The 57671-nt window shown below is 56.8% G+C and carries 40 protein-coding genes; 20 read left to right on the forward strand and 20 right to left on the reverse strand.

Annotated elements, in window-relative coordinates; genetic code table 11:
* Positions 1-1860 precede the first annotated feature (1860 nt).
* The 6 genes from FHS27_RS14510 (at position 1861) to FHS27_RS14535 (ending at position 11225) form a co-directional block, all read left to right on the forward strand.
* Positions 1861-3711, forward strand: coding sequence for a hypothetical protein (locus FHS27_RS14510; protein WP_184305647.1), 1851 nt, complete (start codon positions 1861-1863; stop codon positions 3709-3711).
* Between the two features lie 564 nt (positions 3712-4275).
* Positions 4276-5526: a tagaturonate epimerase family protein gene (locus FHS27_RS14515; RefSeq protein ID WP_184305648.1), complete on the forward strand. Its 1251-nt coding sequence runs from the start codon at positions 4276-4278 to the stop codon at positions 5524-5526.
* 191 nt (positions 5527-5717) lie between these two features.
* Positions 5718-6650 (forward strand): aldo/keto reductase, encoded by a 933-nt coding sequence (locus FHS27_RS14520; protein ID WP_184305649.1) that lies wholly within the window; start codon positions 5718-5720, stop codon positions 6648-6650.
* Between the two features lie 313 nt (positions 6651-6963).
* Positions 6964-7992, forward strand: a complete 1029-nt coding sequence (locus tag FHS27_RS14525) for a zinc-binding alcohol dehydrogenase family protein (RefSeq protein ID WP_184305650.1) — start codon at positions 6964-6966, stop codon at positions 7990-7992.
* Complete coding sequence (locus FHS27_RS14530) at positions 7982-9457, forward strand: sugar MFS transporter (protein ID WP_184305651.1); 1476 nt, start codon at positions 7982-7984, stop codon at positions 9455-9457. The genes FHS27_RS14525 and FHS27_RS14530 overlap by 11 nt, the downstream gene beginning before the upstream one ends.
* Before the next feature lie 202 nt (positions 9458-9659).
* On the forward strand, positions 9660-11225 hold the full coding sequence (locus FHS27_RS14535) for an alpha-L-fucosidase (protein WP_390853633.1): 1566 nt from the start codon (positions 9660-9662) through the stop codon (positions 11223-11225).
* A 79-nt stretch (positions 11226-11304) separates the two neighbouring features.
* Here FHS27_RS14535 and FHS27_RS14540 read toward each other — a convergent pair whose 3' ends face one another.
* From FHS27_RS14540 to FHS27_RS14600, 13 genes are all read right to left on the reverse strand, one after another.
* Complete coding sequence (locus FHS27_RS14540; RefSeq protein WP_184305653.1) at positions 11305-11808, reverse strand: hypothetical protein; 504 nt, start codon at positions 11806-11808, stop codon at positions 11305-11307.
* Positions 11805-13175 (reverse strand): helix-turn-helix domain-containing protein, encoded by a 1371-nt coding sequence (locus FHS27_RS14545; protein WP_184305654.1) that lies wholly within the window; start codon positions 13173-13175, stop codon positions 11805-11807. The genes FHS27_RS14540 and FHS27_RS14545 overlap by 4 nt, the downstream gene beginning before the upstream one ends.
* 90 nt (positions 13176-13265) lie before the next feature.
* Entirely contained in the window at positions 13266-13658 is a 393-nt protein-coding gene (locus FHS27_RS14550; RefSeq protein ID WP_044254252.1) for a hypothetical protein, read from the reverse strand.
* 199 nt (positions 13659-13857) lie between these two features.
* A complete protein-coding gene (gene metF / locus FHS27_RS14555) occupies positions 13858-14733 on the reverse strand; it encodes a methylenetetrahydrofolate reductase [NAD(P)H] (RefSeq protein WP_184305655.1) in 876 nt (291 codons plus the stop codon).
* 152 nt (positions 14734-14885) lie between these two features.
* Positions 14886-15461, reverse strand: a complete 576-nt coding sequence (locus tag FHS27_RS14560; protein ID WP_184305656.1) for a DUF6702 family protein — start codon at positions 15459-15461, stop codon at positions 14886-14888.
* 29 nt (positions 15462-15490) lie between these two features.
* Positions 15491-18190, reverse strand: coding sequence for a M1 family aminopeptidase (locus FHS27_RS14565; protein ID WP_315854572.1), 2700 nt, complete (start codon positions 18188-18190; stop codon positions 15491-15493).
* Positions 18191-18474: 284 nt separating this feature from the next.
* Positions 18475-19503 carry an ABC transporter ATP-binding protein gene (locus tag FHS27_RS14570; protein WP_184305657.1) on the reverse strand — a complete coding sequence of 343 codons (1029 nt, stop codon included), beginning with the start codon at positions 19501-19503 and terminating at the stop codon, positions 18475-18477.
* A complete protein-coding gene (locus FHS27_RS14575) occupies positions 19500-20564 on the reverse strand; it encodes an ABC transporter ATP-binding protein (RefSeq protein WP_221225120.1) in 1065 nt (354 codons plus the stop codon). Before FHS27_RS14575 ends, FHS27_RS14570 begins: the two co-directional genes overlap by 4 nt.
* Positions 20561-21826: an ABC transporter permease gene (locus FHS27_RS14580; RefSeq protein WP_184305658.1), complete on the reverse strand. Its 1266-nt coding sequence runs from the start codon at positions 21824-21826 to the stop codon at positions 20561-20563. Before FHS27_RS14580 ends, FHS27_RS14575 begins: the two co-directional genes overlap by 4 nt.
* Positions 21823-22752, reverse strand: a complete 930-nt coding sequence (locus tag FHS27_RS14585; RefSeq protein ID WP_009099145.1) for an ABC transporter permease — start codon at positions 22750-22752, stop codon at positions 21823-21825. The genes FHS27_RS14580 and FHS27_RS14585 overlap by 4 nt, the downstream gene beginning before the upstream one ends.
* The gene (locus FHS27_RS14590; RefSeq protein WP_184305659.1) at positions 22749-24992 is read right to left on the reverse strand and encodes a peptide ABC transporter substrate-binding protein; all 2244 of its coding nucleotides are present in this window, start codon (positions 24990-24992) and stop codon (positions 22749-22751) included. The genes FHS27_RS14585 and FHS27_RS14590 overlap by 4 nt, the downstream gene beginning before the upstream one ends.
* A complete protein-coding gene (locus FHS27_RS14595; protein ID WP_184305660.1) occupies positions 24982-25395 on the reverse strand; it encodes a hypothetical protein in 414 nt (137 codons plus the stop codon). The genes FHS27_RS14590 and FHS27_RS14595 overlap by 11 nt, the downstream gene beginning before the upstream one ends.
* Positions 25396-25501: 106 nt before the next feature.
* Entirely contained in the window at positions 25502-26725 is a 1224-nt protein-coding gene (locus FHS27_RS14600; RefSeq protein WP_184305661.1) for an amino acid aminotransferase, read from the reverse strand.
* Positions 26726-26982: 257 nt separating this feature from the next.
* On the opposite strand from FHS27_RS14600, the gene FHS27_RS14605 reads away from it, so the two are divergent.
* From FHS27_RS14605 to FHS27_RS14630, 6 genes are all read left to right on the forward strand, one after another.
* Entirely contained in the window at positions 26983-27918 is a 936-nt protein-coding gene (locus tag FHS27_RS14605; protein WP_184305662.1) for an AAA family ATPase, read from the forward strand.
* On the forward strand, positions 27915-29153 hold the full coding sequence (locus tag FHS27_RS14610) for a DUF58 domain-containing protein (protein ID WP_184305663.1): 1239 nt from the start codon (positions 27915-27917) through the stop codon (positions 29151-29153). Before FHS27_RS14605 ends, FHS27_RS14610 begins: the two co-directional genes overlap by 4 nt.
* A complete protein-coding gene (locus tag FHS27_RS14615; protein WP_184305664.1) occupies positions 29150-31294 on the forward strand; it encodes a transglutaminase TgpA family protein in 2145 nt (714 codons plus the stop codon). Before FHS27_RS14610 ends, FHS27_RS14615 begins: the two co-directional genes overlap by 4 nt.
* A 558-nt stretch (positions 31295-31852) precedes the next feature.
* A complete protein-coding gene (locus FHS27_RS14620; RefSeq protein ID WP_184305665.1) occupies positions 31853-33115 on the forward strand; it encodes a DUF1559 domain-containing protein in 1263 nt (420 codons plus the stop codon).
* A 124-nt stretch (positions 33116-33239) separates the two neighbouring features.
* Positions 33240-34667, forward strand: coding sequence for a polysaccharide lyase 6 family protein (locus tag FHS27_RS14625; protein WP_184305666.1), 1428 nt, complete (start codon positions 33240-33242; stop codon positions 34665-34667).
* Positions 34668-34810: 143 nt separating this feature from the next.
* Positions 34811-36838 carry a tetratricopeptide repeat protein gene (locus FHS27_RS14630; RefSeq protein ID WP_184305667.1) on the forward strand — a complete coding sequence of 676 codons (2028 nt, stop codon included), beginning with the start codon at positions 34811-34813 and terminating at the stop codon, positions 36836-36838.
* A 320-nt stretch (positions 36839-37158) separates the two neighbouring features.
* Here FHS27_RS14630 and FHS27_RS14635 read toward each other — a convergent pair whose 3' ends face one another.
* The 5 genes from FHS27_RS14635 to FHS27_RS14655 form a co-directional block, all read right to left on the reverse strand.
* A complete protein-coding gene (locus FHS27_RS14635; RefSeq protein ID WP_184305668.1) occupies positions 37159-39330 on the reverse strand; it encodes a heparinase II/III domain-containing protein in 2172 nt (723 codons plus the stop codon).
* On the reverse strand, positions 39327-40052 hold the full coding sequence (locus tag FHS27_RS14640) for an SDR family NAD(P)-dependent oxidoreductase (RefSeq protein WP_184305669.1): 726 nt from the start codon (positions 40050-40052) through the stop codon (positions 39327-39329). Before FHS27_RS14640 ends, FHS27_RS14635 begins: the two co-directional genes overlap by 4 nt.
* A gap of 14 nt (positions 40053-40066) precedes the next feature.
* Positions 40067-41830: a sodium:solute symporter family transporter gene (locus tag FHS27_RS14645; RefSeq protein WP_184305670.1), complete on the reverse strand. Its 1764-nt coding sequence runs from the start codon at positions 41828-41830 to the stop codon at positions 40067-40069.
* Positions 41831-41900: 70 nt separating this feature from the next.
* The gene (locus tag FHS27_RS14650) at positions 41901-43046 is read right to left on the reverse strand and encodes a class I mannose-6-phosphate isomerase (RefSeq protein WP_184305671.1); all 1146 of its coding nucleotides are present in this window, start codon (positions 43044-43046) and stop codon (positions 41901-41903) included.
* Positions 43039-44850: a DUF2264 domain-containing protein gene (locus tag FHS27_RS14655; RefSeq protein WP_184305672.1), complete on the reverse strand. Its 1812-nt coding sequence runs from the start codon at positions 44848-44850 to the stop codon at positions 43039-43041. The genes FHS27_RS14650 and FHS27_RS14655 overlap by 8 nt, the downstream gene beginning before the upstream one ends.
* A 301-nt stretch (positions 44851-45151) precedes the next feature.
* On the opposite strand from FHS27_RS14655, the gene FHS27_RS14660 reads away from it, so the two are divergent.
* The 4 genes from FHS27_RS14660 (at position 45152) to FHS27_RS14675 (ending at position 49561) form a co-directional block, all read left to right on the forward strand.
* The gene (locus tag FHS27_RS14660; RefSeq protein WP_184305673.1) at positions 45152-46504 is read left to right on the forward strand and encodes a glycoside hydrolase family 88 protein; all 1353 of its coding nucleotides are present in this window, start codon (positions 45152-45154) and stop codon (positions 46502-46504) included.
* A gap of 120 nt (positions 46505-46624) precedes the next feature.
* Positions 46625-47803 (forward strand): Gfo/Idh/MocA family protein, encoded by a 1179-nt coding sequence (locus tag FHS27_RS14665; RefSeq protein WP_184305674.1) that lies wholly within the window; start codon positions 46625-46627, stop codon positions 47801-47803.
* A 79-nt stretch (positions 47804-47882) separates the two neighbouring features.
* Positions 47883-48659: a 3-ketoacyl-ACP reductase gene (locus FHS27_RS14670; RefSeq protein ID WP_184305675.1), complete on the forward strand. Its 777-nt coding sequence runs from the start codon at positions 47883-47885 to the stop codon at positions 48657-48659.
* A gap of 98 nt (positions 48660-48757) precedes the next feature.
* Positions 48758-49561: a polysaccharide lyase family 7 protein gene (locus FHS27_RS14675; protein ID WP_221225121.1), complete on the forward strand. Its 804-nt coding sequence runs from the start codon at positions 48758-48760 to the stop codon at positions 49559-49561.
* A 493-nt stretch (positions 49562-50054) separates the two neighbouring features.
* On the opposite strand, the gene FHS27_RS31555 is transcribed toward FHS27_RS14675, so the two are convergent.
* Positions 50055-51722: an alpha/beta hydrolase gene (locus FHS27_RS31555; protein ID WP_184305677.1), complete on the reverse strand. Its 1668-nt coding sequence runs from the start codon at positions 51720-51722 to the stop codon at positions 50055-50057.
* A gap of 132 nt (positions 51723-51854) precedes the next feature.
* Positions 51855-52904 carry a LacI family DNA-binding transcriptional regulator gene (locus tag FHS27_RS14685; RefSeq protein WP_184305678.1) on the reverse strand — a complete coding sequence of 350 codons (1050 nt, stop codon included), beginning with the start codon at positions 52902-52904 and terminating at the stop codon, positions 51855-51857.
* Between the two features lie 117 nt (positions 52905-53021).
* Between FHS27_RS14685 and FHS27_RS14690 the strand changes: the two genes are divergently transcribed.
* From FHS27_RS14690 to tpx, 4 genes are all read left to right on the forward strand, one after another.
* Complete coding sequence (locus FHS27_RS14690; protein ID WP_184305679.1) at positions 53022-54038, forward strand: hydroxyacid dehydrogenase; 1017 nt, start codon at positions 53022-53024, stop codon at positions 54036-54038.
* Entirely contained in the window at positions 54028-54876 is an 849-nt protein-coding gene (locus FHS27_RS14695; protein ID WP_184305680.1) for a sugar phosphate isomerase/epimerase family protein, read from the forward strand. Before FHS27_RS14690 ends, FHS27_RS14695 begins: the two co-directional genes overlap by 11 nt.
* Before the next feature lie 683 nt (positions 54877-55559).
* The gene (locus FHS27_RS14700; RefSeq protein WP_184305681.1) at positions 55560-56972 is read left to right on the forward strand and encodes a M48 family metalloprotease; all 1413 of its coding nucleotides are present in this window, start codon (positions 55560-55562) and stop codon (positions 56970-56972) included.
* Positions 56973-57029: 57 nt separating this feature from the next.
* Positions 57030-57548, forward strand: coding sequence for a thiol peroxidase (tpx, locus tag FHS27_RS14705; protein WP_009099093.1), 519 nt, complete (start codon positions 57030-57032; stop codon positions 57546-57548).
* The last annotated feature ends 123 nt before the right edge of the window (positions 57549-57671 follow it).

Raw genomic sequence — 57671 nt, forward strand, 5'->3', positions numbered from 1 at the left:
CGTCAAAACGAACCGACAGAGCGTGATGAAACCCTCGGTAAATTCAACTATGTTCTACCAGCATGAAATCCCGAAGTTATTTCCGAACAGCTCCTAAGGTAGCCGTGGACAACGCCAATCAGGCCGATCAATGATGGTAGGAAGACGATCCACCGAGTGCTTAGCATTCGACTGTCTGGTGAATTCCACAAGTCTTTCATGAACGCGACAAGAATTGCGTACAGGCCGGTCCCAAATATCATCGCTCCGTAGAGCATTCCCAAGCTGTCGACTGTGTCAGCGATGAACGAGGATGGCATTCGATTTGCCAGCACCTGCAATAGTAAGAAACTAGCAAGTCCACCGAAGGTAGACAGAATCAGCAGACGTGAAAGTTTCATGAGAAGTTCTCTATGGATAGGTTACTGGGGCGTGGCGTAACAATTAACAGAACGCCACCAATCACCCGGCGGCGACGAGGGATTGTGCATTTGAAAACGTCCGACTTCGCCGCTCGGGCGCATTGGATTGATATTCGAACAGTCGACTTGTGTCGCACACTGCGGCGTCAGAAGGACGTCCTGACCGATCGCAAATGCGATCACCATATCGTCCGTCCAGTCGACCCCAAAAACAACCGTAGTCTCTTCGTTCTTGGTAATTCCGTTGTCGAGTTCGGTCCGTATGTCAGTGGCGAATTCGATGTCGCAGTGTCCAGTTGAGTGTTCATCGTTGGTACGTTTAGCCTCGCACCAAAAGAGGAGATTCCTCGTGGACTTCATTACAGCAACCACGCTTGCGGATGGGTGAATCGTACCGACCGGAAGCTCAAGTTCGTTCGGTCCGAACTGCACGTCATCATAGACTGCACGAACCTAAAGAAAATGTGGCCGGTACCGTTGCAGCTATTTGGTACCGCACACCTTTATTCTCATCCACCTTTTTCTAATCGGTGAGTGCGGCTGTTTGACGGGAGCGGGCGAGTTTCGAAGATTGCGGACTTCGTCCGCTTGGGTGACTTTCCAGGGGACAGCAGTGTGCTTCCCGTCCAAGTGCCCCTCGGATACCAGCAGAGGGGTTGATTGTGGCATGTTCGCGGGGGAGGTGCAAGTTTTTTGTTGGTTTGTCGGGGGGAGAGTTGTGTGGGGTTGGTGGGTGAGTGGTTTTTGTGCTGGGGGTTGATTGGGGTTTGATTCTTGATCTCAGTCTTTCTCTTAATCTTGATCTTTGGTTTTGGGGTGGCGGGAGTTGGGGGTGTTGGGGGTGAGGCTGTTGGGGCTTGATGGTGTGCGGGGGCTGACCGAGGGCCTCGGTCGCCTACGGGGGTGGGTGGTTTTTTGTGTCGGCCCGCTGGGCCTGGGGGTGGCTGGTATTGGGGGCGGTTGGTATTGGGGGCGGTTGGTTGGGGGCGGTTGGTTGGGGGGTGATTCTTGATCTTAATCTTTCTCTTAATCTTGATCCTGATCTTTGGTTTTGGGGTGGCGGGAGTTGGGGGTGTTGGGGGTGAGGCTGTTGGGGTTTGATGGGTGCGGGGGCTGACCGAGGGCCTCGGTCGCCTACGGGGGTGGGTGGTTTTTGTGTCGGCCCGCTGGGCCTGGGGTGGCTGTTTGTTTTGTGGGGTGGCGGGAGTTGGGTTGTGGTGGGGATGTTGGGGCGTGATGGTGTGGGGGGCTGAGCGAGGGCCTCGGTTAGCTACAGGGGCGCGTTGGCGGTGCGAAGGTTTGCAACCAACCCGTGAGAAGTGCTGCGGATTTCATTCAGAGTTAAAATTGCTTCGCGCTGGCATTTCATGGGGCGGGGCTGAATATTCGTCGTTGGCCAGTTATAATGCGCAGGATTATTTGATCATTCACGCCTTACTGCAAAAACTCGGCTCCGCTCATGTTGGTTACGAAGTGCCCTCGTTGTCACGAATCAGTCCGGGTACCTGATGCGTTATTAGCCGGGAGCGGCGCCGCTCAGACGGTACAGGCCAAATGCCCGTGGTGTTTGGAAACGTTGTCCGGCAAGGAAATCAGTGAGGCGATGCCACCGGCGCTGGTGATCGTCGGCGACGAAGCTGAATTGGCGGGCGACTGGGATGGCGACAATTGGTCAGGGTCGCAGGACGCCCCTCCGGAGGCGTCGGCGATGGGCCCCGTGGCAGCGGCTGGATCCGCAGCGTCCTCGTCAGTAGGCGTCGCACCCATGGCAGCAGCGGGAGCAGGTGCGATGGGATTGGCGGGTGTCAATTTTGATGAACCGAGCCCGAGCGAAATGAAAGTCGACCCGTCGAGTGCCACGGTCGAAGATTCCGATTTCTCTGACATGGAAACCGTCGAAGAGCTCGGCGAAGTCAGCTTTGAGACCGCCGTGGACACGCAGTCGGATATCGCGCCCGACGTGGGGATCGTTTCCGAAGAGGATCTTTCCGTCGAAGGGTTCGATGGCGACTCCAGCGACGATGCGGACTCGCTCGCGGCCACGACTGCGATGACTCCCGAAATGATGGAAAGCGAAGATACGGATGATCTTTCCGCGTTCATGGTCGATGAAGACGACGCACGTGGCACCAAGCCGGCCGAAATCATGATGGACGTCACATCTCGCCGGCGTCGTCGCAGCGGATCACCGATCAAGACGATGCTCGGTGTTGCCCTGGGAGGTGCGCTGTCGTTGCCGATCGTCGGCACGATTCTGCATTTCCTCGGCCAAGACATCCCCGTCATCAGCGACGTTCTGCCAAGAATCGGTGGATCTAAAACGCAGGTCCGTGCGAATACTCCAATGCCGCTGGACAATTTCGAGCCGCGCGTCGTTGAGGATGAACCGGTCACCGGTCGGCCGATTGGCGAAGAAATCGGTGATGTGACGGGAGCCGAGACCACTCCCGATCCCGCCGCTGCGGCGTTGAGTGAGATCACCGGCGAGACTCCCGGCATGTCGTTACCGGGCGATGTCGCGGCACCTGCCGAAGTTGCATCGGAAGACGCGTTCGCACCGACTGACAATTTCTCGCCCGTGGACAATTCAGAGCCCGTTGATAATTTGCTGCCTAATGACAGTGCATCGGCAGTCGAGGAAATCGCCTCCGCCGAGACGCCTGCGTTCAGCGAACCCGGAGCGATGGGATTGCCTGATTCGTTTGAACCGGCCATGCCTGAACTTCCGGAATCGGACAGCGATTCTAGCGATCTGTTCGCGGGCGGCTCTGAAGAACCGGAGGCGATCGCGTCTGAGATTGCGGAACCTACACAACCTGAACCATCGATGCCGGAACTGCCGTCGTTCGACCTCGCGTCGGAAGTCGCCCAGGTCAGCGGTTCGCTCGCCGAAATTAAAGCGATGGACGCGAGTGATCCTCAACGGGCTTCGTTGATCCAGCAAACGTACGAATCTCTCTCGGGGCTCGCCGGTTCGGTACCCAAGGAATCAGTCTCCGAGTTGCGTCCCGTCCTGCGTGAACTCGCGTCCGACGTGAGCGTGGTTGTGGCGTTTGCGAAATCGACGCCTGAATGGATCGCCCGAACGAGCGAAGAGCGTGGCGGCGATGGTGCCTTGGTCGTGGGTAAAATGTCCAGCATCAATGGCCAGAACACGTTTTTGTTAAGCAGCAAACAAGAAGTCCCCGTCTCACTGCCCGCGGACGTCGACACCGCCCCGAGCGGAATTCAAATCGGACTCGGCCAGGTTCAAGGCAGTGGACGAGACGCGACGTTATCGTTGGATTTGATCCAAGGCATCAACCCGTAGCGGTTGGTCTGCGGCCTAACGTCGGGCAGAAAGCGAGTTTGTCGTTCCTCCTACTCGGCGATCCGTGTGTCGCCGCGATTCTGGTTCTCGCGCCAGTCTTCTCACTATCGCATTTGCGATATCTGCTATCGAATTATCTGTTGTCGCGATCGGCGCCTGAGGGTGTGCGATGGTTTGGCGAACGTCGTTGTCTTTAGTAACTGCCTCAATAACTGCATCGTGTGCAGGATTGCCGTATCGCGTTCGGTTTCTGCCGCAAACCTACGGAACCGTTCGCCGGAATCGCGGCGCGATCGCTTAAGACGCCGTGTGTGAGTTCGGGCTCTTTTGCTCGCGTGAGAAGTGTCCTCGTTGGACCGGGCAGAAGTCTATGGAGGCGTTTGGCGAGGCATCCCAAAACGCTCGTTGATCGGGTGCCGTTTGCGCGATCGGCATATCCGTTCGTCGGTTCCGTCAGTGAGTCTTGTTTAGGTTAAGAATGCACATGCAAATGTGTGACCTAGCTATTCAGTGTGACAGCGATTGGGTAAGAATAGGCTCCTCAATTCAAAGGGAAGAGGATATATGCTTACCATCGAAAAATTTTCGTTCGGCGTCGGTGATCGATTCGCACACCAAGCCGCCGCGCAACTTCGCGCATTTCAGAAACTTGCTGCCGACGGTGTCGATGTGGCTCCGGTTTGGAATAAATCCAACCGCGAGCACACGTTTGTCGGGTCGCAGCCACAGAGCGTGTACGACGCGGCGAAGGTTGCCGTGGACGAACTCGGTTGGGACAAACCTTGGCACGTCGACGCGGACCACATTCAATTGGCAACGGTCGAGCCGTTTCTCGCGTGTAGCGATTTCTTCACTCTCGACGTCGCCGACTCGATCGGCAAAGCGGCTTCGGACAGCGAAGTGGACGCGTTCATCGATCGCCACGGCGAATTGATCGGCACGTTGGAGTTGCCCGGTTTGTCGAGTCCTCTGAACGTGACGAAGGACGATGTCCGCCGCGTCGCACAACAGTATTTGCTCGCCGTGAAAGAGGCGTCGGAAATCTATCGGCACCTCGAATCGGTCAAAGGCAAAGACGGTTTGATCGCGGAAGTTTCCATGGACGAAACGGACTCGCCGCAAACGCCACCTGAGTTGTTGATCATTCTCGCGGCGTTGGCTGACGAGAAGGTGTCCGTTCAAACGATCGCACCGAAGTTCACCGGTCGTTTCAACAAAGGCGTCGATTATGTCGGCGATTTGAAGCAGTTCGAACGTGAGTTCAACGATGACCTCGCGGTGATCGATCACGCGGTGAAGGCATACGGATTGCCAGAAGTCTTGAAACTGAGCGTTCACAGCGGCAGTGACAAATTCAGCTTGTACCCGATCATCCGGGAATCGCTCAAACGCACCGGTGCCGGCGTACACCTGAAGACCGCCGGAACGACATGGCTCGAAGAGTTGATCGGTTTGGCCGAAGCGGGCGGTGACGGTTTGGAACTCGCCAAAGAGATCTATGTTTACGCGTTGCAGCACGTTGACGAATTGTCGGCGCCGTATGCGAGCGTGATCGATGTGGATCGCGACGCGCTTCCTGATGAGGCGACCGTGAAGGGTTACAGCGGCAGTGAATTCGCATCGGCGATTCGGCACGTCCAATCCAACCCGATGTTTAATTCGAGCATGCGTCAACTGTTGCACGTCTCGTTCAAAGTTGCCGCGAAGGCCGGGTCTCGTTACACGGATCTGCTCGTTACGAATAAAGAAATCGTTGGCAAACAAGTCACCGAAAATATTTACGATCGTCACCTGCGGCCGTTGTTCATCGGCTAATCGGACGTTCGTTACACGCGGCGTCACCACCGACGTGGATGATGCCGCAGCGGTTCTTCGGCAACGGTTCTCGATTCGGGACCTCGCCGATTGAGCGAAGAGGGGCACCTATCATTGTTGCTCTGCTCGCGAAGATCCGTCTGACGTCACCGAGTTGTTTCGAACCTTTTATCCCCACTAAGAATCTCGACATGGAAACTCGCAAACTAGGCAAAACTGATCTCGAATTGCCGATTCTCAGTTTCGGAGCCTCGTCGCTCGGGTCGGAATTTCGCAGCGTTCAGCTCGATGACGTTTTCGAAAGCGTGCGTACGGCACTCGATCTCGGTTTGAACTTCATCGATACCTCGGCCTACTACGGACGCGGTAAATCGGAAGTGTTGCTCGGCATCGCACTTCAGGACGTGCCTCGCGACAGCTACACGATGTGTTCCAAGTTGGGACGTTACGACGTCGACAAGTTTGACTTTTCCGCCAAACGTGTCGTCGAGAGCGTCGACGTCAGTCTGCAACGACTCGGCACCGATCACCTCGACATCATTCTTTGTCATGACATCGAGTTCGTGCCACTGGATCAGATCGTGAGCGAAACGTTGCCAGCGCTTCGCAAGATTCAAGAGTCGGGCAAGGTTCGCTATGTCGGTATCAGTGGGTATCCGATGAAGGTGTTCCGCGAGATCTCGGCACAGGCGGACTTGGACTGCATCTTGTCGTACAACCAGTACACGCTGCAGAACACAACGTTGGCCGACGAGATGGTTCCTGAGTTGAAGGCGAAGGGTGTCGGTGTGATCAACGGTGGTCCGTTCGCGGCTCGCTTGTTGACCAACGCACCGTTGCCGGATTGGCACAAGGATCCGCAAGAGGTTCGTGACGCGGCTCGCAAGGCGGCTGAACACTGCGAGAAGAACGGTGTCGACATCGCTCAGTTGGCACTGCAGTTCTCGTGTGCGAACCCTGACATGACGACCACCGTCGCCGGCAGTGCGAACCCGAACAACATCCGTAAATGGGCCCAGTGGCTCGCCGAGCCGATCGATGAGGCTCTGTTGGCGGACGTGTTGAAGATTTTCGAACCGGTTAAGAACATCGGGCACCCCGAAGGGCTCCCCGAGAACAACTAATCCATGTTTGGCCGGAGCGGACCGGCCGTCATGAATTGAGGCCCGGACAAATGGCGGCCGGGCAGCTTGAGAACGGATGGTTCTCGATCGGTCGCGAATGGTCGTGCCTCCGTTTGATGTTGAAGATGCACATGTCCGCAATGGCGGAGAGAACAGAGACGGTCCGGCGTTTCGAGATCGATTTGGCAGCGTCCACAAAATCGTCGCAGTGTTTCGCCGGGAGGCGGGCACCGTTCACATGACACCAATCCAATTCGCTAGACTCGCTGAGTTCGCTTTCCTGTACTCCAACCTTTGACTTACCCAACTGACAATGAAAGCTCTTCAACTCGAACAGCCCAAGACGTGGAAGACCGTTGACATTCCCGAGCCATCGGCACCGGCGGCGGGGGAAGCACTCGTGCGAATCCATCGCGTCGGCGTTTGTGGAACGGACCTTGGCGGATACTTGGGTAAGTTTCCGTTCTTCTCCTACCCTCGGATTCCCGGTCATGAATTGGGCGTTGAGGTTTTGGCCGTTGGAGAAGGCGTGACGAACGTCGTCGTTGGCGACAAGTGCTCGGTCGAACCGTACATCAATTGTCAGAAGTGTTATTCGTGTCGTCGCGGATTGACGAACTGCTGCGAACATCACCAAACACTCGGCGTGATGTGCGACGGCGGATTGACTGAAAAGATGATCCTGCCTGCACGCAAACTGCATGTTGCCAATAACCTGACGTATGAGCAATCCGCTCTCGTCGAAACGCTCGCCATCGGTTGCCACGCCGTCGATCGTGCTGCGGTAAAATCCGGCGAGAACGTGCTGGTGATCGGTGCCGGACCGATCGGATTGTCGGCGCTCGAGTTTATCAAGGTTGCCGGTGCACGGCCGATCGTGGCCGACATCAGTGAAACCCGTTTGCAGTTCGTCCATGAAAAGATGGGTGTCAACGATACTCTGAAGGTCACCGGTGAAGATGTCGACATCGAACAACTCGATGCGATGACGTCGAACCAGCGTGCCGATGTCGTGATCGATGCGACGGGAAACCATCATTCGATGGCCCGTTCGCTGGAACTCGCCGCGTTCGGTGGCCGAGTGGTTTACGTCGGCATCACGCAGCAAAACCTCAATTTTCCACACGCCCCCGCGATGCACCGACGTGAATTGACGTTGATGGCATCTCGCAACGCCCTTTCGCGGGACTTCACGCGGATCATTGAACTGATCGAGAAGGGCACTATCGATACTCAACCTTGGATCACGCATCATGCGAAGTTCGAGGATGTTGCCGCTTCCTTCCCCTCATGGACCGATCCCGAAACCGGGGTGGTCAAGGCAGTTATTCATGTCGATTGAATCAACAGAGCCGGACGCGATTGATGACGCGAACGGTGTTACGGCGTCACCTGGATCCGTATCTCGTGGCATCGAGGTGATCCCCAAGGAATACTTCGCGGCGTTTGTCTTGACGACATGCTGTTTCGCGTTGTGGGGGTTCGCCAACGATATCACCAACCCGTTGGTGAAGGTGTTCAAGGAAGTCTTCCAAATCAGCAACACGCAAAGTTCGCTGGTTCAGTTTGCGTTCTACGGAGGCTATTTCACGATGGCCTTGCCTGCGGCCTATTTCATCCGCAAGTTTTCGTACAAGGGCGCGATCATGGTCGGGTTCGCTCTGTACGCCATCGGTGCGTTGTTGAGCATCCCGGCGAGTTTGAATCAGAACTTTTGGATCTTCATTGCCGGTTTCTACGTGTTGACGTTTGGGCTCGCTTTCTTGGAAACGAGTTGCAACCCGTACATTCTCGCGATGGGACCACCGGAAACGGCAACGCAGCGATTGAATCTGGCCCAGGCGTTTAACCCCATCGGATCGTTGACCGGGATGGTGATCGCCACCACGGTGATTGCTCCCAATTTGCAGGTCGGCGAGTTCCGATCGAGCGTGGAGAGCAAAACGCCCGCGGCGGTCGCGTACGTTGAAAATGATTATCCCGATGGGCTGCCGAACTTTGCCGAGGAATACGGAACGCTCGATGAAGCGGTCGGAAAAGGCCTCGCCAACATGCAGGTCTCTGATCCGGAAGTGTTCAAGACGATGCAGTTGCACGATCTCGCGGTCGTTCGCACTCCTTACGTCGTGATCGCAATCGTCGTGTTGTGCTTCCTCGGTCTGTTCGCGGTCACCAAAATGCCAACGTTTGCATCGGAACATCCCGATGCTCCGATGAGTGAAATCATAGGTCGTTTGCTGAGCAAGCCGCATTACCGTGAAGGTGTGGTCGCGCAAGCGTTCTACGTGGGTGCTCAGATCACGTGTTGGACGTTCATCATTCACTACGGGATGGAGTTGGTGAGCCTGTCGCTCGCCGAGGCTCAGACATGGAACATTGCCGCGATGGTGATCTTCTTGACTAGCCGGTTCGTTTGCACGTTTTTGTTGAAGTACATCAGCCCTGGCAAATTGTTGTCCGTACTCGCCGCGGCGGCGATTGCGTTCACCGCCGGTGCGATTTTCCTCGAAGGAAAAACGGGACTGACGTGCCTCGTTTTGATCTCCGCCTGTATGTCGTTGATGTTCCCCACGATTTACGGGATCGCACTGAAGGGACTGCCCGCCGAGGAAGCGAAACTCGGTTCGGCCGGGTTGATCATGGCAATTGTCGGTGGTGCGTTGTTGCCGCTGTTGCAAGGTAAGTTCATCGACGAACTCGGCGTTCGTAATTCGTTCTACCTGCCCATGATTTGCTTCATCGCAATCGCAATTTTCGGAGTGCGGACGTTCACACGATTTGAGCAGTCCGAGTCTGCCGCGGCCTAACCGCTGTGGCGTGGGAATGATTCCTTCCACCTGATTTCTATTTCCCCGGACGAGTGAATGCTCTCCGGTTCGACGGCTCCTGCGTCATGGACGTGGCGGTGCCGTGTGGTTCTGCATGTTCCTACCAAATCCCCTCGTTTCTCGGTAGCACATCATGAAAACGATTCGACGCTTATCCCTGACGCTCTCCGCAGTGGCGACGATGTTCGTCACCACATCGCTGCCCGCCCAATCGACGACCGCGGTCGATCGCACGGCGCCGCACCCGAAGGTCGCACCGGCTGTCGAGAAGATCGAGCAAGTCGCTCAGGCGGGCCCGTTCAAAGCGGAATGGTCGTCACTCGAGAAGTATGAAATCCCACAGTGGTACAAAGACGCCAAGTTCGGCATCTTCATTCACTGGGGAGCCTACAGCGTTCCGGCGTTCGGTAGTGAGTGGTACCCGCGGCAGATGTACATCAACAAAGGCCGGCGGGGTGATAACTTTTTCGAGCATCACATCGAAACCTACGGGCCGCAAAAGACGTTCGGGTACAAAGACTTCATCCCGATGTTCAAAGCGGAGAAGTTCGACGCGAGCGAGTGGGCAAAGTTGTTCAAGGAAACGGGAGCCCGGTACGTTGTGCCCGTTGCCGAACACCACGACGGTTTCCCAATGTACGACTGCAGTTACACCCGTTGGGACGCGACGGAGATGGGGCCGAAACGTGATGTGATCGCGGAATTGTCGAACGCGATTCGAGGCGAGGGGCTGAAGTTCGGCGTCAGCAGTCACCGGGCGTTCAACTGGATGTTCTACGTTCGCAACGAGAACTACGACAATGCGGACCCTCAGTACGCCGATCTGTACGGCCGTCCGATGCCGTTCCTGTTCAAGGACAATGCGTGGGACTATCAGAACTTCTTCCCGCCGCAGGATGACCAGTTCAAGGACGATTGGTTGGCCCGATCGTGTGAATTGGTGGATAAGTACCAACCTGATCTGTTCTGGTTCGATTTCGGCATCACGCCCAGCCGTGATACGAAGTACCAAGACAACAAATTCTCGGGGCACCTGCAGAAGTTCGCGGCCTACTACTACAACCAATCGAGCCAAGGCGACGGTCCGATCGGGATCATCAACTACAAATGGAATGCGTTCCCCGAAACCGCGGCCGTTCTCGACAAAGAACGTTCGAAGATGGACGAGATCCGCATCCCGTTCTGGCAAACTGATACCGCAGTCAGTTCGAGTTCATGGGGTTACACCGAGAACCAAAAGTACAAAACGCCTGACCGCCTCGTCGATGACTTGATCGACATCGTTTCGAAAAACGGTTGTCTCTTGTTGAACGTGGGGCCTCGATCCGACGGAACGATTCCAGACGAAGATCAAGCGATCCTGCGTGCAATCGGGGGATGGCTGAAGATCAACGGCGAATCGATCTACGACACTACGTATTGGAAAACGTTCGGCGAAGGTCCGACCACGGTTTCGACCGGGCACGTTTCGGAGTCCAAGGACAAACCGTTCACGGCCAACGATGTTCGCTTCACGCAAAAGAATGGTGTTGTTTACGCCACCATTTTGGCGTGGCCTGAATCAGGCGAAGTCACCATCCGTGCGTTGGCCGAGGGGGCGGAGCATTGGCCCGGAGACATCAAGTCGGTCGAGATGCTCGGCAGTGACGAGACGATTTCGTACTCGCGAACCGACGCCGGTTTGACGGTAAAAATGCCATCGAAGAAACCATGTGATTTCGCTTACGTGTTGAAGCTCACGAAGTAATCCGGCTCGCCAACACGTTTCAATCAAACGGCAGGTTTGCTTTGCTCGGGTCGATGATCCGAGAAGAGTTGCCTGCCGTTTATTTTTGACACGTTAGCACGGCCGCACATCGCGGCCACTCGCCCGCGTGTTGCACGTGAGCGGTCACGCCGACCTCGGTGAGTAATCGTTGTTCGGCCGGGGAAACCAACCCGGCGGTGATGTGCCGATATCCCGGTTTGATTCGGCAGACGTTGGCGATCCGTTTGAGTAAATCGGAGATGCCGTTTTCGGGAACCGTCCAGATGACGATGCCGATGATGGATCCACGAGTGTCGGTGGCGTGTCCGGTCAGGCGAGGCAGCGACGGTGTGGCTTCATCGGCGATGGTAAGCTTCCATGTTGACTCGGGACGCCGCGGTGAATCGGGGCTCTCGATCCACCGCACGAATTCACGATGCAGCAACGAGTCGGTCGAACCGACCCACCAAATGGACAACTCCGTCGACGGTGCTGAGTTGACGGACGGGGTGGCCGACGTTTCAGGCGATGTTCCGGCCACGTTTGCTTTCGCGTGAGGCGATTGAAACGGCGGGGGCGTCATGAGTCGCCACTGAGTTTGCGCAGTAACCTCGCTCGGCTAATTCCCAACCGGCGAGCCGCTTCGGCTTTGTTGCCATCGGCCGCTTCCATGGCCTGCGCGATGAGGCTGTCTTCGTATTCGCGGAGGGTCGCGTCGAGTGACTCGAGCTTGAAATCGCGAGGCGAAGGTGGACGCGGGCCGATGGTGAGTTCGTTGCCGTCCTGAACCACGTGAGCGGACACGTGTTGCGATGTCCGGTATGACCGGATCGCGAGCGGTAGGTGTTCGCGTCCGATGCGATCGCCCGGTGCCATGTCGTTGGCGAAACGGATCGCGGACGTCAATTCTTCCCATTGTCCCGGCCACGGATACGATCGCAGCAGATCGAGTGTTTCGCGAGACAATCGCGCCGATCGCACCAATCCGGATGCGATAAGTTCGAGGTCATCTCGCCGCGCCGAAAGTGAGGGAATGGTGATCGGAAAAACGGTCATCAAATCGGTGAGCGGTTCGATCATGGAATTCGACGACGTCGCTTCGTCGTGACGAATGCCGATCAAGCGTAACCGTCGAGGCCACGTCTCGAGCCATTCGCTCAATCGGGTTTGACCGTCGGTGGGCATTTCGTCGAGACGATCGAGGCACAGGGTGCCGGTGACGTCTGAGTTTTCGCGAATCTCGGCGATCACGGGCGAGGCGTAGGCTTCCAACAATTCGGAATCCATCAGTGACGCATCGAGACAAACGAGAGCTTCCCCCGGTGCCGATGCGTGGTGGATCATCGACGCGAGTTCGGCGGCGCCACATCCGAGCGGTCCGTTGAGCGAAAGGTGACAACGGATTCGACAGGCGAGTTCGACACGGGCGCGGAATTGGCGGGACGTGGACGACGTGCCCGCGATCAGCATCGTGGCTTGTCGTTTCTGCTGGGCGCGGAATTTGGAGATTTGTTCATCGAGTTTGGCAGACTCGCGAACGCCTTGTTCGCCAAACCAACGCGTCCATGGCACATCGGCGTCGGCGACAAATTCTCCCAAGCATCCCAAGACGAGCGGAACGCCGGGCGATTCGCTCTCGTCTGAGTCCTTCGCGATTGGTGCGAGTTTGACGAAATGCGCGGTCACAACGCGGGTTTCAGGTCGATGCGCGGGGTGTCCGGATGACTGCCCGTTAATCGGATCGGTTGCGGGAATGTGCAATCGCCGGGTGAGGTGGCCGCGATCGGGTTTCGTTCCGGTCCACATGATTGGGTCCGGTGTGATCGCCGCGGCGATGGTCTCGGGCACATTCTCATCAACCCCGAGCCACGCGAGCATTTCGGGGGAGAGATAAACCAACGAGCCGTTGGCGTCGATCAACCAGATGCAGGCTGACGTCGACGCGAGCAATCGCGGTAGAGAAAAGGGCCGGCCGCGTCGTGGCGGAGGCCCCGCAGAATTCGAACGAGTTGTTTGGCTCAGAGCGTGTTCGCTCCTCGTTTAGAATGTGTCCAGGATGAAGTGGTGTCCCTTGTGGAACCGGCGGTTACTTGGATAGTAATTGTGCCACTTCTTATTGTAGACAGGGATTCGCATCTCGGTCGGGTAGCGATGGTAGAGACTATCGCTGCTCTTGAAATATTCTTGTCCCCAGAAGTTTTGGGGATAGTAAACGTAGGGGTAGTGATAGAAGCGGTTCCAGTCGACGTTGGCTGCCGAACTTCCCCATGCTTGCCCGAACGCTTGTTGGTTGCCGTATCCAGCACCGGGGCCTCCCATGGCACCGCCCGACATTCCGGGAGCGGGCATTTGAGCCGATGCGGTGGAGCAGGTTGCCGCGGAAATCGCGATGACGCCGCAGGCGATGGACATTATTACGAATCGACGAATCACGTGTATTTCCCGTTAGGCGACACGAGCACCGCTGACGCGATCGGCCGGATGGCTCCAGCGTCGGCGAACAAGTGCTCTGAGATGGCTACACCCGTTTCATCGGCACAACCCGGTCGATCGGTTGAGTCCTTTCTACCGTGAAAATCGGAACTCAGGCGATTTAGGGGAGTCGCGGTGAGACGCGAAAGCCACCCGTCGGCTACGGTTGGCCGGCGAGTTGCAGCCCGTCGAGCAGTTCGACGGCGGCATCGGATTTGTTGAGCACGTAGTAATGAATGCCCGGCACGCCGTTTTCCAGCAAGTCGATCGTTTGCTTGCGAGCGTGCTCGACGCCGACGCGGAATTGGTGCTCGGGGGCATCGTCGCGGGTCATTTCGGCTTCGAGACTGGCCGGAATCGCGGCTTTGCACATTCCGGCAATTCGTTGTGCCTGTTTGAAGTTGGTGACCGGCAACACGCCCGGAATGATCGGCACGTTGATGCCCGCGGCGACGCAATCGTCGCGGAATCGGTAGAAGTCCGCGTTATCGTAGAACAATTGGGTGATGACGATATCGGCACCCGCGTCGACTTTCCGTTTCAGGTTTTCCAGGTCCGTTTTCGCGTCGACGGCCTCTTGGTGAACTTCGGGGTATCCCGCGACCGCGATTCCGAGATCGCCGAATTTGGCTCGGATCAAATCGACCAATTCGTTGGCGTAACGCAGTCCACCATCGGTGACGCTGAATTCGGTCGATCCCTTGGGCGGGTCCCCACGCAGGGCAACGATGTAGTCGACACCGATGTCCGTGGCCCGCTGCAAGTATTCACACAGTTGGTCGGTGTTGGATCCGACGCAGGTCAGGTGAGAGGCGACGGGCAATTTCGTCAGCTTCTTGACCCGTTCGAGCACGTCCAACGTGGTTCGCTGGCTCGATCCGCCCGCCCCGTACGTGCAGGTGAAGTATTTCGGATTGAACTGCATCAACCGTTCCACGTTCTCACACAGCGAATTGATTCCCTCGGCAGTCTTCGGTGGGAACAATTCGAAGGAAATGGCACAGCCATCGGAGCTGTATTGGTCGGCCAGTGTCATGCGTGTTTCGTTGGATTATGGGGCAGATCGTTGCGTTTTATTCAGGGACGGGCAAACCGCGTCAGTTTGCCGCCTCTGTTTGAACAGACCAGTATAGGCGGATTGGCGTTCGTGCCAACTTCCTAACGGTGAAAACAACGACCCACCGGGGATCACGACGCTGGCACGGACCATTGGATGGCCGAAATCGGACGATCGGGCGTGACGGTCAGCGATTTTGGTCCCTTCGAAGACTCATCGCCGGCTGCTGGGGTTCGCGTCTCGGGTTGAGAATCCGGCAACACCAAGAAAGTGCTGATGGGGGCCGCGTGCAGGTGATCGTGAGACGACGCGCCGCGGTTTTGCGGTTCCGACGAAGGTTTCTCGAACAACGTGCATCGCAAATGCGTCGGTCGCCCCTCGGGCATCGCGACTTCGAAGAACCACCACGCGTGTCCACCTTCGCCGCGGCGGCCAACCCAATGGTACTGGTCAGCGACGGGAGCAGGCGTCTTTGGCGTTTTCATGTCACGCAAGTTTCCGAACCCGATGCGGCGGCGGATGACCGACAACGCCGCTGATTCCAACGCTTCTTCGTCGCCGAGGAGCGAATCGGTTTCACGCGAGGACACCGTTCGCAGCAGTTGTTGTTCGTCGGTGATTCGCAAACGCAGAGCGACTTCCACCGTGCCGGTTTCGCCGTTCCACTGGATCTCGGCCAGCGATTCGGCGGCCGGGTGTAACAGCATGCTCGAGAGTAAGACGAACGCGCACCCGATCATTCGGATTTACCCGCGTTCGTGTCCGCAGCGCTGCTCTTGCGTTTGCGGTTGGGCTTTGACTTGCCGGGGCGAGCAGATTCTTCCTTGGCAGGTTTGTCATCGGATGCTTCGGAGTCGGATGCTTCGGAGTCAGATGCTTTGCCAGTGGATGATTTGGAATCGGAGGTCTCTGATTCGGCTCCCTTTTCTTTGGAAACCTTCTCGACGGAGTCCTTCTCCGATTTGTCTGATGCGTCGTCCCTGTCATCGGAGTCATCCTCGTCGGAATCGGTTTCGTCGTCGTCATCATCATCATCGCCACGTGCCTTTTGCATCGCGTTCTTCTTCTTTTCATCCTTGAACAGTTTGAACCGGGTGGGTTCGAGTTTCGGCGGCCAGTGATTGTTCGCGGTGTCGGTATCGGCGATTTCGCGTTTGGGATCGATTTCGACCCGCACGATTTCCTTTTCCGTCAGCAGCAGCTTTTTGACTTCTTTGGAATTGTATCGCCAGATTTCCGGCGGCAGCATCAATTGCTCTTGGGTGCTATCCGCGTAGTAGACCCGCAACGGAATCGGCATCACGAGGCCGCCCTTGTTGATGAACTTGAGCACGTAGAACTGCGTCGTTCGTTGCAGCAACGCACGCTCGTCTTCGTCGAGTCGGTCGAGGAATTTCTGATACGTCTTGCGATCGGATTCTTCGACTTTGTCTTCGTCGTATTCCGGGGAATTGTAAAAATCTTTCAGGCCGGGCTGCCATTCGATGCGTCGGGGCAGATTGCGGTTGAGTTCATCCGAGGGAGTGTCTTCCCGTGTGTCGTCTTCGCGACGTTTGCGCTCGTGAGCTTCATCGGGATCACCGCTGTCAATCACGTACAGTTCCACTGAATCGATCGCGATGTCGACATGTTCGGTGCTGTAGAACCATCCTCGCCAGAACCAATCAAGGTTTGTTCCGGCGGCGTCTTCCATCGAACGGAAGAAGTCGGCGGGCGTGGGCCGTTTGAATTTCCATCGGCGGCAATATTCCCGAAACGCGAAATCGAATCGTTCGCGACCAAGGATGGTGTCTCGCAAAATGTTCAGTGCCGTGGCGGGTTTCGCGTATGCGTTGGCGCCGAATTGCAGAATTTCGTCGCTGCCGGTCATGATCGGTCGTTGGCGTCCGCCCCGCATGTAGGGAACGATTTTTTCCGCCGGACCACGACTCGATGGATAGTCTTCTTCCCATTCTTGTTCGGCGAGGTATTGCAGGAACGTGTTGAGGCCCTCGTCCATCCACGTCCACTGACGTTCGTCGCTGTTGACGATCATCGGGAAGAAATTGTGGCCGACCTCGTGAATGATCACACTGATCAATCCGTACTTCGTCGCTTTGCTGTACGATCCGTCGTCTTCGGGGCGAGGTCCGTTGAAACAGATCATCGGATACTCCATCCCATAGACCGGACCGTTCACGCTGATGGCGACGTCGTAGGGATAATCGAATGTGTATCGGCCGTAGACCTCGAGGGTGTGTGCGATTGCCTCGGTCGAGTACTGACTCCACAGCGGTTCGGCTTCGTTGGGATAGAACGACATCGCGGTCACGGTGCGATCACCGATCTGAACGGGCATCGCATCCCAGATGAATTTGCGACTGGCCGCCCAGGCAAAATCACGGACGTTCTTTGCGTTGAACACCCATGTCTTCGTCTCGACCGATTTGCCGGACTGTTTGCCCGATCGTTTCTTGGTCTTGGATGATTTGGAAGCACGCGCCGTCTCGTTCGCCTTGGCTTCCTCAGGTGTGACGATGAAAGTGGGTTTGGTGTTTTCGTGAATCGAACCGAGCCGCTCGATCCATTCCTCTTTCAAAACGTCCTGCGGGTTGGACAACGTTCCCGTTGCCGTGACGACCATGTCAGCGGGCACGGTGATGTTGACTTTGTAGTCGCCGAGTTCCAACGTGAACTCACCACTGCCGAGGAATTGGTCGTGCTGCCAACCGGTGTAGTCGGTGTACGCGGCAACGCGAGGGAAGCATTGAGCAATTTCGTAGATCGCGTTGTCGTCTTCGTCGAAGTATTCGTATCCGCCGCGGGCTCGAATCACGGTGGCATCGACGATGTTGTAGTGATACGCAATCGCGATCGTGGTGGACTCTCCCGCGGGCAACGGTTCGGGCAGATCGACCCGCATCATCGTGTCGACGATCACGTGATGCAGTTCCGATTCGCTTTCGCGTGCGGATCGTTTGCTAGACCGCTTCGGCGACTCGGCCAGCGTGACTGAGTCGATGTTATATCCGCCGTCGAATGTTTCTTGGGCGAGCAGCGATTGCACGGACTTGAATGGCGATCTGCCCCCGAGCGAGGGTGCGGTGCGGCTTTGCACGGCGGCCGAATCGTTGCGGAAACGGTTCTGGTCGAGTTGGAACCAGACGTAGGTGAGCGTGTGAGGTGAGTCGTTGTGATAGGTGATTCGGCATTCACCCGAGAGACTCCGTTCGGAATCGTTCAGTGTGATGTCGATGTCGTAGTCGGCCCGTTGTTGCCAGTAGAGCGGTCCGGGGGCGCCCGAGGCGGTGCGGTAAACACCCGGCGTCGGTAACCAGCTTTGGATCGGGTGGAACGGGTCGCGAGCGTCGCTGTGTTTGAGATTGGGTAGCGGTTGAGCGGAAACCGAACCTGCACAAACGCACGCCAAGACAATCAAATAGACGAATCGAATCACAAAACACCTCAAAGCCACGAATCACGAGAAGCGATCATCATAATCGCAGATCAGTGGATTTCAGCCCCGGCGAAGCCGGTTCGTTCATTCTTTGACGGAGTGGTTTCGATCCCTCAAACCAAATGCCTATAAGGTTTTAGGAACGCCCGTTAAAGGCCACGTCCGAGCAAGCGTCAAAACAAGTTTGGGCTGAATTTTCGGATGCCGGGACATGCCAATACCGGCAAAGCAAAAGACGTGATCGCAAGTTCGACGGCACATGCTTTCGCAAACGTTGCTTCGGCCTAATTGGTTTGTGCGCTTTTTGCGGTGAGGGCTTCTTCACGGACCCAGCACGCCGCTGCGTGATTCTTCGGCGGCAGTTCGGGACGATCGGTAATGCATCGATCGATCTTCACCGGGCATCGGTCTGCGAACGCGCATCCGGGATAGTAAACGTCGGGTGACGGAACCTCACCGGACAGGACAATACGCTGCCGCTTCGACGCGATTTCGGGATCCGGCACCGGAACGGCGGAGAGAAGGGCTTCCGTATAAGGATGTTTGGGCCCGGCGTACAAGTCTTCTGATTTCGCCAATTCGACGATGCGTCCGAGGTACATCACGCCGACGCGGGTCGCGATGTGGCGAACGATGGCCAGATCGTGAGCGATGAACAGATAGGACAATCCGAGTTTCTGTTGCAGATCCATCAACAGGTTGATGATCTGAGCTTGGATGGAAACATCGAGTGCCGAGACGGGTTCGTCGCATAGGATCAAATCGGGCTGGACCGCGAGTGCCCGGGCGATTCCGATCCGTTGCCGCTGGCCGCCACTGAATTCGTGGGGGTATCGGTTGAGGAACCGTGGGTTGAGTCCGACGAGTTCCATCAAACGGAGGACTTCGAGTTTGCGATCTCGGCCGCGTGCGAGCGAGTGTACGACGAGCGGTTCGCCAATAATTCCACCAACGGTCATTCGCGGGTTGAGCGACGCGAACGGGTCTTGGAAAACCATCTGAACGCGTCGGCGATATGGCAACATCGCCGCATCGGACATCCCGGCAATCGAGACTCCGTCGACGCGCACGTCGCCGCTCGTCGGAGAAACGAGGTTGATGATCGCTCGTGCGGTGGTGGATTTTCCGCATCCCGATTCACCGACGAGTCCGAGCGTCTCGCCGCGGGCGATGTCGAACGAAATGCCATCAACAGCGCGGATGACCCCTTTTTGAGAGTTGAACAACGATCCGCGTCGAAACGGAAAGTGCACCTTCAGGTCACGGACACTGAGCAGCGGGGTGTCGGTCGAATTCATTTGAGTGTCATTCATTGACGCGTCTCCCCGGTGTTGACGTCGGCGTGGCAGGCGGCCAGGTGCGGTTCGCTGCCGAGGCTCTCACGCGGCGTCAGAATCGGATCGTCCGTTTGGCAACGCTCGAACCGATGTTCACAACGATCACGGAACGAACAACCGACGATCGGCTGCGACAAGTCCGGCGGTTGACCGGGGATCGCGGCGAGTGGTTCGTCGCGGTTCGATTCAACGTTCGGCAATGAACCGAGCAACCCGATCGTGTAAGGATGTTGGGGGGCGGCGAACAGTGATCGGACGTCTGCTTTCTCAACGATCCGTCCGGCGTACATCACCAACACGCGGTCGGCCACGCCAGCGACGACGCCGAGATCGTGCGTGATCAACACAATCGCGGTTCCCTTGCGTGCCTGCAGGTCGGCGAGCAGTTCCATGATTTGCGCCTGAATCGTCACGTCGAGCGCCGTTGTCGGTTCGTCGGCGATCAACAGTTCTGGTTCGCACGATAAGGCCATCGCGATCATCACGCGTTGCCGCATCCCGCCGCTGAATTGATGCGGATAATCTCGCAGCCGTTTCTCGGGCGCGGTGATGCCGACGAGGCCTAGCATCTCGATCGCCCGCTTGCGAGCATCATGCCGCGTCAGACTGAGGTGCAACCGTGTCATTTCGGTGAGTTGCTGTTCCACCGTCATCAACGGGTTCAGCGCTGTCATCGGGTCTTGAAAGATCATCGCGATGTGTCGGCCGCGGACGCTTTGCAGGCCGCGATCGGACATCGACAGCAAATCGCGGCCGCCGAAGAACGCCTGCCCGCTGTCGATGTTTCCCGGCGGTTTGGGGACGAGGCCCATCATCGCGAGGTTCGTCACACTCTTGCCGCTGCCGCTCTCGCCCACGATCGCAACGGTTTCTCCGGCGCGGACGTCGAAGGAAACGCCCCGGACCGCGCGGACCATGCCCTCGTCGGTCTTGAAGCTGACGTGCAGATCGTTGACCCGCAGAATCGGCTCGTCAGAGGATTTCGTTTGAGACGATTCGGTTGCAGTCGTCGTGTTTTGAGGATCCGTTTGCGTCATGATCGGTTTTTCATTTTCGGGTCCAAGGCGTCACGGAGTCCATCGCCCAAGAAGTTCAGTGCGAACAACGTTAACGCGAGTGCCGCGCCGGGAAAGACCACCACCCACCAAAACAGTTTGACGATCGAGAGAGCTTCGACGCCGTCGTTGAGCAACAGTCCGAGTGAAACGTCGGGCGGCGAAACGCCGAGCCCGAGGAACGACAAGAACGCCTCGAACAACATCACCGAGGGAATGGTCAGGGTCAGATAAACGATCACGACACCGAGCGTGTTGGGCACGACGTGGCGGAAGATGATCCGTGCCGGGGATGCCCCAACGGTTCGAGCGGCCTCGACGAATTGTTCATGTCGCAACGAGAGGACTTGGCCACGAACGACGCGGGACATTGTTAACCAGTAGATCGCACCGATGATGATGTAGAAAATCGTGATTTGCTCGATGCCGTACTGATCGAGGATTTTCTTGACGCTGTCTTCGCCCAAGAACGTGACCAAGAAAATAACGACGAAGATGAACGGGATCGAATACAGCATGTCGACGATCCGCATCATCACGGCGTCGACGGTGCCTCCGAGATATCCCGCGATTGCACCGTAGCTGACCCCGATGATCAAACTGACGATCGTCGCAACGATTCCGACAACGAGCGAAACTCGCGAACCCCAAAACACACGTGCGAGTAGATCGCGTCCGAGTTTGTCGGTTCCAAACAAAGAGGGCACTGCCCAGTCACCGAAGATTGCCACTCGCACGCGGCACATAGTGAACGCGACCGGGCCGAGTTGATTCCACAATTGATTGAACGGGTGTTCGACGGTGGCTCGATTATCGAACGCTTCGAGACGTTCGGTTCGTTTGGACACGTCTTCGATCGCCAGGATTTCGGCACGTTCCTCCGCCACCTCGGCTTGATACTTTGCCAATTGCGATGTCAAACGACCGTCTTCGAATTTCAAACCGTCGCGACTGCCCATGACGACGGTGTCGAAATTTGGCGGCAGGAAACGACGGTTGTTCAGGTCTTTGTCGACGGGGCTCTGCAGCGGCAGTAACGGCGTGAAGATCGCAGCCAACATCAACGTGACGAGGAACAAAAGCGACGCCATCGCCGGTCGGTTTCGACGCAAACGACGCCACGCGTCTTGCCATAACGAAACGCCACGGATCTCGCGAGACTCCTGGAGGATTCTCGCCAGTGCCGCTTCGTCGGGCCCCGCAACGGGACGTGACGGAAGGGAGGGAGGAGTTGATTCGCTCATTGCAATTTCACCCGCGGGTCAATGACGGCGTACGATAAGTCGACCAACGAATTCATGACGAACAACAACACTGTGTAGGTCAGCACCATGCCCATCGCGAGCGTGTAGTCGCGTTGGGTGGCGGCGTAGATGAAGTGGCTGCCGATTCCGGGTAACGCAAAGATTTTCTCGAGTACGAGCGAGCCGGTCAGGACGCTCGCCGTGGCCGGACCGAGGTAGGACACCACCGGCAACAGGGCTCCGGGCAGGACGTGTTTCAAAATCACCGTTTTCTTTGGAAGGCCTTTTGCGAATGCAGTCCGCACGTGTTCGCGGCCGAGCACCTCCAACATTCCCGCTCGCGTCAATCGAGCGATGTACGCCGCGACGGGTGCCCCCAAACACAAGGCGGGCAACGCCACCTGACGCAGCGTTCCCCAACCGGCGGCGGGGAAGATCGGGATGATGAACACGAACAACAGAATCGCCAGCGATGCTAAGACAAAGTTCGGTATCGCGATCCCGAGCACCGCCGTTCCCATCAAAGCCAAGTCGCCGACGGATCCTCGATAAACGGCCGACACCACCCCCGCGGTGACACCGAGCGAGAGGGCGAAGACGAGAGCCAGGATCGCGAGTGATGCGGAAACGGGGAAGCCTTCGGCGAGCACTTCGTTGACCGTGTAGTCCTCGAGCCGGATTGAAACGCCGAGGTCACCGCGGGTGACGATGCCGACGAGGTAATCGGTGTACTGCTCGATCGGTGGTGCGTCGAGGTTGTAGCGTGCCCGGAGTTGGCGTTCGATCGCCGGAGGCACCGTTCGCTCGCTGCTGAACGGGTTGCCGGGGACGGCTCGCATCAGCACGAACGAGACCGTGTACACCGCCCACACCGTGAGCAGCATCCATCCGAATCGCCGGATCGTGTAACTGAGTATGTCTTTCACTGGGCCGATACCCTTTCTGCGTTGTGGCGAATCGACACGCTGGGCCGGTCGCGGTGAGAGCTGGAATTGGGTGGTGCCAGGGGAACCGAAACTCGCCGTGGCGTGTTCCTCGGTTCCTTGCGGGCTGACTCATTTGACAGTCGCGTGACGTCGGTCTCGTCGCGACGCCCCGCATTCAAAATCGGGAGGCCCGGGAACAGTCCGTTGCCCGCGACGACTCGAGGTTGGCTTTGCCGTTTGGCGATGACATCGGACCCGGCCGACTCGTCGATGCTCATCAGGTGCAACGGGTGCAGATCCTGTGGGCTGGGGAAGAAGCCCTTGATTCGCGGTTTGACCATGTTGATGCCCACGTAGAAATACAGCGGGATGACTGGCATCTCGTCAATCCAAATCGCCTCCGCTTCGGCGAGCAGTTTCATTCGCGTTTCCGCGTCGCTCTCCGCAGCGGCGGATTTCAGTAATTGATCGAACTTCGCGTTCGACCAACCCGTGCTGTTTTGCGGGCCATCGGTCAACCAAAGATCCAGGAACGTGTTTGGGTCCGCGTAGTCGGCGATCCATCCCGCACGTGCGATGTCGTAATCGATTTGGTTGGTCTTATCGAGGAAGCTGCCCCATTCCATGTTCTGCAATTCTAACTTCACGTTGAGGTTGTTTTGCAATTGTTGCTGGACGACTTCGGCGATCGCTCGGTGACCTTCACTCGTGTTGTACAGCACCGTGATTTTTGGAATGCCACGCCCACCCGGGTACCCTGCTTCGGTGAGCAACCGTTTGGCTTCGGCGAGGTCCGGTTTGAACCCTGGCGGTGGTTCGTAGCCCGCGATCCCCGGCGGCACCAACGCGTAGGCGGGGACTTGGCCTGCCTTAGCAACCTGGTCGACGATTTGTTGTCGGTCGATCGCCATCGAGATCGCTCGACGAACTCGCGGGTCGTCGAGCGGTTTGCGGGTCGTGTTCATGCGAAAGAAATACACCGACAACATTGGAGCGGCGTAGAAGTCGTCGCGTTGTTTCAGCGTTTCCATCAGGGCCGTGGGCGGGTCGGTGACCCAATCGATTTGTCCCGTCTCGTACATGTTCAGCGCCGTGTTTTGTCCCTCGGTCGATAGCGCATCGATCGTTTCGATCGCGACGCTGTCGGCATCAAACCAACGTGGGTTTTTGACTAAGCGGACTCGGTCACGCAAGCGACGCATTCCGACGACGTAGGCGCCGTTGGAAACGATGTTTTCCGCTTTCGTCCACATCGGCATGCCGTGTTTTTCGATCACGTGACGCGGTACCGGGAACAACGGATAGTACGCCGTCAAACTCGGGAAGTATGGCAGCGGATCTTTCAGGTTCACTCTCAGCGTGTGGTCATCGGGAGTCTCGATGCCGCCGAGTTTCGAGAACGCGACGAGCACGTTGTGCACCCGCTGCGTGTCCTCATCGGCGACGGGAGAATTAGGGTCGGCGGTGAAGGTTTGCTGTGTCGTCGGTCCTTCCCAGTCGACTTCGCCGGAATCATCGACTTCCGCGACGTCGAGGACAAACACCCACGACTCCTGCCAGTTCAGCATGCGTTCTTCGCGGTCCTCTTCCGTGGCACCGTTAGCGAATTCTGGTTCAGGCGGTTTGCGGATTTCACGTAACGTGCCGTACCGCATCGTGCCGCGGGGGAAGTTCTGGATATTCAGTTCACCGGTATCGGCCTCGGTCGTTCCATCGGGATTGGGGCGGTCGAACAATTCGACTTCACAGCGATCGCCGACTTCAACGAGTCCAGAACTGAATTGTTCAGCAAAGGGGACACTGAACAATTGAAAGTTGTATTCGCAGGCCGTCGCCGGGTGCAGCATTCGGGTCCACGACCAAACGAAATCCTCCGACGTGATCGGCACGCCATCGGACCACACCGCGTCGTCTCGCAAATGAAACGTGTAGGTGAGTTTGTCGTCGGATACTTCGTAACTCTCAGCAACGGCGGGTTGGGGGGACATCGGTTGCAAACCCGTCACGGGGTCAGGGGCGCCTTCGGGCAGCATTTGCAACAATCCCGAGAAGATGCCGAACAACACACGGCTTTCGGGTTGGCCGGTCGCCCGGTGCGGGTCGAGCGTTTTAGGGTCGGTCCCGTTTTGAATGCTGAAGTCGGCCGGAGGCATCGAGTCAAAGCGGGTCGCCCAAACGACGGCGATCCCCATGACCACCACGGCGAGGATCACGAAAAGACGTCGCAGTTCAGGAGGCATATTTTGACGTTCGAAATTCGGGGGGGAAGGCGGCTAGTGACTCGCCATCGGCTTGAAGTTCAGAAGACACGGCATGGTGACCGAGGTCCGTGTCGAGCACGGGATTAACCGTACCGCCTCGGTGAATCGTTGAATGGGGAGTGACGCCACAGGAATGAGGTCCGCGTTCGATGATTGGATCGGTTTCGTCAATATCGCCGCGTTCATTTTCGTGTTGTGCGCCGAACGAAATGGTGAGTCTTGTTTCGGTATGCCCGTATTCGATTGCTACCGGTGCGGTCTCCGCAATTGCTCGCGTGCGGTCTCCGCAATCATAACGGAGTCCACACACGTGTGTAGCATGCAACGACCAATCGAGATGCAGAACATCGCTAACACCACGCTGTTGGTCGCTATTGGGCAATTGTTACGAAATATCATCCGCAACTGCAACGCAAATCACCCGCGGCGTTTGGGATACCGGGCCGCGGGAAAAATGCGAGGTTGAGACGGATGCAATGTCGAACGGGTTACGCCAGCACGTCGGCGACGACGCTGCACAACCAATCCATTCGTTTCTCGTCCATTCCCGCAACGTTGATGCGACCGCTGCCGACGACGTAGACGCCGTGTTTGGTTCGCAGTTCGTCGGCTTGCATTGCGGTCAGGCCGCTATACGAGAACATCCCCTTTTGTTTCAGCAAGAACGAGAAATCCGGTGCACCGCTTTGTTTCGCCATGCCCGCAACGAATTGCTCACGCAGGTGGGTGATGCGGAGCCGCATTTCTTCGAGTTCGGCCTTCCACATCTGCGTTAGCTCATCGTCGGAGAGTACCGTTGCCACGATTGCACCACCGTGTCGTGGCGGGTTGCTGTAGTTCGAACGCACGATCACTTTCAATTGGCTCAACGACGCGGTCGCGGCCGCAGGTGTGCCGGCGACTAGGCCTACGGCACCGACCCGTTCGCTATAGAGCCCAAAGTTTTTGCTGTACGAAGAACAAACGATCGCTTCGGCACACGCATCGAGCATCGTGTGCAGGCCGACCGCATCGGCTTCGAGACCGTCGCCGAATCCTTGGTAGGCAAAATCCAACAACGGGATCAAACCTTGGGAGCTGACCACGCGAGCGATCTCTTTCCACTGGTCCGCGGTTGGGTCGACCCCGGTCGGGTTGTGGCAACATGCATGCAACAGCACCGCGTCGCCCGGACGCGTCTTGGTGCTCAGGTCGTTCAACATCGCCTCAAAGTTGAGGCTGCGACGATCGTCGGCCAAGTACGAATACGATTCGACGTTCACGCCTGCGGATTGCATGATCGCGTTGTGGTTGGCCCACGTCGGATTGGGCAGGAACACGCGAGTGGGCGAGCATTGACGGGCGAGGAATTCGCCGGCCACGCGTAACGCACCCGTCCCGCCGGGGGCCTGCACCATCGCAATCCGTCCGGCATCGATCCGGTCGCCGAAAACGAGCTTTTGCACGTCGGAGCGATAATCGGGCAGCCCATCGATCGAAAGATAGCCCTTCGTCTTTTCCGTCTCGATGAGTTTCTGTTCCGCCGCTTTGACACATTTCATGATCGGCGTGACGCCCGACGCGTCTTTGTAGACGCCGACCGAAAGGTTCATTTTTTCGCTGCGTGTGTCGGCAGCAAAAGCTTCGGTCAGCCCCAGAATCGCGTCCGGTGGGGCCAACGGGATGGAATCGAAACGGTGAGAGGCGGCGGTGGCCGATTCGGTCGCGGTCATGCGGAAATCAACACATCGGAGGGGGGAGGGAGTAGGGAACAGCAAGCTGACAGCCACAATCGTAACGAACCCGTGCTCAGACAAGTAGGGCCGGTGGGTGGCGAGGAGACAGGAGACAGGAGACAGGTGGTGGGTGTGAAATTCGCTGGGGGCCACCGACGTGGGCTCGTATCGGTTAGCCTAGGTGAATTGAGGATCACGACCGTGAACTGAATCGCGGGTCGCACGACGCTACATCAAGAAAGGAAAGGGGCCGGATGCAGCAAGCTCAGGAAAAAATCACCGCGTTAACCGATTCGCTCTCGGGGATCATCCAAGGCAACCGTGAAATTATCGAGGTGTTGGTCATCGCACTGTTGTCCAACGGATCGGTGCTGATGCAGGACGTCCCAGGGGTCGGAAAGACGACGCTGGCCAAGGCGGTCGCGAAAGCGATCGATGTGGAATTCCACCGCGTGCAGTTCACGCCCGATTTGTTGCCCGCGGATATTTTGGGTTCGTCGATCTACAATCCCAGCGAAGGCACCTTTCGATTTCGCCCGGGGCCGATCTTTTGCCATGTCTTGTTGGCCGATGAAATCAACCGTGCGTCGCCACGCACGCAGTCGGCGTTGTTGGAGGCGATGAGCGAAATGCACGCGACGATCGAAGGCGTGCAACACGATTTGCCCACACCGTTTCTCGTCTTGGCAACACAGAACCCGGTCGAATTCCACGGGACCTACCCGTTACCGGAAGCTCAGCTCGATCGATTTCTCGTTCAGTTGGAGCTCGGCTATCCCGATGCCGACACCGAAGTGAAAATTCTGCACGCGCAAGCACTCTCGCATCCGCTCGAACGTTTGGAATCGGTGCTCACGAAAGACGACGTGATCGAGTTTCAAGAGAGAGTGCGGAACATCCGTGTTGATGAAATCATTTCACGATACATCGTCGAGATCATTCAACAAACGCGAGACGAGCCGCGGTTGAAACTCGGCGTCAGTCCTCGCGGTTCGTTGATGCTGTTCCGGGCCAGCCAAGCCGCCGCGTTCGTTGCGGGGCGTGATTTCGTATTGCCCGACGATGTGCAACGGCTCGCGCCATACGTGCTGTCGCATCGATTGATCATGACGCCGAAGGCAAAATACGGTGGGGCTTCGGCTCACGAGATGGTTGCCGAAATTCTTGCACGGGTGAAAGTTCCGTCATGAATTGGGAATGGTCTTTCGTGTATCGGTACTCGCGTTTTCTGTGGTTGTATCGGTTCACGACGGCCGGCAAATGGATCTGCGCCGGTCTGATCTTTGCCGCGATGATCGGCAGTGCGTCGGTGGAGACGCCGATCTATCAATTGTTCTGCGCCTTGACCGCGTTCTTCTTCATCGATCGTTTCGTAGGGGCTGCAACCCGGCCTCGATTGTCGGTTCGTTATGAGTTGCCTGACCGGACGACTGCGGGCGAGACGTTCACGACCAACTTGACCGTAACCAATCGCGGCAAGCGGACCGCGTATGACGTCGGCGTGGCGTTCTTCGGATTGCCCGACAGCGTCGAGATGCTCGATCGCGAAACCACTCACGCACAATTGCCTGCCAACGAATCGGTCGCGACGTCGCTCCGCATGCGGGCTCGCCGGCGAGGAATCTATCCTTTGCCGCGGCCACGTGCGTTTTCCACGTTCCCGTTTAACCTGTTTCGCGATGCCCGGAGCGAGTCGGAAAAGGGCTCGTTGCTCGTCCTGCCCAGCTTTCATCCGCTCGTCGAGATCGATTTGCCCGTCGGTGCCCGTTACCAACCCGGCGGCGTTGCCCTGACGTCGAACATCGGCGAATCGCCCGAGTACATCGGCAATCGCGAATACGTTTCGGGCGACTCGGCGCGGCGAATTGACTATCGGTCATGGGCCCGGTTGGGGCGTCCGATCGTCCGTGAGTATCAAGAAGAGTATTACTGCCGCGTCGCGTTGGTGCTCGACACGTTCGTGCCGCCGGGACGCAAGCCTACCGCGGACGGTTTCGTTGAGTTGGAAGCCGCGATCAGTATGTCCGCGTCCATCGCCGATGCGCTCTCGCGGGGTGAGTACTTGATCGATCTCTTCGCCGCGGGACCCGAGTTGTATGTCTTTCGTGCCGGTCGGCACACGGCGCACTTCGACAACGTGCTGGAAATCGTCGCCGGTGTGGACGCATGTCGAAAGAATCCGTTCGGAACGGTCGCCCCGGCGCTCGCGGATGAGCTAGTGAATATCTCAACCGTCGTGGGCGTGTTTCTGGATTGGGATCAATCGCGTCGGGAGCTCGTTCGCGTGGCAATGGAACGCGGATGCCGGGTGAAGATCATCGTTGTTCGTGACGGCGAAACAACCGAACCGATTGATCTGGACGAAGCCGACGTGATGCAGGTGGGCGTTACGGAAGTTCGCGACGGAGGGATCGAAACGCTATGAGCAATCAACCTGCAAGTGAAAGTGGGCGGCAAGAAAGCCATGCGACATCACCGGGCATTCTGTTGTCGACTCGTTCATGGGATTCTCAACGGGTGGTCGCCGCGTTGCTGGTTATCCTGCAAGCCTGTGCGTTGGGTTACTTTTTCTTCACGCCCGTGTTCTCCACGATTGTCATTGCAGCGGCGGTGTTCGCTACGGTGACGAAGACACGGTTGCTGTCTTCTCAGTTGTCGCAACGGTTGCCGATCACGCTGGTGATCTTGTACGCGATTCAGCGGACTTTGGTGCCGTTGTCGTGGTCCGCCGGCGTGCAGGGGTTTCTGATTCCTGATGCGGCTTTGATTGTCGAGTACCTGTTGGTTTACCAAGTGGTTCGGTTCTTTGTCCGATCCGAAGATGACGGCCTACCGAGCTTTCTGCCGATCTTGGCAATTGTTGCGGTGGTCATCATCGGTGATACCCGCGTCGATTCCCTGGGGCGAACGGTCTACCAACTGATATCGCTCGGGCTGGTGATGTTGGTGCTCGCGTTCTACATGTCTCGGCGGCGAAGCGTTGGGGATGCCCGTGCCCATTTTTCGCGAGGTCATGTCGGTTGGCTCATTGTGGTCGGTGGCATTTGCATGGTCGCCGCCTGGGTTTCGGCGAGCGGTTTGTATCGTTATGCGAGGCAAATCGAAGACACGATGAACGCGTTCATCAATCCATCTTTGCGCCCCGATTCAGCGGGCTTTTCCGGTACCGGACGAATCGGCAGCGTCGCGCGGCAAAAGGGCAGTTCGGGCGATCGGGTGGCGCTGCGAGTCTATTCGCCACAACAGCCCGGGTACTTGCGAGGTAAGGCATTCGGGTTTTATCAACAGGGGCAGTGGCAACGTGAAAGCCAACCGGCTCAGTTGATGCCGACAGGTTATGTCTCCGATTACACAAACGACGCTGACCAAGTGTTCGAGTTTATCGAGGACGGATCCAATCAGTCGGACCAGTCTTTCAAATCGAAACTCGATATCTGGCCCAATCAATCGTTCCGCGAGGTTCTCTTCACGCCGTTGGGTGTCACTCGGTTGCAAGCGCCGGTCGAGAAAGTCTCTATCGACATTCACCGAATCATTACCGCCGAAACGATGCCCCCGGATACCGGGTATGTCGCTTGGCGATCGCGTAACGACGGAGTCGACTCGATCGAATCGCCCATGCTCAAGCCGAGTGATTGGACGACGCTGACTGCGTTGCCCGATAAGCTCGATCCGAGGATTGTTGAGCTGGCGAAAGAGATCGTCGGTGAAGCCGTCACGACGAACGATAAGATTGCGGCGATCGAAAACTTCTTTCTCGATAACTTTGAGTACCAATTCGGGATCGACGTTCCCAGCGGCACTGATCCCATTGCTTACTTTTTGATCCAGCGACCGCCGGCGCATTGTGAGTTTTTCGCGAGTGGTGCGGCGTTGCTATTGCGGTCCGTTGGCGTGCCGTGTCGGTATGTGACCGGTTTGGTGGCGGTCGAGAAAAATGAAATCGGCGATTACTGGGTCGCGAGAAACCGTGACGCTCACGCTTGGGCGGAAGCCTACGATCCCGAGCGGGGTTGGGTGCTCGTCGAGGCGACCCCGGCCAGCGGCCTGCCGCAGTCGATGGAGATTTCACGAACGAAACAGTTCTGGGACGCCGTTCAAGCGTGGTGGTTAAAACTGGTCGCGTCGATCCGAGCGGGAGGCATCGGCCGATTCCTGTGGTCGGGCCTGAGCCTCATGATCCGACCGATGGTTTTGGTCGGTTTCGCGATGTTGGTTTCTGCGATCACGTTTCGGTATTGGTTTCGCCGGCGAAGCAGAGCGAACGTGAAACCGACGGATCCCAAAGTGCAGGCGATCCAAAGGTTGCTGGACCAGATGGACCGCCGCTGGGAACGAGCGGGGTTGGGCCGCCGTCATCACGAGACGATGCATCAGTTCGCCGCGAGATTGCAGGCCAACGGCGATTCTTCCGATCACGAACACGCCGCGGCCTGGTACCGGCAATTCGCCACGATTCGGTACAGCGGCCGCGTGGACACCGAATCGATCGAGACGCTTCGAAACCAAATGGACGTCGGTGATTCGGCAAAGAACGTTACCACGGACACAGTCGCGGCCGGTTAGACGTTGCGCCGGCGCGATCAAAACACACGCTCGTATGATCGCGTCCGGTATCCTCAGACGGGAGCAACAGATTGCCCGCGAGCACTCTCGTTTGCGACGGAGTCCACGTCGGATTTTCCCCCACACGGCACTGTATTCGATTCGTTGAGGCAGCCGTTTCATGTTCCCGGAATTGGTAATGCTGCGTCCTCAAAACCTGATATTTGCTCCCGAAACGGGGCCGGGCTAATAAAAATGAAATTATTTTAACGGTTGCAAATCCTTTTCTGTGAGTGTGTTAGGGAGTGCATGTCCTCGTGGTGGCCTGAAGGCTTCATTAAAATCTGTTGACCCGCCCGTGGGATATCTTATGCTCAACCTGTCGCAAAACCACAGTGCTGACGGACGTCGCCACGGGATTCGGGGCCGGAATTCGGGCGGTGTCCAACGGCATTGTGAGTGTTCGTGAGCGACTGGTTTTAAAGGCGTCAGGCGGAACGGTTTTGTTTGGATCAATCAGTCGCAATGATCGTCCCCAACCATTTTCTTCATTTTTCATTTATCAGAGAGAACCGAACGATGAGATCGAGACGACAAGGATTTACGCTAGTCGAGTTGCTAGTTGTGATTGCGATTATCGGAGTGTTGGTTGGGCTCCTGTTGCCAGCCGTTCAAGCCGCTCGAGAAGCAGCTCGCCGGATGAGCTGCAGTAACAATTTCAAGCAAATCGGCCTTGGCATTCACAACTATCACAGTGCCTACAATCAGCTGCCCACGCAAAAGAGCGGCACCAGCGGTTTCGCTAGCCGAGGCGGTTCGAAGTTGCCCGGTTCTGAAGTTTGGTGGGACGCGAGTCTGATCAAGAATAACGAGCAACTGAGTTTCTTGGTTGGGTTAGTACCGTTCGTCGAAGGTCAGGCTCTCTGGGAGCAGATCAGTAATCCGAATGCACCGAATACTAATGGCAGTGCAGGTACCTGGACCGCCATGGGACCGACTCCTGAAAACGCGGACTACGGACCGTGGTCAACTGAGATTCCGACGTTTCGATGCCCGAGCGACCCTGGTGTTGGGCTCCCTTCGTTCGGCCGAACGAACTACGCCGCGTGTCTCGGCGACAGTGCTTGCCGCACGAGCGACGGTGGGCGAAGAGACGAACTGGATATCAGTAGTGGCACAGCCAACTATGCACGGACCGCCTGTCGCGGTGTCTTTGTTCCTCACGGAAAGGCCGCGTTCCGAGATATCCTCGATGGACTGGCCAACACGATCATGGCAGGCGAGATCACAACCGATCTTGGCGACAACGACGCCCGTACGAATCCCAAAACCGGTATGAACGTTCGAGATAACGCTCACGATGTTCCCAGCAAAACGTATGTCGGACTCGATTCCGATCGCCCACAATTTTGGGACACCGGTGCTGTCACTACTCTGCAGGCGATCTCAACCTTTGGCTCCGGTACAGGTCGTGGTTATCGTTGGGCAGACGGTAATCCGGTCTATACCGGCATGATCACGGTCTTGCCGCCGAACGCCCCCGTTGGCTTGATCATGTGTCCTGCAGGGAGTGACAACATCCAGGACAAGACATTGAACGACCCAACTCTCTCGGCGTATTCGGGCGGATACATGACTCCGAGCAGCCGTCACCAAGGCGGTGTCCACGTGCTGATGGGCGACGGTGCGGTCAAGTTCATCACTGACTCGATCGAGGCGGGTAACCAGAACAAAGCGTGTACGAAGGGAAGCACGTCGAAACCTGGCTATTCCAGCTTCTACGGATTGTGGGGTGCTCTCGGCACGAAAGCCAACAAGGAAGTCATCGACGAAGAAATCTGAGTTCGACAACCTGTCGTGAAGAACATGAACTCGGGCCCCCGCAAGGAGGCCCGAGTTTTTTATTGCTATCAGGGATAGCTGCGGGCAGATCTCATTTTCCAACAACACGACTTTGGTTCACTCGATGAATAAGCTCCCTTCGATTCTGGTCAGTGCGACGTTCTTGTGTTCCGTGTCCTTTGCGAAGGCAACGGATTACTTTGTCGGAAATGTCAATGCACTTGGTGAGGTCGCTAAGTCCGTCAAAGCCGGCGACACCATCACGTTCGCGTCAGGCGATTGGAAAGATGTCGAAATCAAACTTCCGGACCTTCCCGGTACGGCAGAGGAACCGATTACCGTGCGAGCCCTGGCTCCGGGCGAGACCATCATCACGGGAGCTTCGAACTTTCGATTCTCCGGGCAGTACGTGGTGGTCAAGGATTTCGTATTTCGTGACCTGACGGAGGTGAAAGACGCTGTCCAATTTAGATCGGACAGCAAGACGTTGGCAGAGCACTGCCGGATGACGGAATGTGTGTTTGATCAACCGACCTTGTATAAACCGAAGGGCCTGTCAACGCATTGGCTGGCGATATACGGAGCACACAATCGGGTGGACCACTGTTACCTGGGCGGCAAATCCAATCTTGGGACAACGTTGGTGGTTAGGGTCAACGAAGGTGCGGGACACCACCGGATCGATCACAATCATTTCGGCCCTCGGCCGGAACTCGGTGAAAACGGTGGTGAGACCATTCGTGTCGGAACGAGCGACGTATCCGAGTCCGATTCATTTACGATCGTTGAGGAAAACTACTTCGAATCATGTGATGGCGAGGTTGAAATCATTTCCAACAAGTCGTGTGAGAACATCTATCGTCGCAATGTTTTTGATCGATGCGCGGGATCGCTCACGCTACGTCATGGTCACCGGTGTCTCGTCGAAAAGAACCTTTTCTTGGGACATGGGAAGCCTAACACGGGTGGCGTTCGCGTGATCGGCAAAGATCACGTGGTCAGGAACAATTACTTCGAAGGGCTACGGGGGACGTCGAGTCGTGCGACACTCTCGCTTTATTGTGGAATCAAAGATTCACCGCTCAACGGCTACGCACCGGTTCAGAATGCAAGAATCCTGCACAATACCGTGATCGACTGTGACTCCTCACTCGAAATCGGAGCGGGCGAAAAACCTGGCCGTCGGATCTATCCCAAAGATTGCTTGATCGGTGGCAATCTATTCTCGACCACGAATCGAGAGATCATGCGGACGGGGCCGTCGCTAGCAACCATCCGGTTTGTTGACAACGCGAGTGCCTCGCGAAATCCACCACACACCAAAGACAAACCGATCCAATGTCGGCAGGTCACGGTTAATTGGATGCGGGATAGCAATGGGATGATGCGTCCTGGCATAAGCGAAGACTTTCGAGCATCCGCTAGGTCTCACATTTCGGATGACATCGATGGAGATACCCGTCCAACGTTCGCGGCAATCGGATGCGACGAACCAGGAGCGAGCGGCGCCGCGTTCCCGACCAAGGACACGGTTGGTCCACAATGGAAGTGATGGATGAGAAGTGCCGCTTGGCGATGCTACCATAGAGAACAGCGGTAGGCGGAAGTTTCGGTTCGTAGGAATTGGTCACGAATGGTTTTGAACTCCGCACCAATCTGACGCCACGATCTAATTGATGAGAGGCAACCAACCCGATGAATAGCGACGAAGTGACGCGTGATGAAGAAAGCATCGGAAATAGTAACCGTGTCGAAGGCCTCGATGATTGCCGAGCGAACCGTTGGGTGACGTTGAGGTGGGCGGCAATCCTTGTCGCGATCACTCTGTTGGCCTACGTGCCCGCGATCCAAGGCGGATTCATTTGGGACGATGACGACTACGTCACTGAGAATGACACATTGAATTCAATCAAGGGTCTCAGGGATATCTGGTTGGACCCTTCGGCGACGGTGCAGTACTACCCTCTGGTGCATTCTTCCTTTTGGATTGAAAACCATTTGTGGGGTTTGCAGCCGATGGGGTATCACATCGTGAACGTGCTGCTACATTCGATCAATGCGTTACTGCTATGGCGAATGCTGAGGCTGTTGGCTGTGCCGTGTCCATGGTTGATCGCAATGATCTTTGCCGTTCATCCCGTGCACGTTGAATCGGTCGCTTGGATCACGGAACGAAAGAACGTGCTTTCCGGGATGTTCTATTTGTCCTCGGCGCTGTGTTTATGGAAGTGCTGGGACGATGAAAGCGTGTCTGCGACCGAGACGAAACGTCGATACCTCTGGTACGGTGCTGCACTGTTGCTCTTTGTCGGTGCGTTGTTGAGCAAGACTGTTGCGGCGACGTTTCCCGCGGCATTCTTGGTGATCGTTTGGTGGAAAAGCGGACGGCTGACGATCGGAGACTTTATTAAGATGGCTCCGTTCTTCTTTCTCGGTATCACGCTCGGATTGTTAACGGTTTGGTTAGAGAAGCACCAAGTTGGTGCGAAGGGGATCGATTGGGAGTTGTCGTTCCTGGACCGCATCTTGATCGCTGGACGAGCACTCTGGTTCTACGCGGGAAAACTTGTTTGGCCGGTGCCGCTGGTCTTCACCTATCACCGCTGGGACATCGACACGGCGCAGATTTGGCAGTTTGTGTTTCCCGTTACCGCGATCGCGTTTGCCATCGGGCTTGCGATAAAGATCCCGCGGATCGGTCGAGGCCCCCTGGCGGCGGTCTTGTTCTTTGCGGGGACGTTGTTTCCCGCGTTGGGTTTCTTTGACGTTTATCCGATGCGATTTTCGTTTGTCGCGGACCACTTCCAGTATCTCGCCAGTATCGGAGTGATTGTGTTGGTTGTTGTCGCCGCGAAGACGCTCCTGGATCGCATGCTCGATGATGGTGCTCTCGTTGGCAAAATGATTGCCGGCGTGGTGATCGTGATGCTGGCCGCCATCACCTGGCAACAGGGGAAAATCTATGAAGGACTGGAAGTGCTTTGGCGAGACACGATCGCAAAGAATCCCACTTCATTCATGGCTCACAACAATTTGGGGGCTTTGCTGAACAAACGAGGTGACTTCGAGGAAGCCGAGGGCTATCTGTTGCAGTCGATCGAGCTCAAGCCGGGGTTTTACGAATCGGTTATCAACCTCGCCAAAGCGTACGAAGGGCAAGCGAAACTCGATGACGCGTTGATGCTGTACCGGCAAGCCACCGAATTGAACGCGGATGAATTGGAAGGATGGAACGGCATGGGGGCGATTGTCGGAATGAAGGGCGAACTAGATTTGGCCGAAGAGTACTTTTTAAAAGCACTCGAATTGGATCCCAGTCGTGCAGAGACGCACGCCAATCTGGCCACGTTGCACGCGGCACGCGGCGACTTAGCAAAAGCAGAATCGGGCTTTACCGAGGCGATCGCGTTGGACCCCGCATCGGCGGACGTGCGCCGGAATCTCGCGGGAGTCCTGATGGCCCAGGGGAAAACAGCCGAGGCGTCGGCAGAATTGAAAATCGTTTTGGAGATGGAACCGAACAATGTCAGTGCCCTACTCAATTTGGGGCTGATCGCAGCCGGGGAAAACAAGTTTCGGACCGCGGCAGGCTACTTCGAACGAATCACTGAAATCGATCGCTCGAATGTGAAAGCGCACTACAACGCGGGCGCCATGTATGACCAACTGGGCGATCAAGCCAAAGCGAAATATCACTTCGATCGCTTCGAGCAGTTGAAGTAACGATCGAAGACGAAGTTTCTGGGGCGTCCGGACCGGTTACGTCGCTGCCCCTGACGCAGGAGGACGTGGGTGTCAGTTTCCCGCTGGGTGATGCTGGAAGCTTAGCACGATAGAGCGATTTATAGGAACTTCTCGTTCCCATGCTCTGCCTGGGAACTCCGCCCCCGAGGCTCCCGCCTTGCATTCTGTAAAGCAGGCGGGAGCCTGCGAGTCAGTGGGTTCCCAGGCAGAGCCTGGGAACCAGTCGAAGTTTCGTGCGAGCTACCTACGTGGACTCTTCGGGAGTCATGCACTAGGCGATTCCGGCTGTGAGTGGCCCGCTATCGCTCTCGGGCCCCCGTCTGCGGTTTGTCCGACTGAAGGAAGATGGTGCCATTGGCTTTGAGGGTTGTGGCTTCGCGAACCGCGACCTTTGACACTCTTCCATTTTCTTTGCGAATCCAAGCAAACGTGGCATCGGTTTCGAGGCTTTCGAAAGTCGCCGGTGCGGCTGTGGGCTGCAACACGAAGACGTCGGTGGTGTTGCCGTCTTGAACCGTTACCGCCACCTGATTGCCATTCCTGACCGACGACACCTTCGGTCCCTCTTTGCCTTCCGCTGACGGATAAAGCACCTGCAGGATCACTTGGTCGGTTCCGGTCCCCGTGGCTTTCGTGTACGGGTAAACGCCGTAGTCACCTTTGATATAGCTTAGTTCGCCTTCGGCGTTTTCGATTTTGAAGTCATCTGCCGAACCGAACGTCCACGCGTGCATTCGGGCGGCCGAACCGTAGTCGTCGTTTACATAGTTCCACACGCGGTAGCTTCCATCGCCTTCCATTGTCGCACGGCCACCGTGCAGCATCGCGGTGGCTTCGGCGGCAACGGGTGAACTGACGATGTCGGCAACTACGAAGTAAGACTCGCCAGGAAAGGCGATCGCGCGGCGCAGCGTACCGCCGTCCGGATACGGTGCCTCTTTCTCCTCGAAGTCAAAAAAACTGGTGTTGATTCGGTAGCGAGACACTGGCGTGACATTTTCGGCAACATCGACGGGTGCCTTGCCGTTCAAGGTGACAACGTTGTGGGCTTCCGCCTGGTTGTACCACTCGGTGCGGATCTTTTCGCCATAGCTCTTTCGACTGTATCCGGCGTCGCAAGCCATCATTTGATTTTCGGCGGAGATGATAAAGCTGAGGTGTTCGGCATGCTGGTGGTTGTCCGCCTCCGCCACGCCCTGGAACAGCAAGAAACGTCCCGACGGGTCGCTGGTCTTCCAAGTGTTGCGGAACATGCTTTGGCCGCCGTCGAGAAAAATCGTCGGCGAGACATCCGGCGGCGTGGATTTGATTGACGGGTCGTAGGTGAGATATTCGTCCAGTGGCAGTGTGTAGTCCCATGATGCGCCGGTGTAGTTGAAACCGGTTTTCTGGACCGCGGCATCGAAGGGCTTCATGTCGGTCGTGTTCCATGCCCACATCATCACTTCGGCGAGTGGTGCGGAGCTGTGTAGGAAGGTGGGGCTGTTCTTGTACATTGACGCCGCCATGTGCGCCGGGAACGGACGGATGAACGAGTCTTCAATATTCGGCAGCCAGCCGTTACCGTTCCGCACGCCCACGCCCCATTCCATCAACGGCTGAAATTCGTCGAATTGATTGACGCCCGAAACATTGTGGTAGTGGATCATGAATGGCAGGAAGTTCACCCAACTGAAGACCATGTATTGAGAGCCCTCGCGGTAGATTCCATCGGCACTAAAAAAGTAGCGGGTGTTGTCGTTGCCTGCCGCCAACGCGACACCGAGCCAACTGTAGGCGTCTTTCTCGTCGCACAACGCCAGTGCTGCCGATCCGAGACCCCAGGCGGGTTTCGAGAGATGGTTATGCGGACGTGGGGTCCAGTGATAGATGTTTCTGCCCATCCAATCGGCCTGCTTGATTAGCCGCTGGCGGATCGCGTGATCCTGTTCGGCCGTCAGGTACGGCTGGACCCAATCGTAGGCGGATACGTAGTTCTGCAACCAAGAGCCCAGATAGATCTCGTCGGTTGGGCCCCCTTTGCTTTTGGGATCAAACAAATAGATCGGTCCGTCATAGGCTCGCTGCAACGATGCGGTCGTGCGATCAATCCACTTTTGTTTCTCTGCCCCATCGTCGGTCATCCAAATCATGAAGCCACTGTATTTGGCGATCATGGACATGAAGCCGTAGTATTGATGGATCGGATTCTTTTCGTCATTTGCAGACGGAACCGGCAAGAGATCCATCGTCAGATATTCGCTTTCGACGACTTGTTTCCAAAGTCGTGAAGCCTGCTCGTCCTGATCCTTTTTGCCTCGCATTGCCGCCGCATCCTCCGCACTGAACCAGAGCGATGGGTGCGTCTCGTTCGCGGGAAGTTGGGGAACCGAATTGCAAGTGAAGCCGTTGTAGGATTCGTAGTTGGCCAGTTCAACGGCGTGTGCCGTGGCTGCCGTAAACAGGCCAGCGATTAAGATGAGTGTCTTCATGCGCAATAAACTCCACCGTTAATGTCAAGTGTCGCTCCGGTTACGAAACCGTCAAACTGCTCGGCCAGAAAGACCGCTGCATGAGCAACATCGTTGGGATTGCCCGCTCGTCCGATCGGAATCTGAGCGATGGTGGCATCGGCTGATTCCTTCGTCGTGTGGGTGTTATGAAAGCTTGTTTCCAAAATGAGACCCGGCGCCAGTGCGTTGACACGGATACCGTCGGGGCCGAGTTCGTTGGACAAGGCACGCGTCATCGTCAGTACCGCGCCTTTGGCGGTAGAGTAGACCAGCGATCCGGCATGACCGCCTTTGCGGCCCGCCAGCGACGCGAGATTGACAATACTTGCGCTGTTGGCTTCACGCAGCGCTGGTGCGGCAAACTTGGTCACGTTGATCATCGAGGTGACGTTGACGTCGATGACCGACTGCCAAAAATCCATGTCGACCTCATCGAGGCCGCGCCGCCCGATTAGCGATCCGGCGTTGTTGATGAGAATCTCGAGTCCTCCCAACGCTTCGACCGCGTTCTCGACCATCTGTTTCGCCTGTGCCGGATCCGTTAGATCGGCTTGGATTGCTTCGACCCGGTCACCGTATTCGGCTTTGAGTTCATTGGCTGCGTCGGCTGATGAAAAATAATGGACGACGACCTTGCAGCCTGCGTCTAAGAGTGCACGACTGATCGCCAATCCGATTCCCTGGACGCCGGCGGTGACCAACGCACGTTTTCCGTTCAGTTTTTCGTTAATGGTTTGGTTCCTTTTCTAGATGCTCGGTGAAGTAAGAAGCCCACGCCGCCGATCAGGCCACCGCAGAACAGGAAGGCAATGCGCCCGCTCGGTAGATTGGGGACGAACGCCATCAGGCTGACAAAGCCTCCGTAGATATAGCAAAGAACGCTCAAGGTCTTTGACTGCACGTGGTCTTTGGCTTCACCGACTTCTTTTGCAAAGTCAATCGGAGTCCGCATCGCGGTGAAGAAGTTGTCCACTCGTTCGCGGTGTTCCGGACTGGACATGTTGTTGAACAGCGATGTGAACAAGAACCAGACGGAGCAAACTACCACGTTGGCGAGTATGCCGAAGAAGTAAAAGTAATCATTTAACTCGCGGGGACTCAGTTCACCGTCGAACCCGAACGCTTCGCCGAACCACACGGGGTCGATCAAGTACTTGATTACGAGCGATACGGTCAGTCCGATGAGGACCGTGCTCCAACCAGACCAGGATGGCGTGTTCTTGACAATCATGCCCCACAACAACGGCATCACGTACGGTATGGCAATCAATCCGCTGAACAACAGCATCACATTGAAGAGATCCAAATCCTTTAATTGGCTGATGAAAATCGCAATCAGGATGATCAACACACCGAACACGGTGGATGCTACGCGTCCGGCTAAAAGAAGATGCGTTGGTGAAGTGTTGGGACGCACCCGCTGATAGAAACTTCGAACGAAGATGCCTGCATTGCGATTGAGCCCACTGTCCATTGATGAAATGGTCGCCGCGAATAAGCCGCAAACGAGTAGGCCCATCATTCCCACCGGCAGCACTTTCATTGCTGCAAAGATGTAGGAGGCTTCGGCAGGGTTTTTGAGCATCGGGAATTCAACCGATAGATCGGGGCTCAGCACACGGGCGGCCATCGGCGGGATGAACCAGATGATCGGGCCGACCAGCATCAATCCGGACGCAAGTAGTGCCGCCTTGCGAGATTGGTGTTCATCCTTGACGCCCAGGTAGCGATAGGAGTCCTGCATGTTGTTGATGATCACAAACTGTTTCACGAACGTTGCAATAATCCAAAACCAAATGATCTGCGGACGGGCTACTTCAGTCCAGTTGAAGTGATGGGTTGGCACCTTTTCGATCAGGCCAGAAAAGCCGCCAATGTCGGCGTGGCCCAGAACCATGAACGCCGTCACGATGGACACTGCCATCAAGATCAACAACTGCACGAAGTCACCGGCGCAGATGGCCCATGAACCACCAGCCACCGACAACACAATGACCACGATCCCGACGACCCAGATTGTTTGCGTCATATCAAACCCGAACACTGCCGTCGAAAACACGGCCAGTCCGTTCAACCAGATGGCGGCGTAGACCAGACTCATTGGAATTTGAAGCCAAGTAAAGACCTGTTCGTTGACTGCACCAAATCGTTCGCGAACGGCTTCGATCGGCGACACGATTCGCATGCGGCGGAAACGCGGGGCAAACCAGACGTAGTTGCAGAAAAATCCGACCGCGTTGGCGAAGAAAATCAACGCGACGAGTGTGCCGTCTTGATAGGCCTTGCTCGCGGCCCCGGTAAAGGTCCACGCGCTGAACTGTGTCATGAATGCCGATGCCCCGACCATCCACCACAACATTTGCCCGCCACCGCGGAAAAAGTCGCTGTCGTTTTTGCTGTATCGCTTGAAGATCGGTCCAAGCGAAAGCATGAACAGGAAAAAGAAAGCGATCACGACGTAGTCGTAAATGGTGAGCATGAGTGTTTCCTGTTGTGATGATCTCACCAGCGGAACGTAGCGAAGGGCATCTGGACTTTCGTCGAGCGGGTCAGTCGGTGCTCTCGACGTGGGCCTCGGCGTCGGAGTTAGTCGAGACTCTTCTCACAGGCGGTTGGGCCAGCAAAAACGACCATTCACCTTCGCGGGATGACTCTGACGAAACGTGCGGCGTGGAAGCTGCTGTCCAATTCCAATTGTTGGCCGCACCGGGTAGCAACCAGGTTTCACCGGCAGCAATCGATACTCCGTCCAGCTCTCCCGAGCCGGCCAGCATGATCAAGACCATCGGTTCACCGCCGGCAAAATTGGCAGCGCCGCAGCCCGATAGACGCCGCAGACGGAAAAACTCTTGATGCTTCGAATCGATGATCCGCTCTTCCGTGAACGCATCGGTTTTCCTCACCACATGCGGAGCCTGAATCATCGTGTTAGCGACCGACTCGAGCGAATGCTCGCGGTAGTCAAAGACAGGCAGCACGTCGTCCAGTTCCAGTCCCATGAACCGTGCGTTGTGTTCGAGGACGTGTCCCCCTGCGCTGAACTCGCAACGCACGACCCAATCGGTCGGCTCCTGCAGTTCGATCATGAAGATGCCGTCGCCGATCGCGTGCGGCGTCCCCGAGGGCACCATCAGACAGTCGCCCGGTTTGACAGGAAACTTTTCAAAACAGGCACGCATGCCGTTGAGGTCTTGCTCACGCACCATGTTCGCCCACTCTTGCTGAGTCGGCGGATGTTGGAAGCCGAGGTAGACATAGGCATCGTCGCCACGGGTCGAGAGAATGTACCAACACTCGGTCTTGCCCGCGTTGCCTCCGAAACGTTGCTTTACAAACTCGCGATTCGGGTGTGCTTGCAGATGCAGGCGGACGCCCGCGTCGAGCAGTTTGATTAAGACACCGATCTGCCCGGATTCCTCCACGGGAGGCGTTTGTTTTCCCCAGAACCATTCCGGCTGCGATGCGATCAGGTCGTTCAGTGCCATATCGCGGCCGTCGACGGTCACATGTGAAACGCCTTCGTCTGCACGTTGTAGGTTGTCGCCGTTACGTGCCCGTGAGGTTGAGGCGAGCCAATCCTCAGGGAAATGGTCATCGTCGCCGGACTCTTCTTTACGAAAGGCACGCAGTTGCGAACCTCCCAAATAGCTTCGCCATGCGTAGTTCGGTTTCAGTTGGATCGGTGAACTATTCAAAGGACACTTCCCATTCCGAACCGTCGTCCGCTTTCAAAACAACTCCGGATTCATCGAGCGATACCGTGTTCCAATTTCCCGGCGTTCCCTTCCCGCAATAGGCAAGACAAATCAGGGTTGCCTCTCCGTTAACGTTGCAGGTCATGATCGGATACTCACTGCACTCTGACATGATGTGCGTGCGATCGGCGCCGTCATGGCGAACGGTATCGGATGTCTCCCAACCGCAGACGTTTTGCAGCTTCGTCGAATAGGCACCGTTTTCATGGGCGTCGGTACTGACAGGCAAACTGTGCCCGCCGACCGTCAATTTTGCGGGCTGGAGAGCATTGATTCTGTGCAACTGCAACTGCCAGCCGCCTTTCCACCAGACATGCGTTTCGACTTGCACCGAGAAGTGAGCGACTTTGTGACCCAGCACATAAACCATTGCACTTTCGTCTGCGGTGCACTTCAGCATATGCGTGCTATGGCGGCCGTAGACGGTGCCGTCTTCTGATTCGGCCGTTAATGCCGCATCACGCGGAAACTCACCGGACGCCGATTCGACTTCCAGACCGACGCCGGTTCGGTAACTCGTTTTGCCCCATTTGTACGTTCCAAATCGGGTGTTGCCGGGATTGATCCCTGACTCGGAGTTGTGCAATTCGATATCACCGTCGACTGAGCGGACAACCATTCCGGCTGCGGGGATGGGGCGAACAAAATCGTCACCCTCAGACGGCAACGGTTGTGCAGGTGCTGTCCAGAACGGATCGCTCGGGTCAATCAACAGCGGCGAGAACGCCTTGGCGGCCCAATACGGCGAGCCTGCACACGAATAGACTTCCGCCATCAACGGAAACTCGTCCGTCCAACCAAGGCTCAGCGGTTGGTCTTCCGGTAATCGGCTTACGAAGAACTCGACGTTCTTCATGAACACGGCGCGGCTCAGCCCGGGATCAATCGCGCTAACGCCGCAGTAGTGTGCCAGTCCAAAAGGCGCCGACGCGTTGAAGCGATAGACCATCGAACGTCCGAACGGAACATTCTCGCCGGACGCCGCAAAGAAATGCACGTAGTCTTTCAAGAACGGAACCGCATAGTCACGCCAACGCTGGGCACGATCCGGATCCATGTCGCCGTACAGTTTGCCCCACCAGAGACCGTAGAAGTGCCATGCATACGCGTTGTAGATGTCCACGGTTTCGTTCATCCCGTCGATAAACCAACCGTCTTTGAGATACATGCTCTCGAGAGTGTCCATCCAACGCAGCAGCAACTCTTGGTCGCCGGGCGAGCCCGCTCCTTCGCTGACCATGAAGCTCAGCGGCAAGACCCCGAAGAAGAGATGGTTATTGCGATGAAATCCGCAGCCGCGTGCTGTTCGCATCCAGCGTAGGACTTGGTGCTTGTCTGTATCGGAAAGCGGAGTCCAGAGATGGTCGCGTGCGATTTCCAGTGCGATGACCAGTGCGCCCATTTCGACGCAGTGTTGATGGTAATTGGTAACCGGTCCCCAGTATTCATCGGCCGAAGGATCGGTTCCCGCAACCAGTCCCTCTCGGAACCACTTGGCAACTTCGTCTCGCGTGAACCCCTCCGTTTCACCGCCCCCGCCTTTGGCTGCCAACCAATGGGAAGCCAGCAAACAGGGCCGAGCAAACGATTCGAGCACATCGGCTAGCTCGCCATGGTCGCTGGCCGGGCCTTCCAATGGGATGGACGCCGCGCCGGGCTTCATGCATTTTACCAAGGGCGCCAACAGCTTTTCCGCGATCGCCAGAGAACGCTCGTAATTGGATGGTTCCGTCGTCAACGTCATGTTGTGATTTCGCGGGTGGATGTCGATCGCGGGCAATGTCGTGATCTTCCGAATCGTGGTCGTCAGGATACAAAACGCCGGCAGGGCCTTGGCGTGTAATAATTATTAGATTATGATGGTAGAGGTAGGGGTTGGCAAGAGGGTGCTTGCCAACATTTTCAAAAACGATCCCCCGGCGATTTGCAAGAGCGGTTAAATGAAACCCCTACCGTCGGCTATGCTCTTGTCCATTGGCCCATTAGATCATTTCTATAGAACTGCGGGCTAGGAAAACGTCACCCCCTGCATGAGGTAGCAATTTATGAAACCGGATCCTTCCCTGACGACCAACGATTTACTGCCGAGCCTCGAGCGGTTCTGGGCGGTTTCCGCGCAGAAAATCGAACTGCTCAACCGAGAGTACGACGACTCGCAGGGATCGCCTGTTTTCACTGTCGCCGGCAAATACACCACTCGCGGGTGGACCGAATGGACTCAAGGATTCCAGTATGGATCGGAAATCCTTCAATTCGATGCGACCGGCGATGAGACTTTCCTCGAGATGGGGAAGCGAAACACGGTCAAGAAGATGGCACCGCACATTACCCATTTCGGTGTTCACGATCATGGGTTCAACAATGTCAGCACCTACGGCAACTTGCTGCGACTGATGAACGAGGGGCGGATTCCCGAAAACGAATGGGAACGTAATTTCTATGTGATGGCGCTGCAGGCTTCTAGCGCCGTGCAGGCCAAGCGTTGGACGGATCTGCCTTCGGGCGGGTACATCTATTCGTTCAACGGACCGCACTCGCTGTTCGCCGACACGATCCGTTCGCTGCGCGTCCTGGCGGTGGGGCACCAGTTGGGGCATTCCATCATGGGTGAGAACGATAAGAAGACCAGTCTTCTCGAGCGGTTGGTTCAGCACGCCAAAACGACCGCCGACTATGCGGTTTACTACGGCGAGGGCCGTGACTTCTACGACACGTGGGGCCGCACGGCACATGAAAGCATCTTTAATCTAAACGACGGCAACTACCGCTGTCCCAACTCTCAGCAAGGCTTTTCGCCGTTCACGACGTGGACGCGTGGGCTGGCGTGGATCATGGTCGGTGCACCGGAGCAATTGGAATTTTTGAAGACGATCGATGACGCCGAACTGGAACCGCTCGGCGGACGCGACGCGATCGAAGCGTTCCTGGTGAAAATGGCCAAGGCGACGTGTGACTTTTACATTGAAAACACGGCGACCGATGGCATCCCTTATTGGGACACCGGGGCGCTCAATACGCACAAGCTCGGCGAAGACGTCTACCAACGTGAATCCGATCCGTTTAACGATGCCGAACCGGTGGACTCATCGGCGGCGGCCATCGGCGCTCAGGGCCTGCTCCGACTCGGTAAATACCTCGATGATCCCAAATACACGCAGGCCGGTCTGACCGTGATGAAGACCCTGCTCAGCGACAAATACCTGAGCCTCGATCCATCGCACCAGGGCCTTATTCTGCATTCGGTCTATCACCGCCCCAACGGATGGGACCACATCCCGGAAGGTCAGTCCGTGCCATGTGGCGAATCGTGCATGTGGGGTGACTACCACGCTCGCGAAACGGCGCTCTACATCCAGCGACTCGCCAACGACGACCCGTATTATAAGTTCTATCTGTGATGCAGTCGAACTCGCCAAGCGTTCCCTGTCACGCCTGGATTGCTGGGTAGCCTGACGACTTTCGTAGCGTCGTGTTTCAAATGACACCATCAACTTACAACAACCAAACTGGATTGCAGGATGGAAATTAAGAGAATCGGAATCGTCATGAACGGCGTGACGGGACGCATGGGCACGAACCAGCATTTGGCTCGTTCCATCACGGCGATCATCAAACAGGGCGGTATTAAGGTCAGCAACGACCTGACAATTATGCCTGACCCTATTTTGACCGGTCGGCGTGACTACGCACTCAAAGCCCTCGCCGAAAAATACGGTCAAGAAGCGCGAGGCGAAGCGTACAAGTACACGACCGACCTGCAGGGGGCACTTGACGGTAAGTACGGCGATCACGAGATCTTCTTTGATGCCTCCGGTACGTTGCAACGCGCCGGATTCATCGAAATGGCGGTGAAAGCTGGCAAGGCGATTTACTGCGAAAAACCGACCGCCGTCGAAACCTGCGAAGCCGTTCGTCTCGCCAAATTAGTTGAGGGGGCGGGGCTGAAAAACGGCGTCGTGCAAGACAAGCTGTGGCTGCCCGGATTCCGCAAAATCAAAATGCTCAAGGAGCTCGGCTTCTTCGGAAAAATCCTTTCCGTCAAAGGCGACTTCGGCTATTGGGTCTTCAGCGGAATGGATTACGACCAGCCCGCCCAACGCCCCTCATGGAATTATCGCGCTGAAGACGGCGGGGGCATGATGATTGACATGTTCTGCCACTGGCGCTACGTGATCGATCATGTGTTCGGACCGGTTCGCAGTTTAGTGGCGTACGGGGCAACCGACCTCGACCAACGCCGCGCCGAAGACGGAACGCCGTTCCAATGCACCGCGGACGACTCCGCGTATGCGATGTTCGTGCTCGAAGACGGAACGATGGTGCAGTTCAACAGTTCATGGTGCACCCGTGTTCGACGTGACGATTTGTTAACCGTGCATGTTGACGGAGTGAACGGATCGGCGGTTGCCGGTCTGCGTGAAGTGAAGACTCAGTCGGCCGCCAACACGCCGAAGCCGACGTGGAACCCTGACATCCCACAGCCGATCGACTTTTTGGGCGGTTGGGACGACGTGCCGAACAATATCGATTACGACAACGCGTTCAAGATTCAATGGGAGTTGTTCATTCGGCACGTTGCTCTCGATGAACCTTGGAGCTATTCGCTGATGGAAGGCGCCAAGGGTGTTCAACTGGCCGAGCTCGGTATGGAGAGCTGGAAAGAACGCAAATGGGTGGACGTTCCCGAGCTCGCGTAAGCTCCTTCGGATAAACGATTGGCATGGGATTACCGCCCGTGTCGCAACTTAAACACACCTTTTAACAATAACTGTTTTGATGAGCAAAAAAGTCGCATTGGTGACCGGCGGTGGCCGGGGCATCGGTTTCGGGATTTGTGAGAAGCTCGCAGCCGATGGATTCAATTTAGTGCTGAGCGGACGCTCGGACGCCTCGAAAGTCGCGGACTCGGTGGCGAAACTCGAAGCTATGGGAGCTGAGGTTCTCTATTGCTCGGGCGATGTGTCGTCCGCCGAAGATCGCGCCGCGATGTTATCGAACATTGAAGAACGCTTCGGGCGATTGGATGTGTTGGTCAACAATGCCGGCGTCGCGCCGCAAGTGCGTGCCGATATTCTCGAGGCAACCGAAGATAGCTTTGAATGGATCATGAAGATCAATCTGCAAGGGCCCTATTTCCTGACGCAGGCCTGCGCGAATTGGATGATCGAGCAGAAGAAGGCGGACGGTTCCTTTCAATCGTGCATCATCAATATCGGATCGATTTCCGCGACGGTGGTCTCGCCTAACCGCGGTGACTACTGCATCTCAAAAGCGGGGCTAGGCATGATGAGTTCGCTCTTTGCCGCTCGTCTCGGTGAATTCGCTATTCCGGTTTACGAGATTCGTCCCGGCATCATCAAAACGGACATGACCGCGGGCGTGACGCAAAAGTACGACAACCTCATCGACAACACCGAGTTGCTGGTTGAGAAACGATGGGGAGTGCCGGAGGACATTGGCAAATTGGCCGCCGCCATGGCACGCGGCGACATGCCCTACGCGACCGGTCAAGTGGTCTATGTCGACGGCGGGCTGACGATGAACAGACTATAAGGCAAAAGGCACGTGCCCTGGTGGAAGTCGTCAATGGTCAGATGTTTTCAGCAATCGAGTGAACGTTTTTCGTAAATGTCGCGCTGGATGTTTCCCTGATGAAAAGTAAACACGATAAAGAGGAATCACAGACCATGATGACACTCACCCGAAGTCTAGCCACGGGGCTGTGCGCTGCCGCGTTTTTCTCGGCCGTAGTCGCCCCAGTCCAAGGCCAGGATGCGCCGTACGATCTCGAAAAGTTTCGTTCCGTGCTTGACGACTCGAAGCTGCAGGCGCCAACGAGTTCGCCGACGAAGATCAAGCAAGGCGACTTCCGGGGAGCAAGCAACGAGTATTTCTTTCTCGACAAGACCGGGCGATACATGACGTTCACCGTCGAGGGCGACAGCAACCGATCGGAGCTACGTCAGAGTACCGGTGATTGGGACACCGCCACTGAAACTCCCCAGCGTTTGATCGCTCGGGTACGCGTATTCGTGCCTGAAGACGAGGGGCTCGAACAGTTCACTTTTCTGCAGATCCACGATAAGAAGAACGGCAGCGAGGGGCTGAACAAACCTTTGCTCCGCCTTACTCGCCGTAGCGACTATCGCGACAAGCAGGACCATCTTTGGGCCCACATCCGCACGCCCGAGAACGGCAATGAGCCAATATCGCTAAAGAACTTTGCGACCAAGAACGTCGACCTCGGGCCGCGGCCCGAAGGATTTTTTGATGTCGAGATCCGTGTGCAGAAAAGCCGAATGACTGTCGCGATCAACGGGCAAACCAAGGTCGACATGGACGTGTCGTATTGGAACGGTCTGAACAACTACTTCAAGGCAGGCGTCTACAACCAAAACAACGGCCGATCCAAAGTCGAGTTCGAGTCGCTGCGGTTCTCAAATTCCGACAATTGATTTGGGCCGTGGTCAGTCACGTGACGCGTCTCATTTCATCAGCCGGGGAAGGCACAGGCACTGTGCCTATCATCATCGAAAGTTAACAGGCAGTTTTGGTCGGGGGAGTTGTGTCGGCCCTTCGGGCCTTTGTTTCTAAGTTGCCTTTGGTACCGGGGCCTTGAAGGCCCCGGCATTGGTTGTATCAGCCCTCCGGGCTTTGTGTGGAATGGCTTGGGGTGGGCTAGGTGGCTCTGTGTCCAGCATGACTAGGCCCGGAGGGCCGGTACAACCATTGCCGGGGGTGTTAACCCCCGTTTGTTGAGTGCCACTTCAAAAGCAAGGCCTGGAAGGCCGGTACATCGATTGCCGGTGGTGTGATGACCGCCGGGGCATTCGTAGTCATCAACTGTAGTAGGCACAGGCCCTGTGCCGTTACGCTCGCAATTGTTTGGTCGCCCGCCGTCTCCCGATTGATGCAATCGTCTAAAGCCAGCTCGGTGTCTTGGCATCATCAGCGGATAGCTGGGAGCAACCCTTCGCGTTGAAACAGCTCTTCCATTTTGGCTCGCACCTTCAATTTCCACACTGGGTACTCGCTGGAAAAACCATGTCCTCCAGCTGGGACCGTGATCAGTTCGCATGCGTTGCCAGTTGACTGCAGTTTGTTATGCAGGGCAACCGCGGTGCTGTAGTGGACCAAGTCGTCGAAGGCCGCGTGGAACATCACCAGCGGTGGCATTTTGGCATCGAGTTGATGAACCGGTGAAAGTGCTGTGGCGTCGTCGCCGAATCGCGACGGGGTGTAACCGGTCTCAGGTGATGTGTCGGTGACGGCGGAGCTGAGAAAGACGGCGGCCGGTTTCATCTTCGGCGACGTCGCGGGATCCGATCCGGGAGGTGCGTTCTCGATGGCAGTCCACATGGCGACATGTCCACCGGCGGAGGTGCCGCCGACCGCGACACGTGCCGGGTCGATGCCGAGTTCGGCCGCGTGTTCGATGACCCATCCGAACGCAGCACGCCCGTCATCGACGGAAGCATGGGGGCTGGTATCGAAGCGGTTTTTCGTGCGGTAGTCCGGTGCGATTCCTACCATGCCGTTCTTGGCCGCCCAAGCTGCGGTCGACGCCGACTTCTGTGGAGTGCCTTTGGTCCAGCCGCCGCCAAAGAAATAGACGAACGCAGAACGTTGGTCGCTGGGTTTCCAGCCATCAGGTTTGTAGACGAACAGGTTCATGGCATTCTCGCCCTCGCGATAGGCCATCGTTTCGGCGCCAGGCAAGCTATCGAGAGTGACCTCTTGCACTGCGGCTTGCGCCGCGTTCGGCAACATTGCGGCTGGTTTTGATTCACCCGATGGATCTTCGATGTGCAGATTGTCGATCAGGAAGTCGGCTGTCTTGGATGTCGACGAACTGAACCCGACGCGGCCAAGCACCGCGTCGCCTTTTGTGATCTCACGATGCATCGGGCATCCCGCCGGCGTTAGCTCACCCAGCAGTGAATTGTTCACCCAGACGACCACCGAGTCTGGGTTGAGCGTCACGGTTTCGCCCGTGTCGGGGCGAGCGTACGAGAGCGTGTTTGCGTCGTGATCGTTGACCCAAATCTTGACGTTGAACGGAGCGGTAACGTCATAACGCGTCTCAGCGGCGACATCATCACCGACGCGCAGTTTGAGGTATTTCTGTTGATACAATTCGAGTCCGAAGGCACGCCGAGCTTTTGCGTTGAGCACCAGACCTTTGCCTGGGCCCCACGGGCCGATGCCGAAGATGACGGTTGATTTTCCGTCGCCGTTTTGCGGGGCGTTGTTCAACGCATCAAACTCAACATACATGCTGCCGAGTTTGGATGTTCCCACGTTGTACTCCATCGCGCCGCCTAGGCTTAGGTCTGAATCGTTGAAGCGGGCGGCCTTCCCCGAGCCGACTCGTTCGCCACCATCGACGACCGTCACCATGTCGACTCGCTGTAGCTCTGGGGACTTGGGCACGCTGTCGATCTCGAAGCTGTCGAAGGTTTCGTGCAGATGAACGGTGCCGCCCGGTCGATCGACGCTCCGCCCGTTCGCGGCCTCTCCACTGACACGAGGCGTTTGCGGCGGAGGGGTGACATCCGCGGCTTGAAGGGTGCCAGCCAACACAACACTCAGTACGACACTAGCTCTTGTCATCATCGAGAGGTCCCTTGCTTTCTTGAAATCGGCACGTTGTGCGTTATCGACGTGAAATATCAGGACATTGGTTCATAGTTATGAAATTGTCAAGCCGCAAAATCATAAAATGATCCATCCTGGCGCTGGGAGACGCTATCCCGCAGCCGGGCCGCTTGTTTCGCCCGCAGCAAACTCAGAAGGCACGACCAGATCAACGAAGATTCGGTTTTCGCCGACCTCTTCGGATTTGCAGATCAGTTTGGCTGCCTCCTCGCCGATCACCTCGGGGTTACTGCTGGCGCTGGTCAGGTCGGGATGAATTTCCGTGCACGCACGAGAGCGGTCGACGGCGGCGAGGCTGACTTCGTCGGGGATGCGAATACCGTGCAGCAGCGCAAACTGATGTGCCCCGCGGGCCATCAGACCGTTGTGACAGATCCAAGCGGTTGGGGCGTCCTCGCGGTCGTCGCCCACGCGTTTCATCAGTTCCGCGGCACAGTCGAACCCTTCTTGGCGATCTCCTTTTTCGACGCTCACGACAAAACGCTCGTTCAGGCTCATTCCGCGAGCGGACAAGCATTCACGCAGGGCGCCGAGTCGCATTTGGTGACGTCCGAGCCGGCAATTGCCGCCCAGCCACGCGAACCGTTCGTGCCCCAGTTTCACAAGATGTTCCACCAATTGCTCGAGAGACTGCTTTTCGTTTGGCGTCACGGAATGGCACAGCCCGGGAGCACTCGCGTAGACGCTCAGCAGCGGCACGCGGAGGACGCCGAGTGCCCTCAGGAACGGTTCGCTCACCTCGCCGAGCACCACGATACCCTGCAGAGGATCACGCTGGCCGAGCAGTTCGAACAGTTTCTTTTCGTCGAGATCGCCTTCTCCACCGAGAAACGTGGTGCTGATGCGAGATTGCTGCAGCACCTTGAAGAGTCCCATCTGGACATGGCTGAACGTGTTGCTGGGTTGGTAGAGTTTCAGGCCGCTGCGTTGAACGATTCCGACGTAATTGCGACGGGCTTCGGGCGCGTGGCCGGGCTGCATGCCACGCGGCACGTACCCGTTGGCGACGGCGACCTGCCAAATCTCCTTATACGATTTGTCTGAAATCCCTTCGCGCCGCCCGTTGAGCACGAGCGACACCAGCGATTGAGAAACGCCCAGTTCTTTTGCGATCTGGCTTTGAGAAATCCGTTTTGCCATGGTCAACACTCCCGAATGCCGTGCGGGAACCCCCGTTCATAATCAACAGAAAAATATTCATGATATAGCCTACACTTCAATTGCTTTTGTTGAAACGATGCGATACGATTCATAATAATGAACAATGCATCCCAAGCTCAGCCGACTGTTCTGGTCTTGATGACCGAGCAAGAGAAGAACGAATTCATGCCACCGGACATTGAGGCCGGGTTGCGGGAGATGTTCCCCAATCTCGTCTGGGTGGACGCTCCGCTGGAGGTTGGCCAGTGGCATTATTCGCTCCGTGAGCAGCGGCCGGAGATCGTGGTTTGTGCGTGGGAAACGCCACCCCTGCCGCTGGAGGCCGCCGAGCACCTGAAGTATCTCTGTTTCCTTTGCGGCTCGGTCCGGTCGTTGGTGCCACGTGAATTGATCGAACGCGGGTTGATCGTGACGAACTGGGGTTCGATCGTCAGCAACACCGTGGCCGAATGTTCGCTTCTGCTTATCCTCTCCGCGTTGCGGCGAGTCGGTAATTGGAGCGTTGCGATGCGGACGCGGGGAGAATGGAAACAAGGACGCCATCCGGACACGCTCAGTCTGTTCGGCCGCCGGGTCGGACTGCATGGTCTTGGTGCGATCAGTCGTGAGCTGGCCAGACTGCTGGTGCCGTTTAATGTGGAGTTGTCGGCCTATTCACCCAGCGTGCCCGATGAGACCTATCGGAAGTTAAACATTCGTCGTGCGGATTCGCTGGAAGATCTATTTTCAACATCGGACGTGCTGGTCGAGTTAGCGCCCGGCAAACCAGACAACTACCACCTCGTCGGCGATGACTTACTGCGGTTGCTTCCGCAGCAGGCCGTCTTCGTCAATCTTGGCCGCGGCATGGTGGTGGATGAAGCGGCATTGGTGCGAGCCAGTCGCGAGCGTGGTTTGCACATCGCGCTGGACGTCTACGAAACCGAGCCGCTGCCGGCCGACTCGCCGCTGCGTCGTTTGGACAACATTACTCTGCTGCCGCACCTCGGCGGTCCGACACCAGACCGTCGCCGTGATTGTGGCGAACTGGCTCTGCAGAACCTTGGATACTATGTCAGCGATCTACCGCTGATGAATGTGATTGACTTGGGGACCTATGACCGTGCAACCTAAAATCAAGTGGGGTATCTCCACGCTGGGATGCCACGAACTCGACCTGCCGGCAATTTGCCAGTTGGCCGAAAAACATGGGATCCATCATTTGGAGGTCCGCAGTCTGGCTGACTGTTTGAACCTTCCGGAGTATCTCGATGTGACTTACCCCAATGATCCCGGCGCGGCGCAGCGAATTCTTCGTCGGCATCGCCAATCCATCATCGCGTTGAACAGCGGTTTCAGTCTGATCGGAGCGGACGACGAAGCTCGGGATGAACTGCTCGCGTTTGCACGTTGGGCCGATCTGCTTGATATCCCTTACATCCGCGTCTTTGGTGGTGGCAGTATGAGCGAGCCGCTCACGCAGAGCGACATCGCAGCCGCCACGCAAAACTTGCATTGGTGGAAGCGGCAGCGTGAAAAGCATGAATGGGTAACGCAGATCGCGTTGGAAACTCATGACGGGTTCAGCAGTGCCGAGCGGTGTTTGCAACTTCAAGATGCATTCGGCTCGCCCGTGCACGTGATCTGGGACACACACCATACATGGAAGATGGGGAACGAAAGTGCGGAGGACACATGGGAGCAGATCGCGTTCATGATCCGACACGTGCACATCAAAGACAGCATTTCGGTGCCGTCGTCGCGTCACCCCTACAGCTATGTTTTGCCAGGACAAGGTGAGTTTCCGGTCGACGATGTCTGGAGCGTTCTCAGCGAGAATAACTATCGGGGAATCGTCAGCCTCGAGTGGGAACGCAAATGGCACCCCTATCTGCCCGACCTCGATACCGCGCTGACTGCGCTGACCGAAAGCGGCTGGCGATCCGGGGCACCGTTCCCCGTCGGCCGCTGATCGAAGTTGATTTCACTTGCCCGGGGAATCCGTCTGCGCCGGTGATGAAGGAAGGGGAAGTGTTTGATGTGGCTGCCGAACTGAGAGAGTTAAACGGCTAGCGATCATTGCTTGGATGGGGAACATCCGGGCGACTCGCCACGATGAATCAAGGCTTGAAGGGCTGACATAATGAATTGTTCTGGCTTGGGGCTGAGCCAGAGTTGTGTCGGCCCTCCAGGCCTTTGTTTTTGTTTTGGCTGTGGTACCGGGGCCTAACGGCCCCGGCATTGGTTGTGTCAGCCCTCCGGGCTTGGGTGGGGTGGATTGGTTTGTGGACCTGGTTTGAATGTCCAGCATGATTAGGCCCGGAGGGCCGGTACAACCATTGTCGGGGGTGTTAACCCCCGGTCGACGATGGGCGACTGCCAACGCAAGGCCTGGAGGGCCGATACAACGATTGCGTGCCGGAAGGCACAGGGGCCTGTGCCTTCAACAGTTGGAGGTGTGCAGGCGGGTGGGCCCTACGATCGTTTCAGACGGTTCTGTGGGTGCGGGATTCCGGTTGTTTTTACTGGAAAAGTCCTTCACGGGGCGGGATTGTCGGCTTTCATGGAGGCTACGCGGCCAGTGCGGCTCGTTCTCGGTTCGCCGATTGCGCGTCAGTGGTGGTTTCCTTCGTGACGCACCGAGTGAGAAAACTCTTGACGCTCTACATCTTTTTGCTGGTCATTGTCTCGCTCCTGTGCGGTTCCTCTCCGGCGGTTCCTGATCCGTCGTCGCGTGCGGTTTTGGCTACCGTTTTGATGGTTTCCGGATGGGTTCTGCTGGCCCATGTCGCGGGCCGCCTGTTGGCTCGTCAGGTCGTTCGCGGGTCACTGAGCTACGGCGAAGCGGTTGATTTCTTGCGGATGCAGATGGAAACGTTTCGATGGTTCGCGCTTCCGATCACGTTGCTGTGCCACTACGGTTTTTCGCTCGCCGCATGGCTGCGGATTCAACCGCTTCTCGACGAGAGCATGGCGTTGCAAGCCGTCGGCCTGCTCGCGCCGGGGATGACGTTACTCGTCGCGACTTGGTCGGCCGAATACTGGTTCGCCGCGATCATCGGTATTCAAGAAAAGTCGATGAAGAAGTATGTCGGTTCGATGTTTCAAATGATGCGAAGCGGCCCGGCATGGTTGATCTTGCCGACGTTGTTGTTCTTGGGGCTTGGTGACATCGCAGGAAAGATTCAAATGTTGTACTTCGCCGACTCCACATTGGCGGAAGGCGAAACCTACGAAACGTGGATTTGGGGAATGATCGCGGCGGGGGTGGTCTTGGTTGCTGTCGCGTTGCCGTACATGGTTCGGTGGATTGCAAAGACGGAATCCGTGGGGACCGAGCAGCAAGCCGAGCTGGAGACTTGGTTGCGGCGTTGTGGGATTTCCACGCACCGATATTTCGGAATGCAGACCGCACGATGGAACACCGGTGGACGGATGCTCAACGCGATGGTCGCGGGAATCGTTCGGCCAGGGCGATTGTTGTTATTGTCGGACCGCCTACTCGACGAACTGCCGCGTGGTCAGCGGATGATGGTGGTGATGCACGAGCTCGCTCATGTGAAGCGTTTTCATGTGCCCGTTCGCATGGCCGCGATTCTGCCGGCTTGGTTTGTTTCGAGTTGGTCCAGTGCGTTGTTGATTGACCACCAGTGGCTCGACGCCTCGATGGGGGCGGCGATCGGCGGTGCGTTGGGTTTGATCACTACCGTCGTGGTTTTGGGAACGGTCAGCCATTTGTCGGAACTCGATGCCGACGCGACCGCCTGTCGTCTCGCGGTGCGGGCCTGCGACGCGTCACGAGACGCGAGGCGATCGAAAGGGCACGCCAAGGGCGAATCGGACGCCGCGGATGAGGCTGCATCGACAGGGAATCACGACCTGCCGATGACGCGAGAATTGGCCGCCGAGTTGATGGCGGACGCTTTGGTTCGCGTGACGGCCGATCACCCGTCATCGAGGAAATTCAGTTGGTTGCATCCGAGTCTCGAGACTCGCGTGGGGCGATTACGGCGAATCAGCCGCCCGCTTCCCGATCTTCGATCAGACAGCCATACTCTGGCTATCTGAACGAACCCCTCGTTCAGACTGATTCGAATAAACCCATGTATACGAGAGTCGATTCTGATGAGTCAGAGCGGAGTGATCACATTCAAAGGCAACCCGATGACCTTGGCCGGCAGCGATCTGGCGATTGGCCAAGCCGCACCGGATTTCAAACTGCACTACGCACATGAAGGTTTGAAGGAACTCACGTTGGCCGACGTCAAAGGCAAGCCCACGATCTTGAGCATCGTGCCTAGCCTCGATACCCCGACATGTGCGGTCCAAACCAAGACCTTCAACGAAAAACTCGGCGAACTCGGTGACAAGGTCAACGCGGTCACCGTCAGTCGTGACCTGCCGTTCGCGCAAGCCCGTTTCTGTGGCGCCGAGAACGTCAAGATGCGAACCGCGAGCGATTACCAAACGCACGAATTCGGCGAAGCCTACGGCGTCGAAATCGAAGAGCTGAAATTGCTCAGCCGCGCGGTTGTCGTTCTCGATGCCGACGGCAAAGTCGTCTACAAAGAAGTCGTGTCGGAAGTCACGCAAGAGCCTGACTACACGAAGGCCTTGCAAGCCCTCACCGATTTGGTTGGCTAGTTGCGGGTTGTCCGCGTGAAGCATGAGTTGAGACCGGACGGTTTACGCCGTTCGGTCAGGCGTCTCCGCGGTAGACGTGAGCGTTTGGCGTCGATCAATCATTGCGTTCGATGAAATCGGTAG

Origin of the sequence: Aporhodopirellula rubra (assembly GCF_014192335.1) — a bacterium.
In the GTDB taxonomy this organism is placed as follows: domain Bacteria; phylum Planctomycetota; class Planctomycetia; order Pirellulales; family Pirellulaceae; genus Rhodopirellula; species Rhodopirellula rubra.

Bases quoted from the DNA above. Each gene is read 5' to 3' on its own strand.
- FHS27_RS14670 (WP_184305675.1), top strand. From the start codon at position 47,883: ATGAGCAAAAAAGTCGCATTGGTGACCGGCGGTGGCCGGGGCATCGGT.
- FHS27_RS14530 (WP_184305651.1), top strand. From the start codon at position 7,982: ATGTCGATTGAATCAACAGAGCCGGACGCGATTGATGACGCGAACGGT.
- FHS27_RS14560 (WP_184305656.1), bottom strand. From the start codon at position 15,461: ATGCTGTTACACCCGGCCGCCGAATCGCTGGCCGAGATCCAGTGGAAC.
- FHS27_RS14615 (WP_184305664.1), top strand. From the start codon at position 29,150: ATGAGCAATCAACCTGCAAGTGAAAGTGGGCGGCAAGAAAGCCATGCG.
- FHS27_RS14605 (WP_184305662.1), top strand. From the start codon at position 26,983: ATGCAGCAAGCTCAGGAAAAAATCACCGCGTTAACCGATTCGCTCTCG.
- FHS27_RS14685 (WP_184305678.1), bottom strand. From the start codon at position 52,904: ATGGCAAAACGGATTTCTCAAAGCCAGATCGCAAAAGAACTGGGCGTT.
- FHS27_RS14655 (WP_184305672.1), bottom strand. From the start codon at position 44,850: ATGACGTTGACGACGGAACCATCCAATTACGAGCGTTCTCTGGCGATC.
- FHS27_RS14580 (WP_184305658.1), bottom strand. From the start codon at position 21,826: ATGAGCGAATCAACTCCTCCCTCCCTTCCGTCACGTCCCGTTGCGGGG.
- FHS27_RS14610 (WP_184305663.1), top strand. From the start codon at position 27,915: ATGAATTGGGAATGGTCTTTCGTGTATCGGTACTCGCGTTTTCTGTGG.
- FHS27_RS14520 (WP_184305649.1), top strand. From the start codon at position 5,718: ATGGAAACTCGCAAACTAGGCAAAACTGATCTCGAATTGCCGATTCTC.
- FHS27_RS14630 (WP_184305667.1), top strand. From the start codon at position 34,811: ATGAATAGCGACGAAGTGACGCGTGATGAAGAAAGCATCGGAAATAGT.
- FHS27_RS14645 (WP_184305670.1), bottom strand. From the start codon at position 41,830: ATGCTCACCATTTACGACTACGTCGTGATCGCTTTCTTTTTCCTGTTC.
- FHS27_RS14665 (WP_184305674.1), top strand. From the start codon at position 46,625: ATGGAAATTAAGAGAATCGGAATCGTCATGAACGGCGTGACGGGACGC.
- FHS27_RS14515 (WP_184305648.1), top strand. From the start codon at position 4,276: ATGCTTACCATCGAAAAATTTTCGTTCGGCGTCGGTGATCGATTCGCA.
- FHS27_RS14625 (WP_184305666.1), top strand. From the start codon at position 33,240: ATGAATAAGCTCCCTTCGATTCTGGTCAGTGCGACGTTCTTGTGTTCC.
- FHS27_RS14525 (WP_184305650.1), top strand. From the start codon at position 6,964: ATGAAAGCTCTTCAACTCGAACAGCCCAAGACGTGGAAGACCGTTGAC.
- FHS27_RS14660 (WP_184305673.1), top strand. From the start codon at position 45,152: ATGAAACCGGATCCTTCCCTGACGACCAACGATTTACTGCCGAGCCTC.
- FHS27_RS14690 (WP_184305679.1), top strand. From the start codon at position 53,022: ATGAACAATGCATCCCAAGCTCAGCCGACTGTTCTGGTCTTGATGACC.
- FHS27_RS14510 (WP_184305647.1), top strand. From the start codon at position 1,861: ATGTTGGTTACGAAGTGCCCTCGTTGTCACGAATCAGTCCGGGTACCT.
- FHS27_RS14535 (WP_390853633.1), top strand. From the start codon at position 9,660: ATGTTCGTCACCACATCGCTGCCCGCCCAATCGACGACCGCGGTCGAT.
- metF (WP_184305655.1), bottom strand. From the start codon at position 14,733: ATGACACTGGCCGACCAATACAGCTCCGATGGCTGTGCCATTTCCTTC.
- FHS27_RS14590 (WP_184305659.1), bottom strand. From the start codon at position 24,992: ATGCCTCCTGAACTGCGACGTCTTTTCGTGATCCTCGCCGTGGTGGTC.
- FHS27_RS14575 (WP_221225120.1), bottom strand. From the start codon at position 20,564: ATGACGCAAACGGATCCTCAAAACACGACGACTGCAACCGAATCGTCT.
- FHS27_RS14620 (WP_184305665.1), top strand. From the start codon at position 31,853: ATGAGATCGAGACGACAAGGATTTACGCTAGTCGAGTTGCTAGTTGTG.
- FHS27_RS14635 (WP_184305668.1), bottom strand. From the start codon at position 39,330: ATGAAGACACTCATCTTAATCGCTGGCCTGTTTACGGCAGCCACGGCA.
- FHS27_RS14600 (WP_184305661.1), bottom strand. From the start codon at position 26,725: ATGACCGCGACCGAATCGGCCACCGCCGCCTCTCACCGTTTCGATTCC.
- FHS27_RS14540 (WP_184305653.1), bottom strand. From the start codon at position 11,808: ATGACGCCCCCGCCGTTTCAATCGCCTCACGCGAAAGCAAACGTGGCC.
- FHS27_RS14570 (WP_184305657.1), bottom strand. From the start codon at position 19,503: ATGAATGACACTCAAATGAATTCGACCGACACCCCGCTGCTCAGTGTC.
- FHS27_RS31555 (WP_184305677.1), bottom strand. From the start codon at position 51,722: ATGATGACAAGAGCTAGTGTCGTACTGAGTGTTGTGTTGGCTGGCACC.
- FHS27_RS14675 (WP_221225121.1), top strand. From the start codon at position 48,758: ATGAAAAGTAAACACGATAAAGAGGAATCACAGACCATGATGACACTC.
- tpx (WP_009099093.1), top strand. From the start codon at position 57,030: ATGAGTCAGAGCGGAGTGATCACATTCAAAGGCAACCCGATGACCTTG.